At 63.5% G+C, this 55215-nt stretch carries 60 protein-coding genes and 2 pseudogenes (1 of these 62 only partly in view); 32 read left to right on the top strand and 30 right to left on the bottom strand.

Annotation, left to right across the window (positions count from 1 at the left end; translation table 11 throughout):
* Together ACRECS_RS05190 and ACRECS_RS05185 are read left to right on the top strand one after the other, a co-directional pair.
* A protein-coding gene (locus ACRECS_RS05190; protein ID WP_431581893.1) for a glycosyltransferase family 39 protein crosses the window boundary here: on the top strand, window positions 1-1029 show its 3' portion. Its footprint begins 552 nt before the window's first position; only the last 1029 of its 1581 coding nucleotides appear in the window; the start codon falls outside the window, past its left edge; it ends in the stop codon at window positions 1027-1029.
* Between the two features lie 60 nt (window positions 1030-1089).
* On the top strand, window positions 1090-2043 hold the full coding sequence (locus ACRECS_RS05185; RefSeq protein WP_431581892.1) for a DUF808 domain-containing protein: 954 nt from the start codon (window positions 1090-1092) through the stop codon (window positions 2041-2043).
* A gap of 361 nt (window positions 2044-2404) precedes the next feature.
* Here ACRECS_RS05185 and ACRECS_RS05180 read toward each other — a convergent pair whose 3' ends face one another.
* The 3 genes from ACRECS_RS05180 to mntR all read right to left on the bottom strand — a co-directional run bounded on the left by ACRECS_RS05180 (window position 2405) and on the right by mntR (window position 5520).
* Window positions 2405-2776 (bottom strand): hypothetical protein, encoded by a 372-nt coding sequence (locus ACRECS_RS05180; RefSeq protein WP_431581891.1) that lies wholly within the window; start codon window positions 2774-2776, stop codon window positions 2405-2407.
* 111 nt (window positions 2777-2887) lie between these two features.
* Window positions 2888-4930: a TonB-dependent receptor gene (locus ACRECS_RS05175; RefSeq protein WP_431581890.1), complete on the bottom strand. Its 2043-nt coding sequence runs from the start codon at window positions 4928-4930 to the stop codon at window positions 2888-2890.
* 92 nt (window positions 4931-5022) lie between these two features.
* Entirely contained in the window at window positions 5023-5520 is a 498-nt protein-coding gene (mntR, locus tag ACRECS_RS05170; protein ID WP_431582034.1) for a manganese-binding transcriptional regulator MntR, read from the bottom strand.
* A 90-nt stretch (window positions 5521-5610) separates the two neighbouring features.
* On the opposite strand from mntR, the gene ACRECS_RS05165 reads away from it, so the two are divergent.
* From ACRECS_RS05165 to ACRECS_RS05145, 5 genes are all read left to right on the top strand, one after another.
* Window positions 5611-5934 (top strand): DUF1476 domain-containing protein, encoded by a 324-nt coding sequence (locus ACRECS_RS05165; protein ID WP_431581889.1) that lies wholly within the window; start codon window positions 5611-5613, stop codon window positions 5932-5934.
* Between the two features lie 4 nt (window positions 5935-5938).
* Window positions 5939-6202: a BolA/IbaG family iron-sulfur metabolism protein gene (locus ACRECS_RS05160; protein WP_431581888.1), complete on the top strand. Its 264-nt coding sequence runs from the start codon at window positions 5939-5941 to the stop codon at window positions 6200-6202.
* Window positions 6203-6207: 5 nt separating this feature from the next.
* Entirely contained in the window at window positions 6208-6555 is a 348-nt protein-coding gene (gene grxD / locus ACRECS_RS05155) for a Grx4 family monothiol glutaredoxin (RefSeq protein WP_431581887.1), read from the top strand.
* Between the two features lie 491 nt (window positions 6556-7046).
* Entirely contained in the window at window positions 7047-8711 is a 1665-nt protein-coding gene (locus ACRECS_RS05150; RefSeq protein WP_431581886.1) for a DUF4166 domain-containing protein, read from the top strand.
* Window positions 8712-8805: 94 nt separating this feature from the next.
* On the top strand, window positions 8806-10440 hold the full coding sequence (locus tag ACRECS_RS05145; RefSeq protein ID WP_431581885.1) for a thiamine pyrophosphate-binding protein: 1635 nt from the start codon (window positions 8806-8808) through the stop codon (window positions 10438-10440).
* Between the two features lie 75 nt (window positions 10441-10515).
* Here ACRECS_RS05145 and ACRECS_RS05140 read toward each other — a convergent pair whose 3' ends face one another.
* On the bottom strand, window positions 10516-10686 hold the full coding sequence (locus tag ACRECS_RS05140) for a CsbD family protein (protein ID WP_187762616.1): 171 nt from the start codon (window positions 10684-10686) through the stop codon (window positions 10516-10518).
* A gap of 118 nt (window positions 10687-10804) precedes the next feature.
* Between ACRECS_RS05140 and ACRECS_RS05135 the strand changes: the two genes are divergently transcribed.
* Window positions 10805-11353 (top strand): class I SAM-dependent methyltransferase, encoded by a 549-nt coding sequence (locus ACRECS_RS05135; protein WP_431581884.1) that lies wholly within the window; start codon window positions 10805-10807, stop codon window positions 11351-11353.
* 122 nt (window positions 11354-11475) lie between these two features.
* On the opposite strand, the gene ACRECS_RS05130 is transcribed toward ACRECS_RS05135, so the two are convergent.
* The 7 genes and pseudogenes from ACRECS_RS05130 to thiS form a co-directional block, all read right to left on the bottom strand.
* Window positions 11476-12294, bottom strand: a complete 819-nt coding sequence (locus tag ACRECS_RS05130) for an alpha/beta hydrolase (protein ID WP_431581883.1) — start codon at window positions 12292-12294, stop codon at window positions 11476-11478.
* Window positions 12295-12385: 91 nt separating this feature from the next.
* The gene (locus ACRECS_RS05125) at window positions 12386-12520 is read right to left on the bottom strand and encodes a hypothetical protein (RefSeq protein WP_431581882.1); all 135 of its coding nucleotides are present in this window, start codon (window positions 12518-12520) and stop codon (window positions 12386-12388) included.
* Window positions 12521-12559: 39 nt separating this feature from the next.
* Window positions 12560-12880, bottom strand: a complete 321-nt coding sequence (locus ACRECS_RS05120; protein ID WP_431581881.1) for a hypothetical protein — start codon at window positions 12878-12880, stop codon at window positions 12560-12562.
* A 121-nt stretch (window positions 12881-13001) separates the two neighbouring features.
* On the bottom strand, window positions 13002-13565 hold the full coding sequence (locus tag ACRECS_RS05115) for a hypothetical protein (protein ID WP_431581880.1): 564 nt from the start codon (window positions 13563-13565) through the stop codon (window positions 13002-13004).
* A 149-nt stretch (window positions 13566-13714) separates the two neighbouring features.
* Window positions 13715-14482 (bottom strand): annotated as a pseudogene (locus ACRECS_RS05110) (sulfur carrier protein ThiS); the annotation flags it as partial.
* 32 nt (window positions 14483-14514) lie between these two features.
* Window positions 14515-14889, bottom strand: coding sequence for a VOC family protein (locus ACRECS_RS05105; protein WP_431582033.1), 375 nt, complete (start codon window positions 14887-14889; stop codon window positions 14515-14517).
* Window positions 14869-15087, bottom strand: a pseudogene (gene thiS / locus ACRECS_RS05100) (sulfur carrier protein ThiS); the annotation flags it as partial. The gene ACRECS_RS05105 and the pseudogene thiS, both read right to left, overlap by 21 nt.
* Window positions 15088-15190: 103 nt before the next feature.
* Here thiS and aroQ point away from each other — a divergent pair.
* The 4 genes from aroQ to ACRECS_RS05080 are packed head-to-tail and all read left to right on the top strand — an operon-like array spanning window position 15191 to window position 18011.
* The gene (aroQ, locus tag ACRECS_RS05095) at window positions 15191-15625 is read left to right on the top strand and encodes a type II 3-dehydroquinate dehydratase (RefSeq protein ID WP_431581879.1); all 435 of its coding nucleotides are present in this window, start codon (window positions 15191-15193) and stop codon (window positions 15623-15625) included.
* 36 nt (window positions 15626-15661) lie between these two features.
* Entirely contained in the window at window positions 15662-16168 is a 507-nt protein-coding gene (gene accB / locus ACRECS_RS05090; protein ID WP_431581878.1) for an acetyl-CoA carboxylase biotin carboxyl carrier protein, read from the top strand.
* A gap of 4 nt (window positions 16169-16172) precedes the next feature.
* The gene (gene accC / locus ACRECS_RS05085; RefSeq protein ID WP_431581877.1) at window positions 16173-17525 is read left to right on the top strand and encodes an acetyl-CoA carboxylase biotin carboxylase subunit; all 1353 of its coding nucleotides are present in this window, start codon (window positions 16173-16175) and stop codon (window positions 17523-17525) included.
* 54 nt (window positions 17526-17579) lie between these two features.
* Entirely contained in the window at window positions 17580-18011 is a 432-nt protein-coding gene (locus tag ACRECS_RS05080; protein WP_431581876.1) for a hypothetical protein, read from the top strand.
* A 331-nt stretch (window positions 18012-18342) separates the two neighbouring features.
* On the opposite strand, the gene ACRECS_RS05075 is transcribed toward ACRECS_RS05080, so the two are convergent.
* Together ACRECS_RS05075 and ACRECS_RS05070 are read right to left on the bottom strand one after the other, a co-directional pair.
* The gene (locus tag ACRECS_RS05075) at window positions 18343-21204 is read right to left on the bottom strand and encodes a TonB-dependent receptor domain-containing protein (protein WP_431581875.1); all 2862 of its coding nucleotides are present in this window, start codon (window positions 21202-21204) and stop codon (window positions 18343-18345) included.
* A gap of 462 nt (window positions 21205-21666) precedes the next feature.
* Complete coding sequence (locus tag ACRECS_RS05070; protein WP_431581874.1) at window positions 21667-23211, bottom strand: serine hydrolase; 1545 nt, start codon at window positions 23209-23211, stop codon at window positions 21667-21669.
* A gap of 281 nt (window positions 23212-23492) precedes the next feature.
* Here ACRECS_RS05070 and ACRECS_RS05065 point away from each other — a divergent pair, with 281 nt between their 5' ends.
* Window positions 23493-23963, top strand: coding sequence for a hypothetical protein (locus ACRECS_RS05065; protein ID WP_431581873.1), 471 nt, complete (start codon window positions 23493-23495; stop codon window positions 23961-23963).
* A gap of 20 nt (window positions 23964-23983) precedes the next feature.
* Here ACRECS_RS05065 and ACRECS_RS05060 read toward each other — a convergent pair whose 3' ends face one another.
* The 6 genes from ACRECS_RS05060 to ACRECS_RS05035 form a co-directional block, all read right to left on the bottom strand.
* On the bottom strand, window positions 23984-25132 hold the full coding sequence (locus tag ACRECS_RS05060) for an acyltransferase family protein (RefSeq protein WP_431581872.1): 1149 nt from the start codon (window positions 25130-25132) through the stop codon (window positions 23984-23986).
* A 211-nt stretch (window positions 25133-25343) separates the two neighbouring features.
* On the bottom strand, window positions 25344-25766 hold the full coding sequence (gene arr, locus ACRECS_RS05055) for an NAD(+)--rifampin ADP-ribosyltransferase (RefSeq protein WP_431581871.1): 423 nt from the start codon (window positions 25764-25766) through the stop codon (window positions 25344-25346).
* 229 nt (window positions 25767-25995) lie between these two features.
* Window positions 25996-26295: a putative quinol monooxygenase gene (locus ACRECS_RS05050; protein ID WP_431581870.1), complete on the bottom strand. Its 300-nt coding sequence runs from the start codon at window positions 26293-26295 to the stop codon at window positions 25996-25998.
* Window positions 26296-26436: 141 nt separating this feature from the next.
* A complete protein-coding gene (locus tag ACRECS_RS05045; protein WP_431581869.1) occupies window positions 26437-27444 on the bottom strand; it encodes a N(4)-(beta-N-acetylglucosaminyl)-L-asparaginase in 1008 nt (335 codons plus the stop codon).
* 14 nt (window positions 27445-27458) lie between these two features.
* A complete protein-coding gene (locus ACRECS_RS05040; RefSeq protein WP_431581868.1) occupies window positions 27459-28199 on the bottom strand; it encodes a copper homeostasis protein CutC in 741 nt (246 codons plus the stop codon).
* A 178-nt stretch (window positions 28200-28377) separates the two neighbouring features.
* The gene (locus ACRECS_RS05035) at window positions 28378-28938 is read right to left on the bottom strand and encodes a YkgJ family cysteine cluster protein (RefSeq protein WP_431582032.1); all 561 of its coding nucleotides are present in this window, start codon (window positions 28936-28938) and stop codon (window positions 28378-28380) included.
* 339 nt (window positions 28939-29277) lie between these two features.
* On the opposite strand from ACRECS_RS05035, the gene ACRECS_RS05030 reads away from it, so the two are divergent.
* Both ACRECS_RS05030 and ACRECS_RS05025 read left to right on the top strand, forming a co-directional pair.
* Complete coding sequence (locus ACRECS_RS05030) at window positions 29278-29850, top strand: 2OG-Fe dioxygenase family protein (protein ID WP_431581867.1); 573 nt, start codon at window positions 29278-29280, stop codon at window positions 29848-29850.
* A 104-nt stretch (window positions 29851-29954) separates the two neighbouring features.
* A complete protein-coding gene (locus ACRECS_RS05025; protein ID WP_431581866.1) occupies window positions 29955-30326 on the top strand; it encodes a hypothetical protein in 372 nt (123 codons plus the stop codon).
* Window positions 30327-30436: 110 nt separating this feature from the next.
* On the opposite strand, the gene ACRECS_RS05020 is transcribed toward ACRECS_RS05025, so the two are convergent.
* The gene (locus tag ACRECS_RS05020; protein WP_431581865.1) at window positions 30437-30964 is read right to left on the bottom strand and encodes an N-acetyltransferase family protein; all 528 of its coding nucleotides are present in this window, start codon (window positions 30962-30964) and stop codon (window positions 30437-30439) included.
* Between the two features lie 326 nt (window positions 30965-31290).
* Here ACRECS_RS05020 and ACRECS_RS05015 point away from each other — a divergent pair, with 326 nt between their 5' ends.
* The 3 genes from ACRECS_RS05015 (at window position 31291) to ACRECS_RS05005 (ending at window position 34115) form a co-directional block, all read left to right on the top strand.
* Complete coding sequence (locus tag ACRECS_RS05015) at window positions 31291-31611, top strand: ArsR/SmtB family transcription factor (protein ID WP_431581864.1); 321 nt, start codon at window positions 31291-31293, stop codon at window positions 31609-31611.
* A gap of 29 nt (window positions 31612-31640) precedes the next feature.
* Window positions 31641-32927: an alpha/beta fold hydrolase gene (locus ACRECS_RS05010; RefSeq protein WP_431581863.1), complete on the top strand. Its 1287-nt coding sequence runs from the start codon at window positions 31641-31643 to the stop codon at window positions 32925-32927.
* A gap of 69 nt (window positions 32928-32996) precedes the next feature.
* Window positions 32997-34115 (top strand): AI-2E family transporter, encoded by a 1119-nt coding sequence (locus ACRECS_RS05005; protein WP_431581862.1) that lies wholly within the window; start codon window positions 32997-32999, stop codon window positions 34113-34115.
* 178 nt (window positions 34116-34293) lie between these two features.
* Here ACRECS_RS05005 and ACRECS_RS05000 read toward each other — a convergent pair whose 3' ends face one another.
* Window positions 34294-35874 carry a hypothetical protein gene (locus ACRECS_RS05000; RefSeq protein ID WP_431581861.1) on the bottom strand — a complete coding sequence of 527 codons (1581 nt, stop codon included), beginning with the start codon at window positions 35872-35874 and terminating at the stop codon, window positions 34294-34296.
* Window positions 35875-36211: 337 nt separating this feature from the next.
* Here ACRECS_RS05000 and ACRECS_RS04995 point away from each other — a divergent pair, with 337 nt between their 5' ends.
* The 10 genes from ACRECS_RS04995 to bfr all read left to right on the top strand — a co-directional run bounded on the left by ACRECS_RS04995 (window position 36212) and on the right by bfr (window position 45720).
* Window positions 36212-36637 carry a PaaI family thioesterase gene (locus ACRECS_RS04995; protein WP_431581860.1) on the top strand — a complete coding sequence of 142 codons (426 nt, stop codon included), beginning with the start codon at window positions 36212-36214 and terminating at the stop codon, window positions 36635-36637.
* A gap of 87 nt (window positions 36638-36724) precedes the next feature.
* Window positions 36725-37156, top strand: coding sequence for a PadR family transcriptional regulator (locus ACRECS_RS04990; RefSeq protein WP_431581859.1), 432 nt, complete (start codon window positions 36725-36727; stop codon window positions 37154-37156).
* A complete protein-coding gene (locus tag ACRECS_RS04985) occupies window positions 37153-37731 on the top strand; it encodes a hypothetical protein (protein WP_431581858.1) in 579 nt (192 codons plus the stop codon). The genes ACRECS_RS04990 and ACRECS_RS04985 overlap by 4 nt, the downstream gene beginning before the upstream one ends.
* Window positions 37732-38417: 686 nt before the next feature.
* Window positions 38418-40376, top strand: coding sequence for a S9 family peptidase (locus ACRECS_RS04980; RefSeq protein ID WP_431581857.1), 1959 nt, complete (start codon window positions 38418-38420; stop codon window positions 40374-40376).
* On the top strand, window positions 40373-40711 hold the full coding sequence (arsC, locus tag ACRECS_RS04975) for an arsenate reductase (glutaredoxin) (RefSeq protein WP_431581856.1): 339 nt from the start codon (window positions 40373-40375) through the stop codon (window positions 40709-40711). The genes ACRECS_RS04980 and arsC overlap by 4 nt, the downstream gene beginning before the upstream one ends.
* Window positions 40708-42156, top strand: a complete 1449-nt coding sequence (locus ACRECS_RS04970; protein WP_431581855.1) for a phospholipase D-like domain-containing protein — start codon at window positions 40708-40710, stop codon at window positions 42154-42156. The genes arsC and ACRECS_RS04970 overlap by 4 nt, the downstream gene beginning before the upstream one ends.
* A gap of 31 nt (window positions 42157-42187) precedes the next feature.
* The gene (purL, locus tag ACRECS_RS04965) at window positions 42188-44407 is read left to right on the top strand and encodes a phosphoribosylformylglycinamidine synthase subunit PurL (protein ID WP_431581854.1); all 2220 of its coding nucleotides are present in this window, start codon (window positions 42188-42190) and stop codon (window positions 44405-44407) included.
* Between the two features lie 10 nt (window positions 44408-44417).
* Complete coding sequence (locus tag ACRECS_RS04960) at window positions 44418-44825, top strand: hypothetical protein (RefSeq protein WP_431581853.1); 408 nt, start codon at window positions 44418-44420, stop codon at window positions 44823-44825.
* Window positions 44826-44967: 142 nt separating this feature from the next.
* The gene (locus tag ACRECS_RS04955) at window positions 44968-45138 is read left to right on the top strand and encodes a (2Fe-2S)-binding protein (RefSeq protein WP_082006538.1); all 171 of its coding nucleotides are present in this window, start codon (window positions 44968-44970) and stop codon (window positions 45136-45138) included.
* A gap of 99 nt (window positions 45139-45237) precedes the next feature.
* A complete protein-coding gene (bfr, locus tag ACRECS_RS04950; RefSeq protein WP_431581852.1) occupies window positions 45238-45720 on the top strand; it encodes a bacterioferritin in 483 nt (160 codons plus the stop codon).
* 54 nt (window positions 45721-45774) lie between these two features.
* Here bfr and ACRECS_RS04945 read toward each other — a convergent pair whose 3' ends face one another.
* The 3 genes from ACRECS_RS04945 to ACRECS_RS04935 form a co-directional block, all read right to left on the bottom strand.
* Window positions 45775-46200 carry an Hpt domain-containing protein gene (locus ACRECS_RS04945; protein WP_431581851.1) on the bottom strand — a complete coding sequence of 142 codons (426 nt, stop codon included), beginning with the start codon at window positions 46198-46200 and terminating at the stop codon, window positions 45775-45777.
* A 187-nt stretch (window positions 46201-46387) separates the two neighbouring features.
* Window positions 46388-47755, bottom strand: a complete 1368-nt coding sequence (gene der, locus ACRECS_RS04940; protein WP_431581850.1) for a ribosome biogenesis GTPase Der — start codon at window positions 47753-47755, stop codon at window positions 46388-46390.
* 84 nt (window positions 47756-47839) lie between these two features.
* The gene (locus ACRECS_RS04935) at window positions 47840-48928 is read right to left on the bottom strand and encodes a PQQ-binding-like beta-propeller repeat protein (RefSeq protein WP_431581849.1); all 1089 of its coding nucleotides are present in this window, start codon (window positions 48926-48928) and stop codon (window positions 47840-47842) included.
* Between ACRECS_RS04935 and ACRECS_RS04930 the strand changes: the two genes are divergently transcribed.
* The gene (locus ACRECS_RS04930; RefSeq protein ID WP_431581848.1) at window positions 48876-49277 is read left to right on the top strand and encodes a DUF6212 domain-containing protein; all 402 of its coding nucleotides are present in this window, start codon (window positions 48876-48878) and stop codon (window positions 49275-49277) included. The two genes, ACRECS_RS04935 and ACRECS_RS04930, sit on opposite strands and share 53 nt — an antisense overlap.
* Here the strand turns inward: ACRECS_RS04930 and ACRECS_RS04925 are convergent.
* The 4 genes from ACRECS_RS04925 to ACRECS_RS04910 all read right to left on the bottom strand — a co-directional run bounded on the left by ACRECS_RS04925 (window position 49159) and on the right by ACRECS_RS04910 (window position 51804).
* A complete protein-coding gene (locus ACRECS_RS04925) occupies window positions 49159-49860 on the bottom strand; it encodes a tetratricopeptide repeat protein (protein ID WP_431581847.1) in 702 nt (233 codons plus the stop codon). The two genes, ACRECS_RS04930 and ACRECS_RS04925, sit on opposite strands and share 119 nt — an antisense overlap.
* A gap of 115 nt (window positions 49861-49975) precedes the next feature.
* Complete coding sequence (panB, locus tag ACRECS_RS04920) at window positions 49976-50836, bottom strand: 3-methyl-2-oxobutanoate hydroxymethyltransferase (RefSeq protein ID WP_431581846.1); 861 nt, start codon at window positions 50834-50836, stop codon at window positions 49976-49978.
* Between the two features lie 94 nt (window positions 50837-50930).
* Window positions 50931-51368: a hypothetical protein gene (locus ACRECS_RS04915; protein ID WP_431581845.1), complete on the bottom strand. Its 438-nt coding sequence runs from the start codon at window positions 51366-51368 to the stop codon at window positions 50931-50933.
* Between the two features lie 82 nt (window positions 51369-51450).
* Window positions 51451-51804, bottom strand: coding sequence for an ArsC family reductase (locus ACRECS_RS04910; RefSeq protein WP_431581844.1), 354 nt, complete (start codon window positions 51802-51804; stop codon window positions 51451-51453).
* 92 nt (window positions 51805-51896) lie between these two features.
* On the opposite strand from ACRECS_RS04910, the gene ACRECS_RS04905 reads away from it, so the two are divergent.
* On the top strand, window positions 51897-52184 hold the full coding sequence (locus ACRECS_RS04905; RefSeq protein WP_431581843.1) for a hypothetical protein: 288 nt from the start codon (window positions 51897-51899) through the stop codon (window positions 52182-52184).
* 47 nt (window positions 52185-52231) lie between these two features.
* Here the strand turns inward: ACRECS_RS04905 and ACRECS_RS04900 are convergent, their stop codons facing one another.
* Both ACRECS_RS04900 and ACRECS_RS04895 read right to left on the bottom strand, forming a co-directional pair.
* A complete protein-coding gene (locus ACRECS_RS04900; protein ID WP_431581842.1) occupies window positions 52232-52684 on the bottom strand; it encodes a GNAT family acetyltransferase in 453 nt (150 codons plus the stop codon).
* Between the two features lie 117 nt (window positions 52685-52801).
* The gene (locus ACRECS_RS04895; protein ID WP_431581841.1) at window positions 52802-53458 is read right to left on the bottom strand and encodes a TetR/AcrR family transcriptional regulator; all 657 of its coding nucleotides are present in this window, start codon (window positions 53456-53458) and stop codon (window positions 52802-52804) included.
* A 118-nt stretch (window positions 53459-53576) separates the two neighbouring features.
* On the opposite strand from ACRECS_RS04895, the gene ACRECS_RS04890 reads away from it, so the two are divergent.
* Complete coding sequence (locus tag ACRECS_RS04890; RefSeq protein ID WP_431581840.1) at window positions 53577-54713, top strand: efflux RND transporter periplasmic adaptor subunit; 1137 nt, start codon at window positions 53577-53579, stop codon at window positions 54711-54713.
* A 2-nt stretch (window positions 54714-54715) separates the two neighbouring features.
* Window positions 54716-54907: an efflux RND transporter permease subunit gene (locus ACRECS_RS04885; protein ID WP_431581839.1), complete on the top strand. Its 192-nt coding sequence runs from the start codon at window positions 54716-54718 to the stop codon at window positions 54905-54907.
* Window positions 54908-55215 lie beyond the last annotated feature (308 nt).

The following is a 55215-nucleotide window of genomic DNA, read 5'->3' as shown; positions in this document are numbered from 1 at the left end:
GCCGCGACGCTCGTTACCACGCACCGGGGCGGCCTGGTCGCTCTTGCCGGGCTGGCGGCGCTGCTCTCGCGCAGATCGTTGAAGGCGCTGCTCATCTATGCAGCGAGTGGACTGGCGCTGCTCGCCGCCGTCCTCGCTCTCCTGTGGTGGCAGGGATCCATCGCCACGGTGTTCGATCAGGTCATTCTGTTTCCGCTGCATCAGAATGCCGCCGTCATGCGCGTTTCCTTCGGTGCGTTCGTCGACCAGCAAACGATCTTCATCGTGGCCATTTTTCCCCTCGCCGCGTGCCTGCTCATCCTCGGCCTGTGGCGTCACGGTCCGGCCTTGCTGCGCCGGCCCCATTGGGGCACCGCCGGCCTGTTCGCCCTGGCCGGCTTTCTGGGCTGTTTCCCGCGTCCCGACGCCGTGCATAACTCCTTTGCCGTTGTGCTTGGCCTGCCCTTGCTTGCCGCACTGATTTCGCTGCTCTGGCCGGCGGGCCGGGCCAAACCGATATATTGGTCGCTTGCCGGCGCGATTTTGCTGATACCGGCCTATCCATTGGTCAAAGCGGCGCTCCAGGCGGGCAAGGCGCAGCAGGTCCAAACCCGTGCGGGGCTGATCTCCCTGGTGCCGAAGAACGGCACGGCCGACATCATGCATCGGCTCGAATCGCTTCCCCCCGGCGACAGCGTCTTCTTCTATCCCTATGATCCGATGCTGCCGTACCTGACCGGGCGACGCCACCCGGCCGGGATTGACATCCTGGTGCCGCAATATTCAACCGCCGCACAATATCTCGAGACCTGTCGGCAGGTCATGCGAGAGGCGAAATGGGTCTCGTTCAATCTCGATGTGAGCCGGCCGGCCTTTTATCGTGCAATCTTTCCGGCGATGAGCAATCCGCAACCGCCCGAAACGCTCGCCTTTGAGGCCGCGCTGAGGGAGGGTTTTGCCGAAGCGGCGCTTGACGGCCATTTTCAGTTGCTCCGCCGCACCCGAGCGTCGACTAAGCTGTGCCGGCAGCTTGAAACCATAGCGCGATAGCCGCGACCGGCATTCGCGGCGTATGGCCAGACAAACAGGGCCAGAAAAACAGGGGGAAACATGCCGGGTGGACTTGTAGCGCTGCTGGACGATGTCGCGGCGCTCGCGAAACTGGCCGCGGCCTCGGTCGACGATGTTGCCGGCGCGGCCGGCCGCGCCGGCGCCAAGGCCGCGGGTGTCGTCATCGACGATACGGCGGTCACACCGCGCTACGTCGTCGGCCTGCCGCCCGACCGCGAATTGCCGATCATCTGGAAGATCGCGATCGGCTCGCTGCGCAACAAGCTGCTCTTCATCCTCCCTGCCGCGCTGGCGCTCAGCGCATTCGCGCCCTGGGCGATCACCCCGCTGCTGATGATCGGCGGCGCCTATCTCTGTTTCGAGGCCGCCGAGAAGATCTTCGAGGCGCTCACCGGCGTGCACCATGCCGAGGAAGTCGCCGCGATTGACGATCCGGCCGAACTCGAGGCGCGCCAGGTGAGCGGCGCGGTGCGCACCGACTTCATCCTGTCGGCCGAGATCATGGCCATCGCGCTGGCCGACCTCCCCGATCTGTCGCTCGGCATGCGCGCCGCCGCGCTCATCGCAGTGGCGTTCGCGATCACCGCCGGCGTCTATGGCGCGGTCGCGCTGATCGTGAAGATGGACGATATCGGCCTGCATCTCAGCCGCCGCTCCTCTTCCGGCCTGCGCGCGATCGGCCGCGGCCTGGTCGCGGCAATGCCGGTGCTGCTCCAGGCGCTGTCGCATCTCGGCGTCGCGGCGATGATCTGGGTCGGCGGCGGCATCCTGCTCCACGGGCTGGAGGAATTCGGCCTGGGCGCGATCCCGCAGGCGGTGCATCATCTCGCCGAGGCCGCGGCACATGCCTCGCCGATCGCGCAGGGACTGGTCGAGTGGCTGGTCGGCGCGCTGGGCGCAGCAGTGGTCGGGCTGATCGTCGGCGGCGCGATCGTCGGCGTGCTGCACCTTGTGCCGCGCAAGAAGGCACCGGCGGGCGAGGCGCACGGATAAGCAACGGGCGACCGGAGGCATGGCGGGCGGCGCCGGTCATGCACGGATCAGCGCGATCGCAATGCTGTTTTCGACACTGAGAAAGAGCGCGCCGGTACCAACCCGGCATGGGAAGACATGCGCTATCCCGCGCCCTGGTTGAATCGCCCCAGCTACGCTGCGGGGGCGGGCGGCCGGAGATATGGGACACCGGTAATCGCATATCTCGGATCTCGGCCAGCGACGCTGCCGAGACAGCCGGCAGAGATTTGGGACACCAGCAATGTTCCATATCTCTGGCCATCATCCGGGCAGCGATCTGAAGCATTATCGTTTTATATCATATACTTAATGAGACATGAAGGGCCTGCACCGGGTTGAGCTAGGCCTTGGCCGCCGACTGCCTGGCCATCGCTTGCTCGACGTAAACACCAATGACGATGTGGTGGTCCCGGCCGATCTCGGCGATATATTCCTCAAGCGCCACCGATGGGGCATGCAAGGCCCGCGACACCAAATCGTCGAATGCCTGCTGAGTCACCTTCGTGCTGCCCGCAAGCAAGGATCGCTGCAGGATCGTGTGCGCGATGACCTCAAGCACGGCGCGTCGATAGGGGTCCGCCAGGAGGATATCGAGATCCGCCTGGCGAATGTCGAACGAGAATGCGGCGCTCACAAAGCCTGAATCGACCGGCAGCGAATAGGTCAGCGCGCCGTCACGCTCATCCACATGCGGCTCATAGCCGTCGCCCAATCGCCGGACCTCAGGCATTATCGAAACTCGGGAGAGGCCGGTGTGAGCATCCGGCGACCCTACCCTCTGGCCGTCAATATCGGCAATGGCCGGCCGGCAGGCTTCTGGTCGTCAAAAGACCATTTTCGCCCCGATGCGCAGCATGCGCGGTTCGACCGAGCGGCTGTGGATGTCCTCGATCCCCTCGGGTGGTTCGCCGGGAAGCCGTGAGGCATAGAAATAATCGGCATCGGCGCGCGCGGAATCGAGGATGTTGAGCAGTTCGGCGCTCAGTTCCACCGCACCGATGGTCCGCGCCGCGCGCAGATTGATCACGGTGGTTGCCGGCGAGCGTATCCTATTGTCCTCAGTCAGCGGATGAGGCCCGAGATAGCGCACGCGGATCGCGGCATTGAAGCGGCCGAACACCGTCGCCACGCCAAGTTCGCCGGCGGATTCCAGCGCGTTGGGAATGCGGTCCAGGCCGGGCGCAGCGACGAAACGCGCATGATTGGTGGCATAGACCGCGTCGATCGTCAGCCAGCGCGCCGCGCGCAGATAGAGTGTCGCCTCATAGCCATGGCGCCGGCTTGGACCAGTCGGCGACACGGTCCCGTCATCGCCGGAATAGATCAGCTCGCTCGCCGACCGGCTCCACCACCGGTCGAGCGTGACGATCACTGGCCCGCGTTCGACGCGCGTGCCGATTTCATAGCCGGTGGCGCGTGCCAGGCCCGGTACCGCATCGACCAGCGCGGTCACCCCGCGCGCCGCGTTGGAATGAAAACCCTGGCCGTAACTGGCGTAGAGCCCGAGGCCCGGAATGAGGTCGAGGCTGGCGCTCGCCTTGGGCGTGGCGATGCTGTCCTCGACGGTGCCGCTATGGCCCGCACCGCCGCGTGCGACCGTGCTGAAACGGAAATGATCCACCCGCGCGCCGGCGATCAGGCTCAGCCGGTCGATCGGCTTCCAGTTCAGTTCGGCATAGCCGCTCAGCGAGCTTTCCGACGCATCGACCAGGCTGGTCGTCGCGATCCGCCGGCCGAATTGGGTATGATACAGGCCAAGACCCTTGATCCTGTCGACCTGACCATCGGCCCCCAGGGTCAGCTTGAGCCGATCAGTCAGATCGATACGGCGAGCGATACGGCCGCCAAAAGTCCAACGATCCTCGACCTGTTCGAGTTCATCGCCATGAACCGGATCGTTGAGGAAGAAAGTGAAGTTGGAGATCAGATCGAAGCCATAATGCTGGACATAGGCGGTGACGGTCAGACGATCGCTTTCCAGCCCCAGGTTGAACACTTGGCGATTGGTCCGCCCGCGCAGATAGGGATCGAGCGTGCCGAAGCGATCCGGGATCAGCGTGCCGATCGCACGGACCGGAATCTGCTCGGTCGGCTGCCAGCGCGCATCATAGAGCGAAAGGCTGGCGCGCAGCGTTCCCGCGCCTGTCTCGACAGTATATTTGCCGAAGCCCGCGACATGGCGCAGCCGCTCGGGCAATTGCCACACCCCGTCATTCGCGGAAGCCTCGCCGGCCAGCAGCAGTGTCCCCGGCCCAAGCGCGAGCGATCCGCCCGCCACCACGCGGCGATAGCCATAGCTGCCGGCGGTAACCGAGGCGAACGGCCGCTCGAACCGGTCGAGGGTGCGCAGCGATGCCGCGGCGACCGCTGAAAAATCGCCATCGGCGGCGCGATAGGGGCCCTTGCGATAGTCGATCCGGTCAACCGTTTCCGGGATCAGTCCGTTCAGATCGAGATAGCCCTGGCCGTGCGCCTGGCTGCGCAGGTTGAACGGCATATTGTCGATCGCAATGCTGAAATCGGTGCCGTGATCGAGATTATAACCGCGGATCAGATATTGCGCCGCCTTGCCGCCGCCGGAATGCTGCACCGCGATCAGCCCGGGCACCGCTTCGGCAAGTTCGCTGGTCCTGAGCAGCGGGCGAATGCGCAGATCCTCCCCGCCGATCACCCCTTCGCTCGCCGAGCGGGCCGCCCCGATACGGTGGCTGGCGCGGCCGATGACGATGATGTCGGAGTCGTCCGGCGCCGGGGCCGGCTTGTCGGCCGGCACCTCGGATGGTGGAGGCGACAACAGGGGCGGCGACAACGGGACCGGCGGCGCTGACGGTGTGGCGGCGGCAAGAGCCATGACTGCACGCACCATGCCGCGATTCCTTCACACCATTGCTTAATGATTAAGCCATGGCTGAATTTTGATCGTCAAGCAACAGGGCGCGAGCCCACAGGGGAATGCGATCAGCTGGTGATCAGTTTCCGCGTCAGTCGCGCCAGCGCATCGAGCGTTTCCTGGCTGACATGATGCTCCATGCCCTCCGCATCGGCTTCGGCATTCAGCTCGCTGACCCCCAAAGCACGGAGGAATTCATGTACGATACGGTGGCGATCGCGCGACATGGCGGCAACCGCGGCGCCATCCTCGGTCAGGAAGATCGAGCGATAGGGCCGGCTTTCGACCAGCCCTTCGCGCTGCAGTCGCTGCACCACCTTGGCGGCAGTGGCGTGGCTGACGCCCAGATGCTCGGACAGATCGGTCAGCCGCGCTTCGCCGGTTTCGGCGATCAGGTCGCCGATCAGCTCAACATAATCCTCCGCCACTTCGGTCCGCTGCGCATCGCGCATGCGGCGAAACGCCGCCGCCCGGCGTGCCGCTCCGGTCAATTCACTCACGGCTGTCCCCGCTGATCGATCGTCATGCCGGTTTGCTACGTCATGCCGCTCGCAATGGCGACCAATTCCATACAGGCGATGATGCGCCGTTGCGCGCCGCCCTTCACACCCCTATCTCGCTGCATGAGACAGTACAGGCCCAAGGGAACGAGCCACATGACCACTTTCGATGACCGCGAGCGCGCGTTCGAGACCAAATATGCGCGCGACGAGGAGATGCAGTTTCGTGTCACCGCGCGGCGCAACCGGTTGCTCGGCCATTGGGCGGCGGCCCAGATGAAGCTGACGGCGGAGGAAACCGATGCCTATGCCAAGGCGGTGGTGCAGGCCGATTTCGAGGAAGCCGGCGACGAGGACGTGATCCGCAAGCTGGTCAGCGACCTGACCGCGGCGAATATCGAAGTCGACGAAGCCGTGGTGCGCCGCGCGATCGAGGAACATACGATCGAGGCCCGCCGTCAGCTGATGCAGTCGGAATAACCATATGGCGATGGCGGCAACCGAGATCGAGGCCCTGATCGTCGCCGGCATTCCCGGCGCGACGGTCGAGATCACCGATCTGGCGGGCGACGGCGACCATTATGCCGCGCGCGTCGTCGCGGAGAGCTTTCGAGGCGTTTCCCGGGTCGAGCGCACCCGCCTCGTCTATGCGGCGCTCGGGGGGCGGATGGGGGCTGAACTCCATGCGCTCCAGCTGACCACCGCCCTGCCCGATGCCCCACTCGGCTCTGGGCCGGAACAAGGATGATGACGATGACTGACGATTCCACCCAATCCGCCGATTTGGCCCGTATCGCCGATCTGGTCGGCAAGAGCGACGTGCTGCTGTTCATGAAAGGCAGCCCGCTGTTCCCGCAATGCGGCTTTTCCAGCCGCGCGATCGCGATCCTGCAGCACCTGAACGTACAGTTCGACAGTGTCGACGTGCTGCAGGACCAGGGCATCCGCCAGGGCATCAAGGCCTATTCGGACTGGCCGACCATCCCGCAGCTTTATGTGAAGGGCGAATTCGTCGGCGGATCGGACATCATGATGGAAATGTACGAATCCGGCGAGCTCGAGCAGCTGCTCGAGGATCAGGGTGTCGCGCGCGCGGAATAAGCGTCCGGGCTGACTGTCGCGGTTTCGGGCTGGACACTCCACCACCGTTCGCCCTGAGCCTGTCGAAGGGCAGGCGCAACGCGTGGGCTTCGACAAGCTCAGCCCGAACGGGGGGTGTCTGGCCCCAATGATGCTCTGACGGGATCGATGAAGGCCGGGTGCGGGCGGGCCCGGCGAGATCGGAGGGAAAGCTCGGGCCCGCCCAGCTGAAGCGTGATACGCTCGGCGTACTCCAGACTATGCAGTGGGCGTGCCAGCTTTCGCACCCCACGCAAAACCGGGCGAGACGATGGTTAACGCGCCATTCCGCTCAATCCGCACTGTAAGCAATTCCGACAGATTGGCGCCCGATCGTGGCGGTCAGCGCTCCCCCGGGAAACACTTGGTTTTCCGTGGCGAACGCTTAGGAATTTTCGCGTGGTGCGTTAAGGGGATGGGGCGTTAAGGGGGAGGCCGATCACCGGCTTGTCCAGATGGCAGATGGCGGCGTGATGAAGATCCTGATCCTCGGTGGCTATGGTGTCTTTGGCGGCCGGCTGGCGGAGTTGCTGTCCAATATATCCGAGATAGAAATCCTCATTTGCGGCCGCAGCCTGGCCCGGGCCGAAGCCTTTTGCGCGGGCTATCGCGGCGCAGCGCAGGTCCGCCCGCTTGCGCTTGATCGGCTTGATATCGCCGAAGGCTTGCGCATCCAGGCGCCGGATCTCGTCGTTGATGCTTCCGGCCCGTTTCAGGACTATGGGTCCGACCGCTACAGGGTGATCACCGCCTGTATTGACGCCGGGATCGACTATCTCGATTTCGCCGATGCCGCTGACTTTGTCTTCGGCGTGAGCCAGTTCGATGCTCAGGCGAAAGCCGCCGGCGTGTTCATTCTGTCCGGCGTCAGCAGTTTCCCGGTGCTGACCGCCGCAGTCTTGCGCGAGATGGCCGCGCGGATGGACATTATCGCCGTTGAAGGGGGAATTGCGCCGTCACCCTATGCCGGCATTGGCCTGAATGTGATGCGCGCGGTCGTCGGCTATGCGGGCGCGCCAGTGAAGCTTTGGCGGGACGGCAAGGCGTCGCATGGCATCGGCCTGGCCGAGAGCATGCGGTTCACGGTCGCGGCGCCCGGTCGGCTTCCGCTGCGCAACATTCACTTCTCGCTGGTCGATGTACCGGATCTGCAAGTGATCCCGCCTGAGCATCCCACCATGACGGATATCTGGATGGGCGCGGGTCCGGTCCCGGAGAGTCTTCACCGCATCCTCAACCTTCTGGCAAAAACGCGTGCGCGGCTTGGGCTGCCCTCGTTTGCGCCGCTGTCCCCGCTCTTTTTTGCCGTCCTGAACCGGGTGCGGTTTGGCGAACATCGCGGCGGGATGTTTGTCAGTGCCCGCGGTGAAGCAAATGGCAAGACCATGCGGATCAGCTGGCACTTGCTGGCCGAAGGTGACGACGGCCCCTATATCCCCTCCATGGCGATCGAGGCCGTCATACGGCAATTGCTCGATGGCAAGCGCCCGGCGCCAGGCGCCCGCCCCGGCACCCGTGCGCTCGAACTCGCCGATTATGATGTGCTGTTCCGCGGCAGGACGATCTTCACCGGCTTTCGATACGACGAGCCCGATGCGCCGCTCTATGGCCAGCTTCTCGGATCGGCATTTGCCGACCTTCCGCCGCGCTTGCGGGAGCTTCACGGTGGCAAGCAAACACGGCAATGGGCCGGCCTGGCAAAGATACGCCGCGGGCGGGGCGTATTGGCTCGCATCATCTCGGCTTTTCTCGGCTTTCCAAAGGCGGGAACGAATGTGCCGGTCAGCGTCGAACTTTCACCGGAAAAGGGCGGCGAGCGCTGGACGCGGAATTTCGGCGGCAAGACCTTCTCGTCGATGCAGTCGCGCGGCTCCGGCAAGGAGGAATATCTTGTCGTGGAACGCTTCGGCATCATCTCCGTCGCTCTGGCGCTGGTCCTGGACGGTGGCCGATTATACCTGACCGCTCGACGCTGGCGCCTGCTGGGCATGCCGATGCCCCGGTTTCTGCTGCCGTCGGGGTCGAGTTTCGAATCCGAAGAGCAGGGGCGGTTCTGCTTTGACGTCGATATTTCCGCGCCGTTGGTTGGGTTGATCGTCGCCTATCGCGGCACGCTTGAGCCTGTCGTACAGGCCTGACTGCCGCGCCCGCCGGATTAACCGAGGCCGGCACGCTTCTTTTCGACGCCGGTTGGAATAGCAAATGCCCGCATCTGCGGTTAGGAAACCGCGCATGACGAATTCACGCACCGGCGGCCGCATCCTGGTCGATCAGCTTATCGCACAGGGTTGCGATCGTATCTTCACCGTGCCCGGCGAGAGCTTCCTCGCAGTGCTCGACGCGCTGCACGACAGCCCCGAGGTCGATGTCGTGGTGTGCCGGCAGGAGGGCGGGGTCGGCTTCATGGCGTGCGCCGACGGTGCGATGACCAACCGGCCGGGCATCGCCTTTGTCACGCGCGGTCCGGGCGCGACCAATGCCTCGATCGGCGTGCATGTCGCGATGCAGGACAGCCAGCCGATGATCCTGTTCATCGGCGATGTCGATCGCGGCACCAAGGACCGCGAGGCGTTCCAGGAAATCGATTTCCAGGCAATGTTTTCCCCAATCGCCAAATGGGCGGCCAAGATCGACGATGCCGCGCGCATCCCGGAATATATCGCGCGCGCCTATGCGACCGCGATGAACGGACGCCCCGGGCCGGTGGTGCTGGCGCTGCCCGAGGACATGCTGCTCGATACGGTCGCGGCGGTCGATCGGCCGCGGGTCGAGCGCGTACGCCAAGGCTTTGAATGGGATAATCAGGCATTTTCCGCGCTGATGCAGGCAGCCGAGCGTCCCGTGGCGATCGTCGGCGGTGCCGGATGGGATGCCCGGGCTGCGGAACTCTTCGCTGATTTTGCGGAAAGTGCCGGCATCCCCGTCGCCGCCGCGTTTCGCCGACAGGACGCGATCACCAATGATTCTTCGGCATATGCCGGAAACCTCGGCTATGGCCCCAATCCCAAGCTGGTGGCGCGGGTCAAGGCAGCCGACCTTCTGTTGGTGGTAGGCGCGCGGCTGGGGGAAGCAACGACCGATGGCTATACGCTGATCACGCCTGACCATCCTGGCCAGAAGTTGATCCATGTTCATCCTGACCCCAATGAACTGGAAAGCACCTATCAAACCGACCTGGCGATCTGCGCAGGCATGGCAGAATTCGCTGACGCCATTGTCTCGCTCGGATTGCTGATGCGCGACGACGGCACGGCGCATGACGAGTATCTCGCCTGGTCCACCCCTGCCCCGCGCGACATCAGGATGGATCTCGGCCCGTGCGTCGCGACGATGCGCGAGAAACTTCCCGCCGATACGATCATCTGCAACGGCGCGGGCAATTATTCCGGCTGGTGGCACCGCTACTGGCGCTATGCCGGCCCGACCAGCCAGCTGGCCCCGACCGCCGGCGCAATGGGGTACGGCGTGCCGGCCGCGACGGCGGCGGCGCTGCGTCATCCCGACCGCATGGTCGTCGCGCTGGCCGGTGACGGCTGTTTCCTGATGAACGGCCAGGAACTGGCGACCGCCGTCGCGCACGGTGCGAACATGCTGGTGCTGGTGATCGACAACAGCACCTATGGCACGATCCGCATGCATCAGGAGCGCGAATATCCCGGGCGGATTTCCGGCACACGCCTGCAGAACCCCGATTTCGCGGCGCTTGGCCGTGCCTATGGTTGCTGGGCGGAGACGGTCGAGGAAACCGCCCAGTTCGCCCCCGCGCTCGATCGGGCGATGGCGCAGAGCGGGGTGCGCCTGCTGCATATCAGGACCGATATCGAGGTGATCACCGCCGGCACGACGATCACGGCGCTGCGGAAATAAGCCAAAGCGACACCGCAGCTAAAAGGCCGCCCCGGTTTCCCGGAGCGGCCCTTGATGATCGAGCAATCGCGACGATCAGATATCGTCGCCGAGCGCACCCTTGATCTTGCCGGCGGTCTGCTGCGCCTTGCCTTTCAGCTCCTGCGCGGCGCCTTCGGCCTTGGTGTCGGGATTGTCGCTGTGCTGCTTCGCCTTGCCGATGGCTTCGTTCACATTGCCTTTGATCTTGTCGATGAGCTCGCCCATGATAATCTCCTGAAATCAGACCGTTGTCGTCGGGGGTAACGGTTTCGGGTCTTGGGGGAAGAACGGATGAGCGTGGGGGCGGTTCCCGGCGCGCCGGATCGGGCGGGCGCAGTTACCTGTGGTTGACCGCGATCATTCGGCATTTCCGGCACGCTTCTGGTTCGACCGGTTCAAGGCAGCACTGCCCCGCGGCAGCACGATTCTCGACCTCGGGTGCGGCGGCGGGGAGCCGATCGCGCGCTATCTGATCGACCAGGGATTCCATCTGACCGGCATCGACAAGGACGCCGCGATGATCACCCTCGCACGCACGCGTTTTCCGCGCGAGACCTGGATCCATGCCGATATGCGCACCGTCAGGATCGAGGCGCAATTTGAGGGCGTGATCGCCTGGAACAGCCTCACTCAGCTGTCGCGCGCCGACCAGGCGGCGATGGCGGAACGTGCCGCACACTGGCTCAAGCCCGGCGGACGGCTGCTGTTCAGTGCGGAGGCCGACAGGGACTGGGACTCATCCGGCTATCGCCGCGGATCGCTTTATCATGCCGATCTCGGCCCGGCCGATTACAGCGCGGCGATCGCGGCGCGCGGCCTGATCGAGATGGCGCATGTCGCCGAGGACCCGGCCTGCAACGGCGCCGGCGTCTGGCTGGCGCGCAAGCCCTAGAGTTTGATTTAGCTACGCTGAAGCACGGTACCGGCCCGCTCCCCCACCCGGCCACCCACAGAATACACTGGATGGGTGGCCGGGTGGGGAAGCGGGCCGGTACCGTGCTTGCCGGATCAAACTCAGCCCGTCACGCCCTTCAGGAAGGCGAGAACGGCGGCCCAGTTCGCCTCGACGCCTTTCGGGTTCTTCGCGGCGATCAGCGTTGAGGACCCATGCACGCCGCCGTCCTTCGGCTGATAGCGGACCTTGCCCGCCGCCGGTACCGCGTCGAAGATCGCCTTGGCGTCCTTGATCTCGGTCGCATCCTGCGCCGATGTGACGAATACCGGCACGCTGACCTTTGCCGCCGCGGTGCGGATCAGCGCCTTGTCGTCGAAATATTCGCCCGGCGAGAAAGACAGCACCGCCTTCACCACGCCGGGATTGGCGGCGGCGACCGGGAAGACCAGCGACGAGGAATAGCTGCTGCCCCAAATGATCACAGGCAGGTTCTGCGTCTTCGCCCAGTCGACCGCCGCCTGCAGGTCGCGCTGTGCGGCGAGATAGCCCGGATCCTTGCCGACCAGGCGCGCCGTCTCATTCTCTCCAAACAGGCCGCCACCGGAGCGTTGATCGATTGCCAGCGCCTCGTAGCCAGCGACGTTCAGACGCGGTGCGATCGTCGCATATTCACCCTTGCTCGATCCGGCCTGATGGAACAGCAGGATCAGTCCCTTCGGCTTTTCGGCCTTGTAGAGCCGCGCGAAGATTTTGACGCCGTCATCCGCCATGATCGTCACTGACGAAATCTGGGACGAAATCTGGGGCGATATCTGGGACGATGGTTGCGGCGCTTCCCGGGGCTGGGCTTGAGAGGCCGCCTGGGTGGCATTCCCGTCCGCCGGTTTTACGGTGCATGCCGCCAGCATCATCGTCGCCGTCACCATTATACGCCGCATCGCCACTCTCCCAGCCCATCGAAAAGGGGTGCCGGACTTTCGCCCGGCACCCCCATTTACGCAATCACGTTCGGCCGCAGCCTGGCTGCGTTCAGCCGCAGCACGGCAGGCCGCAACACACGCCGAGCGCGCAGCACGCCGCCGTGACCGCACCAGGCGCCGCGGCGAAGGCCGCGCTCGCCGTTCCGGCAAAAAGGATGATGGCGATTTTGGCAAAACGAATCATGAGATGTCTCCATGTGAAATGATGTGAATTCGGATCGTCTCACACGGTTCGCGGCGGTGGCGGCTCCGGCGCCACTATGCGCGTCAACAGACCGTTCGCTGGGGCGCGAATGGCGGTGGTGCCTGTCCCCTCTCGTACGTTGATGTCGAGCGATTGCGGCAGAATCGCGGGGCAACAGGACTGGCAGGCGGCCCCGGCCAGCATCATGTCGGGGCATCGTTCCGGCCCTTGCGGGCAATCGCATGAGCCTGAGCTGGAATGATCGCATATCGCGCCCATCGGCGCCGCTGCCGCGCTCTCCGCGCTGACGCTCATCGCGCTGAGCAGCAGTATCAGCAGCACAGTGAACGCGCGCACCATCGAAGCCCCTCTCATCGGATCCCGATGCTCTTCGTCCCAGCGTTCCGCCTGGTTACAAATCGACCAGGCCGTGACCCGATAAATGCGCGACGGCCGGGATCGCGGTTGCCCGCATAGGCGACTAGAGCAGATAGACCACCAGATATCGCGCAACCAGCGCCAGCATCACGGCCCGGCTCACCCGCTCGCCCCGGACCAGCATCGCCGTGATCATCAAGCCGGCCAGGACCAACGTCAGTGTTAGCGATAGCGGCTGGACAAGGAGCGGCGCCAGCTTGGGTAGGCTTGCATACCAACCGAGCTGGCACAGCAGCAGGATCAGCAACACCCCCAGCACGATCCGGCGCACACGGAAAAAATGCGCGTCCAGGTCCGACATCACATCAGGATCGCGCGGAAAGGCGAGGCGCGCCGCAAGATAATAGGCGCCAGTGAAGCAGGTCACGGCCATCAGCGAAAATCCGGACACGGTGATCATGCTGCGCGTCACCCATCCCGCCATCCAGAAGGACAACAGGTCGAGCAGGACGAACACGCCCAGCAGCGGCGTCAACCAGCCGATCCGCACCATCGATCCGGCGTTCAGCCGCGCCTCGATCACGCGTGCGAGCCCGCCCAGCACTTCAACGATCGACAGGCCGAGCAGCAGGCCGAATAATGCAAAGATGAATTCAAATTCGCTCATACCTGCCCCCCTGCGCTGCCGATTCTCATAATGACGCGCTCAAGTCGAGCAAGGCCGCGCTCTACTCGCGCCATAAGGCGAGTTGGCCCGAATGGTCGAAATGCCCGCTCCTGGGTCGGTAGCGGTCATTCCGGTTACAGGTTCGCGACCTAGATCAATCCCGCCAGCGGGCTGGACGGATCGGCATAACGCCGCTTGCCCATACGCCCCGCCAGATAGGCCATCCGCCCGGCCTCGACACCCGCCTTCATCGCCGCCGCCATCAGGATCGGATCCTTGGCCTCGGCGATCGCGGTGTTCATCAGCACGCCGTCGCAGCCCAGCTCCATCGCCGCCGCCGCGTCGGACGCGGTGCCGACGCCGGCATCGACCAGCACCGGCACGCTTGCGCCCTCGACGATCAGGCGGATCGTCACCTGGTTCTGAATGCCGAGCCCCGATCCGATCGGCGCGCCGAGCGGCATGATCGCCACCGCGCCGACATTTTCCAGCCGCTTCGCCGCGATCGGATCATCGACGCAATAGACCATTGGCTTGAAGCCTTCATTGGCGAGGATCTCGCATGCACGCAGCGTTTCGACCATGTCGGGATAGAGCGTCTTCGCCTCGCCCAGCACCTCGAGCTTGACCAGTTCCCAGCCGCCCGCCTCGCGTGCCAGCCGCAAGGTACGGATCGCGGATTCGGCGTCGAAACAGCCCGCCGTGTTGGGCAGATAGGTGATCTTCTTGGGATCGATGAAATCGGTCAGCATGGGCGCGTTCGGGTCCGACACGTTGACGCGACGCACGGCGACGGTCACGATTTCGGCACCCGACGCTTCGACCGCCGCGGCATTTTGCGCAAAGTCGCGATATTTGCCGGTGCCGACGATCAGGCGCGAACGGAAGGTCTTGCCCGCGACGGTCCATGTGTCTGCCGCTCCTTCGGTCTTGATCGGCGTCTGGATGGTCATGATGTGCGATGCTCCACGATATTGGCGAGGCCGCCCACTGTGTCGCGGACGAAGAAGCGGCGAACGCCCCATGGCTCGTCGGTCAGCGGATAGGCGATGTCCAGCCCCTGCGCGACCGCCCGGTCATGGCATTCGTCGACATTGTCGACTCCAACCGAATAATCCGGCCGCAGCCCCGATGGATCGTCCGTGATGACACTGATTTGCGCCCCCTCATGCCCGGGTGCGCGATAGGTCGAGATGAAATCCAGCTCCATGGCGAGATCGAGCCCAAGCACCCCGGTAAAGAACGCCCGCCCCGCCGCGCCGTCGTGGGCATAGCGATTCGGCACAATCCGCGTCGCGCCCATTCCGCCACCGACGAAATGCACGATCTCCAGCTCGTCGCCATCCTCGATCATGACTTGCCCAAGCGTCGAGCGCGGCACGATCTCCAGATTGCGCTCGACCGCGACCTTTTCCGGCACGAGACCGAGATCGGCGGCGAGTTGCGCGATGGTCAGTCCAGCCGCGACGCGGCGATGCTCGCCATTGACGCGGATCGAGACGGTGCCGTCGGTATGTGTCATTGCTACTCCGGAACGACGCGCGATTTGATCACCCGCCCCAGGGCATATAGGAAACGCTGGCCCGCACCCGCAACCGCCAAACCTGAAACAGAAAGTCCTGACCTTGGCCGATACGATTTACGTCCTCAACGGTCCGAACCTCAATCTCCTGGGGCTACGCGAGCCGGATATCTATGGCACCGACACGCTTGACGATATCGCCGGTCAGCTTGAGGATCGCGCGCGCGCCCTCGACCTGAAGATCGACATGCGCCAGTCGAATCATGAAGGGCATCTGATCGACTGGATGCACGAGGCTCAGGCAGAGGGCGCCAAGGCGATCCTACTCAACGCTGGGGCCCTCACGCACACATCGCTGGCGCTGTATGACTCGATCCGGTCGATCAAAACGCCGGTGATCGAGGTGCATATTTCAAACCCCGCCGCGCGCGAAGCATATCGCCACCAGAGCTATGTCGGCATGGCGGCGAAGGGAACCATCGCCGGCTTCGGCGCGCTTTCCTATCTGCTGGCGCTTGAAGCCGCCGCCCGTCTCTGACAGGACGCGTGCCCAATAAGGGAGCATAAGGGTCGCATGGCCGAAAACGAACAATCCGCCGTCCAGAATGATGCCCAGAACGACGCGATGCGAATCGATGTCGATCTGGTCCGTCAGCTTGCACAATTGCTGGACGACACCAGCCTGACCGAAATCGAGGTCGAGGATGGCGGCCGCAAGATTCGCATCGCGCGCAAGGCTGCGGCGGCCGCAGCGGTGCATTACAGCGCCGCGCCGTCCGCGCCCGGCGCCACCGCGCCGTTGCTGCCGGCAGCGCCGGTGGAAGCCGTCGCTGCGCCGGTCACCGCCGCCAATGCGGTCAAATCGCCGATGGTCGGTACCGCCTATCTGTCGTCCGATCCCGAGTCGAAGCCGTTCGTGGCGGTCGGCGACAAGGTCGCGGCCGGCGCGACGCTGCTGATCGTCGAGGCGATGAAGGTGATGAACCCGATCCTCGCGCCCAGCGGCGGCACGGTGAAAGCCGTGCTGGTCGAGAATGGCCAGCCGGTCGAATTCGACCAGCCGCTCGTGGTGGTCGACTAACATCATGAAGCAGATCAAGAAGCTGCTGATCGCCAATCGCGGCGAGATCGCGCTGCGCATCCACCGGGCGTGCCATGAAATGGGCATTCAGACGGTGGCGGTGCATTCGACCGCCGATGCCGATGCGATGCATGTGCGGCTCGCCGACCAGGCGATCTGCATCGGCCCGCCGCCCGCGGTCGACAGTTATCTCAACATCCCGAACATCATCTCGGCCGCCGAAATCTCCGGCGCCGATGCGATTCACCCGGGCTATGGCTTCCTGAGCGAAAACGCCAAGTTCGCCGAGATCGTCGAGGCGCACGACATCATCTTTGTCGGGCCGAAGCCCGAGCATATCCGCACCATGGGCGACAAGGTCGAGGCGAAGCGCACCGCCGGTGCGCTCGGCCTGCCGCTGGTGCCCGGATCGGACGGCGCGATCAGCGATATCGCCGAGGCGAAGAAGATCGCGGCCAAGGTCGGCTATCCGGTGATCATCAAGGCCGCCTCGGGCGGCGGCGGGCGTGGCATGAAGGTGGTCAACGACCCCGAAAGCCTCGAAACCCAGATGCTCCAGGCCGGCACCGAGGCGAAGGCCGCGTTCGGCGACGCGACCGTGTACCTGGAAAAATATCTCGGCAATCCGCGCCATATCGAATTCCAGGTGTTCGGCGACGGCGAGGGCAATGCGATCCATCTCGGCGAGCGCGACTGCTCGCTGCAGCGTCGTCACCAAAAGGTGCTCGAGGAAGCACCCTCGCCCGTGCTCGGCCAGGAAGACCGTGACCGCATGGGCAATATCTGCGCCAAGGCGATGGCCGATATGGGCTATCGCGGCGCGGGCACGATCGAATTCCTGTGGGAAGACGGCGAGTTCTACTTCATCGAGATGAACACGCGGCTGCAGGTCGAACATCCGGTGACCGAGGCGATCACCGGGCTCGACCTGGTGCGCGAACAGATCCGCATCGCGGAGGGCCATCCGCTGACCTTGCGCCAGCAGGACGTGATTTTTCGGGGCCATGCGATCGAATGCCGTATCAATGCCGAGGATCCGCGCACCTTCGCCCCCTCACCGGGGCTGGTGAAGCAGTTCCACGCGCCGGGCGGCATGAATGTCCGCGTCGATAGCGGGCTCTATGCCGGCTATAAGGTGCCGCCTTATTACGACAGCATGATCGCCAAGCTGATCGTCTATGGCACCACCCGCCAGGGTGCGCTGCGCCGCCTGCGCCGTGCGCTCGAGGAGTTCGTGATCGAGGGGATGAAGACCACCATCCCGCTGCATCAGGCGCTGCTTGAGGATCCGGATTTCCAGAACGGCGACTATACGATCAAATGGCTTGAGGAGTGGCTGGCGAAGCAGGACGCCTGATCATGGGCGGGTATGGGCCAATGTCGGTGAGGTGACCAGCGAGGGGAGAAGCGCATGACGCCGGGATCATTTCGGAAGTCGCTCCTGGTTGCGGGAGCAGCTCTTTTCCTGCTCGGACTTCTGCAAGGGGTCGCCGTTCATTCCTTCCTGAATCCCAGAATGGCTCTTTCGGCTCACCTCACTGCGGTTCAAAGCGGCATGGCGATCATGATTGCCGGCCTCGTTTGGCCCACAATCACGCTCGCACCAATTCTCAAGGATGTCGCACACTGGACGCTTGTCACCGGAATGTACGGCCTTTGGATCGCTTTGACGCTGTCAGCCGCGACGGGTGCCAGTGATGCCTTGCCAATTGCCGGTGCCGGCTATTCGGCGGCTCCCTCTACCGAGCAAATGGTTTCGGCGCTGATCGTCATCAGCAGTGCCTTGATGGTCTTGGGATGGGGCCTGCTCACGATAGGCCTGTTTCGTTCGAAACAAGCCTAGTCTGTAACCACGACGGCTGCTGTCATTGACAAATAATGCTAACATCGCGTCGTTGAAACCAATCACCATGCCATCATTCCGGATGCCCGCGACACTCGTACAAAGGCTTGTAAATATACTATTCAAGCTATTGAATATTCATCGATATATTACAGTGTCGACACACCGGCCGGACGCTGGAGATATGCGACAATAGGGTGTCCCATATCTCGCCCGCCAAGCAGAGCGATCACATCGCGCTCAGAGGTGGCTGGCCTGCCGGGAAAACCCGGGCACCCGGAATCAAACCGCCGGCGGATCGGACGAAGTCGCCCGATCCGCCGGCCGGTTCCTAGAAGCCGTAGCTCAGGCGGAGATAGCCGAACTGGCCCGGTGCGTCATAGGTGGTCGGATCGTAATTGTTCAGGCTGCAGCTGCCGCAGCCCGGCGGATCCTGGTTGAACACATTGTTCACCCCGGCCGTCAGCTTGAAGCGGTGATCCATGAAGGACGGCGAGAAGCCGAGCTGGATGTCGCCGTAGAAGCGCGAATCCATCCGTTGGACCACGCGTTCCGGAGTGATCTCGGTCACCGCGGACACATAACGTCCGGTAAATGCGGCGGAGAAGCCGCCGATCGACCAGTCGAGCGTCGCATTGCCCTTGAACTTGGGGAATGCCTGGTCCGGGCTGCCGCGCTCGGTACCGGCACGCTGGATGACCACAAAGCCATTCGAGGCCGCGAGCGTGTATTTCAGCAACCGCGTTGCGTTCACGGCCAGGCCGAACGTGCCGAACGACGTCGGCGGCGCACGATAGGCGAGCGTGAAATCGAGGCCGTGAGTGTTGATGGCATCGAGATTTTCCAGCGTGGCGTCGATCTCGTTGATGAAGCCGTTCCGGGTGCGGACAATTTGCGCGCAACTGGCGGCGTCGCCACGCAGCGCGCAATTCTGCAGCTTGAGGTTGGCATCCACCGCTGAAATCGCGTTGGTCACGCGGATGTCATAGTAATTGACCTCTGCACTGAGGCTGCCGCCGCCGCTGCGCGCCCATTGCGGCGAATAAACCGCACCGAACAACATGCTGCGCGACTTCTCCGGCTTCAGATTGGCATTGCCCTTGGTCAGCACGGGCAGCTGGCCACCCTGATCTTCTGCATAACTGCCATTGGCGGGAACGCCGTTGGCGATGCAGTTTGCCCGCACGGTGGCGTTGCTCTGGAACAGGCCGCCGGCCGCGCTGGTGCACGGATCGTTCGCCGGCAGATCGAAGCGCGAGCGCGCGCCGAACAATTCACCGAGGCTCGGTGCACGGAAGCCGGTCGCATAGGAACCGCGGAACAGCACGTCGCTGGTCGGTTTCCACAAACCGGTCGCGGTATAGGTCGTGCTGCCTCCGGTGATCGTGTAGCTGGCGTGGCGCACCGCGCCGTCGACTTCGAGCAACTGGAAGAACGGCTTGTCCTTAAGGAGCGGCACGCGCAACTCGCCATAGATTTCGTCCGAATTGTAGCGGCCTCGCGCCGGCAGCGCGGGGATGTCGGCGCTGAGCCCGGCAGCAACGATCGGATCGGGATCGAAGCTTGCGGCCTGGACGCGATGTTCATAGCCGATCGCGAAGGCCAGCGGTCCCGCCGGCAGATCGAACAGCTCTCCGCTCAGATTGGCGGTATAATCGTACAGCTGTTGCGAACTGCGATCACGCTGCGTGAAGGCGATGAAGGCGAGCTGATCAGGCGTGATCGAGCCGACTCCGCCGAACAGGTTGAGCGGGACGCACGCGCCGGTGCATTGCGACAGCGGCCCAACCGCCTGTGCGACGCGGGCCGCATTGACGTTGCCGGTGAAGCTCTGCTTCGCATCGTTGAAGCCGATCACCGTATTGACGTCCCAATACCAGTGATGGTCGCCAACCTGGAACGAGCCGTCGAGCGTGGCGGATGCCACCATCGTATCGACGCGCTGATTGAAGGTGCGCTGCCCCGCCTCGACTAGGCGACGGGCAATGAAGCTGTAATTCTGCGGCGCCTCGCCCGGCTTGCCTGCCGAGAGGGTGTAGCCGAATGGATTATAGGGATTGGTCGCGTCGATCGAGAGCGTATCGAACAGGCTGCCGGCACCATTGCCGGCGTCCGGGCCGATGAACAGCGGTTCGAACGCCGCCTGGTTCTCGGAGTTGCGGCGGTTATACTGCATCTTCACGCGCAGATTTACGTTCGACGTCACTTCCTGCTTGTAGCTAAGCCACGCGCCGTAGCGCTCTGATGGCGTCATGATGTAGTTGAACGGCGCGAAGTTGAAGCGGTCAGCGGCGGTAAAGGGCCGCAAATCTGCGAGCGTCGGGTGGTTGTTGGGCGGATTGCCGATGGTGAGGTTGCCGAAATCGCCGAGGAAACGGCCATGGACCGCCGCGCTGGAGCAACCGCCGATCGGGTCGGTGCAGGACGTCTGGCCGGGGTTCGGGAACTGCGAGATCGAGCGGTCGCTTGAGCGCACCGCTTCCTGCTTCACATAGCTCGCCCCGACGACGAGGTTGGTTGCGTCACCCTTGATACCGTAACTGATCTGGTAATCCTGGGTGTGCCCGTCGCCCTGGCGGTACGTGCCGAACTGCGCCGATGCGCGCAGGCCTTCCTGCTCCGCCACAGTGATGATGTTGACGACGCCCGCGATCGCGTCCGACCCATAGAGCGGCGACGCGCCCGATTGCAGCACCTCGACCCGCGCGATCATGTTGGTCGGAATGGTGTTGAGATCGATCGTCGACGGCATGCCGCTGCCAGCGGTGCCGGGCACGAAGCGCATCCCGTCGACCAGCACCAGTGTGCGCTTGGCGCTGAGGTAGCGCAGATCGATTTCGGACGAACCGGCGCCGACGCCGCCGCCGTCGGGTGGATTGCCGAGATTGCCCGAATTGTTGAACTTGGTGTTGAGCCCGCCGGCCGCGCTCGGCAGCCGCTGGAGAACGTCGGCAACCGAGGTCAGCCCGGTCTTGGCCAGCGCATCCTGATCGACGGTGATGACGGGCGAGGCCTGGTCGAGCGGATCGCGGCGAATGCGCGAGCCGGTGACGACGATGTCCTCACCTACCGCAGCATCGGTCGCCGCGGTTTCTTCGGGTGCGGCTTGCGCGAACGCCGGTGCAGCGCACAGCGCCGTGGTGAGCGCGAACGCCGCGATACCGGCGTGCATCATGATCTTGGATTGTCGCATGATATTTCCCCCTGTTAGGTGAGATACTTACTTGCCCATGACCAAAGTGTGACAAATACTTCTGTCTCAGATCAAGCGGCATCGTCGGTTTGACGGTCTAACAGTGCAAATCGAGCGACCATCGTGGCCCGTCGGCCACATGATAGCGCCGGACAGAGCGGGAAAGCCTGGCGTTAATCTAGGGTCCAGACCCATAACTAGCGAGGATCAAGACAGCCTTGTCCGGGATGCTGTGGGAGGAGGGCACGCTGAACAGGGCCTGCCCTCCGTTCGAGCGTTCCGACGCGCCACAGCGCCCGGACAAGGCTGCCGCGACGAAAAGGGCCGCTGGAACGGACGCTTGCCAGATAGACACCGCTATCCGGCGGCGCGCCCTCCCTCCCAGCGATCCTTTTCGTCTCCATCTCGACGGCGACCGGGAGAAACGGGCGCTTCACCAAGGGGTAGGTCGGATTCCGCCCCCTATTTGCGCGTGAATTTGTCGCCGCCCAATTCCAGCGTGGTGATCTGCCCGGCCGAACCGAAGGTGAAGCCTACCGGCGTCTGGCCGAAAACGCTCATCTGGCCCGGGCTTTTCCACCGCGCCTTGAACTTGTCTTTGTCGTCATGGTCGAGCACCGCCGAAACCGCCGGGCGCGCGAGCACCAGCTTACCGTCGGCCAGCGTGATGATGATGTCGCCGAGCATGGCGCTCGAATAGGTACCGGCATAGCGATCGAGCGCGAGCGTGGGCGGCGACACCGTCGCCGTCGCCGGCGCGGTCTTTTCGCGCGCGATCCGGGCCGCGTCGTCGCTTGCCTTCTTCAGGACGGCGCTGTGATCGGTTACCGGGCCGCCGAGAAAGGCGTCGAGCACACGCAGCTCCACGGCGGCGCCCAGCATGTTCGGCATGCTGTTGGTCAGAACGACCACACCGAGCTTTTTCTCCGGCATCATCGCGACGATGCTCTGCATCCCATCGATCGCGCCGGAATGCTGAACGATTTTCTGCCCGCGATAGTCCTGAACACCCCAGCCCAGGCCATATTCGGTGAATTTGAAGGTGGTGGTCGGGGCACCCCGCGGCACGATCTGGCCAGTGTGCATCTCCGCCAGGGTCGCAGGCGCGATCAGCGGCTTGCCCTCGAAAATACCGCCGCCCAGCTGCAGGCGCACCCATTGCGCCATGTCGTGCGCGCTGGAATTGATCACACCGGCACCGCCGACATTGTCGATCAGGCGATACTCGATCGGCGTTACCTTGCCATCGACGCGCACATGTGGGGCCGCGACATTGGCCAGCCCTTTCAGCGCAGTGATACTGGTATAGCTGCGGCCCATGCCGAGCGGTGCGAAGATGCGGCCAGCGATGAACCTGTCATAGCTTGTGCCGGCAACCGAGGAGACGACTTCACCCGCAACGATGAACATTTCGTTCTGATACTGGAACTGGTTGCGGAAACCGATCGATTCGGTCTGGAACTGCATCCGCCGGATGATCTCCTTGCGATCGAACCCGGACCCGTACCAGAGGTTGCCATTGGTAACCACGCCGGTGCGGTGAGACAACAAGTCGCGGACCGTGGCGTGGCGGGTGACATAAGGATCGTCCATCTCGAACGACGGCAAATAATCATGCACCGCCCCGTCCCAAGCGATCTTTTTCTCGTCGACCAGCATGCCGAGCGCCGCTGCGGTGAAGGCCTTGGTCGCCGATCCGATCGCGAAGACCGTGTCGGGATCGACCTTGCCCGCCTTGCCTTCCTCACGAACACCGAAGCCTTTGGCGTAGACGATCTTGTCGTCCTTGACGACTACGACGGCCGCGCCGGGGACCTCCCAGGCCTGCCGTGCCGCCTCGATATAGGCATCCAGCCCCTCAAGCGCGGCGCTGGTCGAGGGAGAGGATGGTGTTGCGGGGGCGGGTGCCGTGGTGGCGGTCTGTGCCAGAGCCGGAAGCGCCGGCGAGATCAGGGTCAATGCGGTTGCGGACAGAATGACATGCTTCATTCGCGCGATCGAGATCATGATGTGGCTCTCCCCCGTTATGGCGGGGAATCGTGGCTGAAATTGTGCTGAATTTCAACCCGATTGGGACAAAATAATCCCATTCAGGTGATTATTTTCGATTCTAGCGATTGCATTTTCGCGTTCCGACAGGGTGACATGGAAAACCTGACCGATAGCAGCCCATCAGTTCGAGCCGTACCCGAACCTCCATCGTCTTTGATATCGACGGCGGCAATCGACCGGGGCTATGATGTTCATGCCGGATTGCAGGCGTTCGCATCCTCATGGATGATCACGGCATGAAAACGCTCCTTCTCCCATTGCTCCTCACTGCCGTCCCCGCTCCGGTGGACCACCCGCGCACCTATCTGCTGTCGATCGGCGCCATCCCGTTGAAAGATACGCAGAGCATCCAGGCCTTTTCCATCGAGACCTGGGGCGTCGAATTTAAGTCAGTATGCCACATACCCCCAGGATGGCGTATCAAAGCTGGCGGGAGCGCAACGCCCAACGGAGAACTGGGGGGTGTAGGGAGCCAGGGAGCAACATGGTTTAACCATGGCACCCCAAAAGAGCTTCGCAATCTTGTGCTCGTTACACTTTACGACCGCGTGCAGCAGGACGATATCCACTCTGCCGACGGCAGCGGACTCGTTCCCGCGACATTCAAGGGGTACGCCACGATTTCGACGGACGACGGGGAGCAAAAGCTGCCCCTCACCTACAAAAACGTGACTCTGGTACCAGCCCGCCAATGTCCAGCATCATAAACGATCGTCGGTTATCCGCACTAGGATCGCCTGGTCAAAAACCTCGACGCGAGCCAGCGCCTGGCCGGTTCATCGAATAATTTGAGCGACGCGTACGCCACTGCGACCGAAATGATCAGCACGCCGAGGCCAGCCAATGCCCCCTGCAGGGGCGGAACCTTCCGGTCGACCACCCAGCCGATATAGATATACATCAGCGGATAATGCGTGATGTAGAGCGGATAGGACAGGTCGCCGAAGAACCGCGCGACCCGTACCGACGGCCCGTCAATCCGCTTCTCACCGGCGCCGATCGCAACGATCAGCGGGAACAGCAGGATCACGCAGCCGGCCTCGTACAGCCCGTTGACCCAGAGCCGCTCTGTGCCCCCGAAGCGGGGCAGCGACAAGGTGACGATCAGCATCAAGCTGCACAGCCAGAAAGCGCCGGGCAGCCGGATCCGCGTGCCGAGCCGCATCAGCAGGATGCCGGCAAAGAAGGGGAACATCACCCGCGTCACGCCAATTGTGAGCCCGTCGGCGTCAAGTGACCAGCCGCCGATCAGATCGCCCCGCTTGCCCATGACGAGCAGCAGGATGAGCGCAACCGCGGACAGCGCAACCAGCACTTCAAGGCCGCGATTGGACAGTCGCCGCAGCCCCATCGCATACAGGATATTGGCGCAATATTCGTAGAACAGCGACCATGCCGGGCCGTTGAGCGGGTAGGTTTCATTCCAGCCGCGAATGTCCGCCGATTTGGGCAGCGGGATCATCGTGCAGCCGATCAGCATCACGAGGATGACCTGCCAAATGGTAGTGCCCGGAGCCTTTGGGAAAATGGTCGAGTCCTGGAATACGAACAGTGCCGCGCCAACCACGCTGCCCACCACCACCATCGGCTGGAGCCGGATCAATCGCCGCTTGTAAAACTCCCACTGCCCCATGCCGCCCCAGCGATCGTCATAGGCATAGGCAATCACGAAACCCGACAGCAGGAAGAAGAAATCGACCGCCAGATAACCGTGATTGATGATCTGCTTCTGCGGATCATTGCCGGCATAGGCCTCGAACAAATGGAAGACGACAACTAGAAGCGAGGCGACACCGCGCAGCCCGTCGAGAATGACATAATGGCTCTTCGCCGGTGCCGTGGCGTCGGTCGAGGTGGCGGCGGCGCTAATCGGCATGGTCATCCATTGCTGGCAGGGGGCAAGGCGCTTTTGTGAACGTTCTCAAGAGAGATCGCAACAAGCATTCGATCGCCTGCTTTCACCACTCGCCCTTCGGCGCGGCCAGTGGTTTAAAAGGCTCTGAACGACCAGAACTGGGTGGTTTGCTGATCGTCTCCTTCATAGCGATTCGATCGCGTAGTGAGCACAAGGTACATGTCGCCGCGCATCAGTTGATGATTTCGCCTCGTTCTTCTGAGCGCAGTGCGGTCAGTCGTTCTCTCCACATCTGTAGTGCTTCGGGCGTCAATCTGGTCCAATGTGTGATTTCGCCAGTGACCTTGAGCGGTGCGCTGCTGCGATACGACCGAGTGGGGTTGCCGGGAAATTTCTTGTCGGTCACGTTCGGATCGTTCTCGAATGTCCCGGTCGGCTCTACGGCATAAACACGCGGCGCTGCGCCGCCTTTAGTGAGTTCCGCCGCAATTTCAGCGGCAAGCCCGGCGCCGTCCACAATGGAAGTGAAGTAGATGTGGTTCATCACCACTTCAGGACGATAGTTTGACCGGTATCCTGCGGTGAGGAAATCACCCACGCGCAAATCCGCGATTGTACCGTGAAAGAACGGCCCCTCGTCCGGCACATCGGTCATCGCGATCGTCCTTATCTTTTGAGACTGCTTTTAGTCAGTGAGCTGAGCGATGCCAGCATCCGGGATCGGGGCGGTCGCAGACGTTCAGACGCTTGCCACGCGAACGGCTGCCATCGGGTCATCGCAACGCCGGTCGTGAGGACTGCAAGTGATTGCATTGCGCCGTCAGCCAGCATCCGGGCCGCCGCGCCCGCACGCGCGGCGGAATAGCCTCGGTCTGCCGCGAGAGTCAGTCGGCCACGTCGACCGGGGTGGTAGCGATGATCACCGGGCGTGCGGCCGCCAGATCGCGCGCCGCCAGGCCGAAGGCTTTGAAGTGATCCGATCCCATATGCGACTGGACTGCGGCCTGATCGGCATAGAGTTCGTTGAAGACGTAACGGCGCTCGCCTTCGGCTTCACGCCACAGATCATAGTGGAGCACGCCTGGCTCGTTCCGTGATGCCGCAACACAAATGCTGGCGGCGGCTTCGAACGCCTTTTCTTCCCCCGCCTTCACGGTGACGAACGCGATCACTTTTATAGACATCAGATTCTCCATTGTCGTTGCTATGCGCTGTGGTCCCGCCTCCGAAGACAAGCAAGCCGGCCGCTCAACGTTATAGCCCGCCGGATGAACGTGAGGACGGGAAGCTCCAAGGCGCCAAGGCCATCTCTCATGCCAGACCGGTCAAGCCAGGCTGGCCGAGGGAAGGACGACCGTATGGCCCTGCGCGTCGGTGACGGCATAGGTGAACCCCTTCATCAGCGCGAAGGCGCCGACGTTGCCGGCGCGGTCGATCGCGAGGAACCCGACCTGCGCGCCCTTGATCGCATCGCCGCGCAGCGTCGCGATGTGGAGCACCGCCTCGCGGCATGCCGCCTGAGCCGTCATGCCCGCGCGCATCGAGGCAACGACGCGCGCGGTGCCGGCGATACGGATCACTTCCTCGCCGACTCCGGTCGAAGTGGCGGCGCCGACGCCTGCCTCGACGTACAGGCCGCAGCCAACCTGCGGGCTGTCGCCGACCCGGCCATGCATCTTGAACGCCATGCCCGACGTCGTGCAGGCACCGGCGAGGTTGCCCTTCGCGTCGCGGCCGAGGATGCCGATCGTATCATGATCCAGCGCGCCGCCGGGGGCGCGCTTATTCTCGATATTGGCGACCGGCTTGTAGTGCGAGGTCTTGAGCCAGTCGCGCCACGCCGCCTCCGCTTCGGGCGTGAGCAGCTTTGCCCGAGGAAAGCCATTGGCGAGCGCAAACTGAGTGGCGCCCTCCCCGACCAGGAAAGTATGCGGAGTCTTCTCCATCACTGCGCGCGCGACCGACACGGCATGGACCACATCCTCAAGCGCGGCGACTGCGCCGACCCGGCCGGTATCGTCCATGATCACCGCATCGAGCGTGACGCGGCCGTCGCGATCGGGATAGCCGCCATAGCCGACCGAATGATTGGTCGGATCGGCCTCGGGCACGCGCCCGCCCGCTTCAACCGCGTCGAGGATCGACCCGCCCGCCGACAACTTTTCGAACGCCGCCTTGTTGGCCGCTGCGCCGAAGTCCCAGGTCGACACGATCGTCGCCGGTCCGGCCACGGCGCCACTCTGGGCATTCGCGGCGGAGGCAAGGCCGAGCGCGGCGGCGCCGCCGAGCACGGTCCGGCGCGAGGGATGGAAAGGCGAGGCAGGGTTGGTCATAGCGGAAACGCCTTTCAGTGGCTGTCGATGATATGCCGAAGCGCGCGGACGATGTCCGGGTCGGTGGGACGCGGCGCCGGGCCGAACCCCAGCGCAGTGAGTTGCGGGGCGAGCGCTTCGCCCGGCTGGCTGGCAGAACCGTGCAAGTCGTGAATCCCGGTCGCGAGCACCGCTGCGGCATTGTCGGGGCGCACACCGGCGCCACCCATGATGCGGCAGCGATCCGCGGCGCGTTCGACCATCCGGACAATGGTCTCCACGCCCTGCGGCGCGCCCACCGCGCCACCCGAAGTCAGGATACGATCGAAGCCGAGCCGCGCTGCGATGTCGACCGCGGCGACAGGGTCGTCGATCACATCGACCGCGCGGTGCAGCGTCAGTCTGACCGTCGCGCTGTCCGCGCGTACCATCTCCACCCAGCGGGCGAGCCCCGCTTCGTCGAGTTGCCCATCCCGGACCGCACCGAACACCAGTCCGTCGATCCCCTGACCGATCAACGAGCGTGCCTCGGCGACGGCAAGCGCCATCTCCTCTGCGTCATAGGTGAAGCCGCCGCCGCGCGGGCGGATCATCGCATGGACCTTGACCCCGGCGGCACCCGCCAGGTCCAGCGCGGCGCGGGCCAGCGCTGTCGAGGGAGTGAGCCCGCCAACCATCAATGCCGAGCAGAGTTCGATGCGATCGGCACCTCCGGCGATCGCGGCGGCGATCCCGGCCATATCCTCGACGCAAATTTCCAGCTCTGCCCGGTTCATGCCCCCACTCTGCTCATGCCGCCGCCTTCAGCATCGCCCGCGACCAGCCGTGCAGCACCGCGATGGTCGTCAGGTCATAACGATTAATCACTCAGCCCTCCCTCGCTTTACCCAACCTGCCCCGGCGAGGCGCTGCCGTCCATGTGCGCCGTCACCGTCATCCACGCGCCCATAAAGCCTAGCCGTTTGCCGCGAAAACACCGTAGCGCTCGCGCCATGCGGCCACGTCGTTCTGCAGATGTGCGGGTGCAGGTTCCCCCGAGATGACCAGGCTGGCGACGTCGTTCTCTGGGTGCATCAACATCTTCTTCGATCCGTCGCTGAACCAGACAGGGATCAGCTGATCGCACAGGCTGTCGAGGATGATTGCGGCTATGTCATTCTCTATCGCGTTGCTGCCGGCGACCGCGCGGATGTTGATCGAGACGCCTTCGAAGCAATTGCGCGGCTCACGCACGAAATTGAGCGACACAAGCAGGCCGGACCGGTCCGGCCGGGCTTCATCGGGCATGCCGGCGACCCTTCGCCAGGCGCAGAACCATGTCCGGCAGATATCGGGGCGCACCGCATGGATGCCGCACCCATGCGAAGTGAGGTGCGTACAGGGCGTTCCCGCCGGCTTCTTGAAATCGGGCGTATCCACCGTGAGAACGGTGCAGCACGCGACGCAATCGCCGCAGTCGCGATGAGCGAGCAGCGGCCCGAGCAGAATGGTTTCCAAGTCCGTCTCGGCGTGCATCCCCGCAGGGGTGCCCCGACCCCGGCGGGAATTCAAGAGTCCGAGGTGAAATGATGCCCCCGAACCTTCCCCGCCGGCCATGATCTGGCCGCATGAACCCTTATATGATGGGCATATTGCTTCGATACCGGAGCAATTGTTGATGTGGGTGACGATGCTGTGCCTCGACCATCGGTGAACATTGGAAGCGCGGCCGCCCCTCCTCTGGCGCTGGAGCTTGCTGCGCAGGGCTTCGTTCGCCTGGCGCCCGACACAATCGATTGGTTACCGACCCCTGCCCTGGAGTCGAGTTGGACGAGCTTCGCGGACTCATGGAATCGGCTCGGCCTTGATCGTTATATGGCCGATGGCGGTCGCTATCGCCGCCGCCGCCACGCCGCATTGGCGATCACGCCGGACGCAATCACGCGAAAGCCGCACCAGCCTCATTTTCAGAGCCGTGACTATAACCAGCTGAATGGCGATGTGCAGCGCTGGTTCGAACCAATGGAGGATGCCGTCGCCGACAGCCCGATGATGCAACGGCTGCTCCGCGGCGCGACGCTTTGCTTTGAGGGCGCCGGCGAACGCGATGTGGCCGCGCATTGGCATGTCGAACTGCATCAGTTTCGGATCGAGACTACAGCGCAGACCCCGGGTCGCCCGACCCCCGAAGGAATGCACCGCGACGGGGTCGATTGGGTGTTGGTGATGCTGATCGACCGACTGAACGCCGCTGAAGGCGTGACCGAGATCCAGATTGCCGGTCGGCCGGAGATTGACCGCTTCACCCTGGCGGTACCAGGAGACGCTGTGCTGCTGGACGACCACAGAGTGATGCACGGCGTGACTGCGATCCGGCCAATCGATGCGGAGATGCCGGCGTATCGCGATGTCTTCGTCGCGACTTGGAGGGCGGAAAGCTCTGGCTGAGCTCGGTATTTTAGGACCTTCGTCGGGCGCGAAACCGACGGGCCCGCCGGGCCGATGTGCGGCACTGAGTTGACCCACGCGATGCGGTGTGGCTTGGGGACGGCATGGTAAAATCCGCAACCGATATCGTCCAGGACGTGATCAACACCGCAGTCGTCGATGCGATTCAGGCTTTGAAGGAAGCGTCGCAGGGCCTCCCCAATGCGCTCATCCGCGACCTGGCCTCGATTCATGCGAATACGGCCTTCAGCGACCTCCCGTCGGCGGTCCAAAAGGCGGTTGCGGCAAGCGTGCGCAACGCCTTCTCCCAGCTGCAGAGAAATGGCTATGTCATCGCTGAAGCGAAAAGCGTGCTTCCGGCTGCGCCTCGGCCAGCACCCGCCGGCGCTGTGGCCCGCGCGGATCGCGGGCCACGCCGTGCAACGCCCAAACCCGGCGGCCCACGTCGACCACCCGCCGGCAGGGACAAGCGCTGATCCTGATATTTCGGGGACGCGATACTAAACTATCTGCAGATTTCCGGATCGACTGAACGCAACGACACGCGCCGATCAGGTACAGTGTCCCCAAATCTCTCCCATGCTGCTCAACCACCCGCCGGGTTCGTTGCAGCCCCCTCGCCAAGCATTATCTGCATATAGACGCTATCCAGCCAGCGCCCGGCCTTCCAGCCCATGGCCGGGAGGCGGCCGACCTGCCGAAACCCCAGCGCCGCGTGAAGCGCGACAGAAGCGGGTTCGCCGCCGCCGATCACCGCGACCATTTGCCTGAAGCCATGGTTCGTGGCCGCAATCAGCAGGGCCGCCAGCAGCGCGCCGCCGATCCCGCGGCGTGCATGATCCACCGACACATAGATGCTGTCCTCACAGGCATAGGCATAAGCCGGCCGGTCGCGAAACTGAGTTGCGTAAGCATAGCCCAGCACCATCCCATCAGCGCAGGCCACCAGATATGGCCAGCCCTTCTCCGTGATATGCGCGATTTTCTCGCGAGTGGCGTCGATCGATGGCGGGATCGTCTCGTAGGTCGCGGTGCCGTGCAGAACATGATGGGCATAAATCGCGGCGATAGCGGCCGCGTCATCGAGCCGGGCCGCGCGAATCGCGATCGTCATTGCCGCGTCGCTTCCACGATCTCGCCATCCTCCTTTATTTCGGGGACATCATAATAAACTATCTGCAGATCTCCAGATCCAGCCATACGCAAACATGCGCGCCGATCAGGTAAGCGCCCTCAAATCTTTCCATGCCGAGCACAAGCACTTGCGAACTCTGGCCATGCCTGCGCAACGGGCGCGCCGCAGCGGGCTACGGCCGGCCAACATCCACCCGACAGCGCAACGGTTGTTACGCGCCTAAGTCCGCCTCCCGACCAAATCCACTAAACCAACTCCTCATATATGCGCTTGCATGTATATATACCATTATGTATGCTCTAGTCATGATCAACACCGTGCAGCAGCAATTGACCGCGATTTCGGAGCCGAACCGGTTCCGGATCGTCGAATTACTCCGGGATGGCCCGCGGTCGGTCGGCGGCATCGTCGACGGGCTCGTCATGGGCCAGCCCCAGGTGTCCCGGCATCTGCGGCTGCTCGCCGAGGTCGGCGTGGTCGAGGCAACGAAACACGCACAGCAACGGATCTACCGGCTGCGTCCGGAATCGATGCGCGAGCTGAGCGACTGGACGCAGCGATTCGCCGGCCTGTGGTCGGAACGGATGGACCGCCTCGGCTCCTTCCTTGACGGGACGGAACAGTGAGGAACCAGAACAGGCCTGGGGACGGCATTGTGATCGACGGATCACGCAATACCATCCGCATCAGCCGCACCTACGCCGCCAATGTGGGCCGTGCGTGGTGGGCATGGACCGACATCGAAGCGATCACGACATGGTGGGGCCCGGCGGGCTGGACCGCGATCGTGTACGAAATGGACGTTCGACCGGGCGGCCGGTGGCGGTTCCAGATCGCACCGGAGGACGGATCGGCCGGGCCGGTCCGCAGCGTCGCCACCTACGGCCTCGTCATTCCACACGCCGAACTGGCCTACGAGGACGCCTTCGCCGACGAGGCGTGGCAGCCCGACGGAACCGGCACCTTCCCGACCTCGGTCATCTTCGCCTCGGCTGGCACTGGTTGCCGCGTCGAAGTCGAGGCGAGCTTCCCCGACGGCCAGGCGCTCCGGCGAGCGGTCGAGCTTCGGATGGCCGAGGGCTATGCCGAGGCTCTCGACCGGCTCGGCACCCTGCTCAGAACACCACAGAAGGACACGATCATGCAGACCATCACCTCCGCCGACGGGACAACAATTGCCTACGAGATGACCGGCTCCGGGCCGGCCATCATCGTGATCAGCAACGTCGCCGAAGACCACACCGGCGTCGCCGGACTCGTCGAAAAACTGTCTGAGCACTTTACGGTCATCAGCTTTGATCGCCGCGGCCGGGTAGCCAGCGGTGACCCACAGCCCTACGACCCCGCCCGTGAACTCGATGACATTGCCGCACTCATTGGCATCGCGGGAGGTACCGCCGCCCTGACCAGCGGTTCCGGCGGCTGTGGGATCACACTCGACGCGGCGAGTGCGCTGGGCGACCGAGTGACGGGGGTCTACCTGTATGAGCCACCGTTCATCGTCGACGACGCTCGTCCACCGGCACCCGCCGGCTACTTCAAGCACGTTGAAAATCTGGTCGCGGCGGGCAAGCGTAGCGAGGCCGTCGAGTATTTCATGACTGAGTTGGTTGGCGTTCCAGTCGAGTACATCGAGCCGATGAAGCAGGACCCGTCCTGGGACGAGATGGCCCGCTACGCCCACACTTACGCTTACGAGGGCCGGATTCTTGATGGGCTCATGGACGGCAAACCCCTGCCTGCCGATCGCTGGTCGATCGACGCTCCGATAGCTGTCAGCGTCGGCGGCAACAGTGAATCGTACTTCCGCGTGGCTGCCGACGCGCTGGCCGCGCTCCTGCCGAACGTCACGGTGCTGACCTTGCCCGGCCAGGATCATGGCGCATTCTGGGCAGCGCCGGCGCCGGTCGCCGAGCAAATCCGCGAGTTTCTGCTCAACTGACGGGGCAATGCCGGCCGCCCTCGGGGGGCGTGTCAGGAGACGCCGACCACGGCGCTCTGGCCAAGTCTCGTGGCGCAAGGCATCGTCAGGAACGAAGCGCACAATCGCGAAGGGATGACCGTGGAAAAATCGAAGACGGCGCAGGTGCGCGCGCGGATCGCGCTTGCGACCGCGATCGCGCTGGGCGCGCTCTGGATCGGTCATGCCTTCGTGCCGTCGATTTTATGGGCTGGCGTGGTGACCGTCGCGGTCGAGCCGCTGCGTCGCCGCATCGTGACCCGCTGGCCCGGCCGTCACACGCTCGCTGCCAGCGTGATCACCCTGGCGGTGCTGCTGATCGTCGTGGTGCCGGTGGTGATCGCCGTCTCACGCGCGGTGGTGGAAGCACAAGGCGCGGCACTCTGGCTCGCGCAGGCACGCGCCAATGGCGTTCCCATCCCGGCCTGGGTGGCGACCTTGCCGATCGGCTCGGCGGAGGTCACTGCCTGGTGGAACACCCATCTGCTCACCGCGGCGGCCGCGTCGGAGCAGCTGGGGCGGATCGACACCGACACGCTGCTCAAACAATCGCAAACGCTGACCCACGGCGTCATCAGGCGCGTCATCGTGTTCGCCTTCACGATCGTTGTGCTGTTTTTCCTGATCCGTGATCGCGACACCGTCGTTCAGCAACTGGAGCGCGGTACCCAGCGTGCGTTCGGCGAGGCCGGCATTCGCCTGGGCCGGCAGATCTCGGCGTCGGTGCGGGGAACGGTCGACGGGCTGGTCCTGCTCGGCCTGGCGCAGGGCATCATCATGGCGGTCATCTATGCCATTGCCGGGGTGCCGCATCCGATCCTGATGGGCCTGTTATCCGGCCTCGCGTCGATCGTGCCGTTTGGGCTGGTCGCGGTCCTGCTGATCGCGATGGCGTTGCTGGTCCTCAACGGTTTCGTCACGGCGGCGATCGTGGTCGGCCTTCTCGGCTTCGTGATCAATTTCGTGATCGATCACTTCCTGCGCCCCGGCCTGATCGGCGGCACGACCCGCCTGCCGTTCGTATGGGTGCTGATCGGCATCGTCGGCGGGGTGGAGACGATCGGGCTTCTGGGCCTGTTCGTCGGCCCCGCCGTGATGGCGGCACTGGTCCTGATCTGGCGCGAATGGATCGCGGACGGCGACATTGGCGTACCGGGTGACGCGGCCTGAAACCGTGCGCGCCATGATATTTCAGGCCCCGGTACTAAACTATCGGGCTATTTCGGGGACACTATACTAACCATCCGCAGATTTTCCGATCAGCGATGCACAATGACGCGCGCCAGTTCGGTACAGTGCCCCCAATCTTCCCGGGCAGAGCAGCACAAGAGCTACCGTGCCGGATCGGTCAAACCTGTTCGATCTCAATGAACGAATAATCGGCGATGTTCGTCACATTGACCGGGCCCATGATCGCGGTGAGTGCCTTGATTTGCAGGGTTTCACCGCCATTCAACCAGACCGCGGCGGAAACGGTTACCCAAACCGGCTGCACGGTCGCCGCATAGTTCTGGGCCGCGCACCGGTGAATGATTGTGCCGCCATTCTTGAAGACGGCCAGTGCGACATCGGCATTCGATGCGATGGCCGGCAAGCGCACTTGTGCCTTGACGTTGAACCAGCCCGCGCAGTGAGATGTGAATATGCCGGCCGCGAACTCCCCGTTCGTGTCAGTGATCACTGTATCATAGGGAATTCCTGCGCCGTTGGTGATCGTTGTCGCCGTGCCGATATAGGCTTGGACGATCGACTTACGGGCCCGCCGGATGGTGCTGACATCCTTCCCGGCGCCGGCAGTACTCGCGATATAGGCAAATTGCGTGGCCCAGCCATCGCCGTCGGCATCGAAGAAATTGTTGGAGCCGCTCTCCTCGAAGACGACGTATTTCATCGCCGAGCCATTCCCATAGGCTGTTACGGCAATGTGATTATACATCGGCCTGTACGTTGCCGAGGTACTGTCCGTTGCGACCGCCGCGCTGTTAGGATACGCTCCCGGGTCCAGTTCACCGACACGAGAAGCCGTCAGTTCGATACGATTGCGCTGTACCACCTTGGGTGAGGTTGAATCACTGGCACCGCCCAGGACCAGAGCAGATTTCGCCGTGCCGTCTACCGTCGCCTTGATGATATTGTAGCTGGCGCCATGGATCAGCTTGACGCCGTTATTGTAGCAATTGCGGGCGACGACGGTCAGGTTGCAATGATCGGAGAAGAGATCGCAACCCTCGCCGACATCTTCTGCATAAATTGTCCCGCGTAGCCCTGCATAGCCGATGGCCTGGCCGTTAAATCCATCGGTTTGCTCGCCATAGTGCGCCCTCGCGGCAGCACCGAGCCGAATGCGACGACAGTCGACATCGAAATCGATGCCGGTCGAATTGAGGCCGCCCACGCGGTTCGCATCAACGCCGACGCCGGTGATCTGCATGGTCGGCAATGTGGTGGAATTGGTTCCGCAATCATGGACATAGGCTCTGACTACGCCGCCCGTCACGCTATCGAGGGTGACGATGGGAAACTCGGCTTCCTTGAAGTTGGACGCCTCAATATCGAGCGTGGGACGAATGCAATTGCGCACCGCGATGCCACTGCAGGTCCGGATCGATGTGCTGGCCTCCATCTCGATTTTTGCTTCGACGATAATGTTGCTCACGCCATAGGCGTAGACCCCCGCTTTGCTGAAGCCGCCGGCATAGGTCGAAACGTCGAACTTGCCGGTCCCGGTGAGCATCCTGAGCGTGCCGCCGCCGACAAAGCCGCCATTCGCCGGAATGGTGAGCTGAGTTCCAAAAGCAAACGTTGCATTGGGTGCCAGCCAGACGAGATTCCCGCTGTTCAATGCGCTCTGGAGTGCCGCAGCGTCGTCAGTCGAGCCGTTAGCTGCAGCATTATAGGGTGGCTCGCGGGGATCGATGATCATGGTCATTATTCAGCCTTTCCGGGTCGAGATGGTTGCGCTGTTCCAGTCGGCGCAGATGCCTTCTTTTGGGGGCTGAAGGGCATTCGACGCCAAGGAACAAAAGGAGAACATATCCAACAAGGAAAGGCTTGGCCTGCAGTTTCTGGAAATCGGATGATGGCAGTTCGCGGGGGGAGAAACCGATGACAGTGCATCTAATGCCAGCGCCCGATAGCGGTTGCTCAACCCTATTTCGGGAACACGATACCAAATTATCCGCAGATTTCTGGATCTGGTGATACGCAATGACGTGCGCCAATCACGTGTTAGCGCGCCCAAATCTTACCGGCCCGGAGTCAGCCACATGCCCGCTACTATTAATCGGACCTCTGTCGACGACCTGAATCGGGCCAATATCGGCAAGCTTCCGGAACATCTGGGCCTGATCATCACTGAGGTAGGAGACGGGCGGGTCGTCGGGCAGTTTACAGTGCGACCGGACCTTGTCTCGCATACCGGCTATCTTCTCGCCGGCGTCGGCCTGACCCTGGCCGACCTGCTCTGTGCCTATGGTGTTTCGAGCGCCTGGCCGGATGGCGCGAAAAGCTTCACGACGGCGGAAGTTAAATGCAATTTCATTGGTACCGCATTGGAGGGTGAGGTGCAGATCACTGCCAGCCTGGTTCATGGCGGTCGCACCACGCAACTCTGGGATGCGGAGATTGTCTCGTTGGTCAGCGGTCGGCGAATGGCACTCTTCCGGGCCACCCAAATCATTCTCTACCCGTGAACCTCATGGCGCTAGTCTCGAATGATTGCGAACTGCTCGATGCGCTGAAGCTGCGGTTCGTCGCACACATGATCAAAAAGGTCGCGCTTGCCCGGGTTAAAGGAGCTGCATTATTACCTTGCAATGCAAGTATATCGCAGCCAATACCCTTGTATGGCAAGGCAATCAGATGATTCCCATGATGCGATCAGCAGGTGGGAGATTCAGCTGCGCAAAGGCGTGCTGGAATTCGTTATCCTTCTATCGCTGAGCGAGCGCGAGCAATATGGCTTCGAGCTGATATCCGGCATCGCCAAAAGCGCGGCGATCGATGTACCGGAGGGGACGCTGTACCCACTAATGCTGCGTCTGGCGAAGGACGGTCTGATATCCTCCCGCCTGGCAGAGGGTGACGGCGGCGCACCGCGAAAATACTACGCTCTGACCGTTCAGGGCCGGGAGCTGCTGCGGAGCATGATCCCCTCATGGTCGAAGCTCACTGCCTCCGTCGATCGTCTGCTTCCAGGAGTGACCATATGACCCCCATCCTTGTTGATCCAGCCGCATGGCGTCGCTGGGATAGCTATTTCGCAGAAGTGGATCGCCTTCTCTCGCGTGCCGGTGCCGACGCGGCGGAGTTGCGCAGCGATCTGGCAGCGCATGTCGCCGACAGCATGGCCGCCGCGCCCGGCGGGAGCGAACTCGATCGGCTGGATGCGGCCTTGTCCCGTCTTGGCCGGCCTATCGACTATCTGCGCCCCCTGCTCGCGGATGAATTGATCGAGCGGGGAACACGCACCTACAGCCCGATCATGATCGGGCGCGGGCTTTTCCATGCGATCATGGCCGGCTCACGCCGCACGGTGATCGCGCTTGCGTTTGGCATTGGCTACCTGCTGCTGGCCATCTTCGCGGCGATGGCCGCGCTCAAGCCGTTATGGGGCGAGCATGTCGGCCTGTTCCGCCATGCGGATGGCACGATAGGCGCGGGCATTGTCGCCACCGTTCCGAACGCGCGCGAATTGCTGGGCTGGTGGTCGATCCCGATCACACTGGTGCTGGTAGCGCTGCTATATGTCGCAATGACTCGGGGTCTGCGAGGTCTTCGCCATTGAACGCGGCATTTCAGATTACGCAACGACGCGCGCCAATTGAGTATAGGGTCCCTTCTTGAGCAGTTCCTCAAGAATACGAAACCGCTCTGAAACGCCGGGGTGACAGCCCAACTTTTAATTTTGACCATAAATAACTGATATATAATAATATTATTTAATCTCCAAACATCCGCCCGCGCCAGAGATACGGCACAACCGGTGTCCCATATCTCTCCCGGCCAGCCGCCCAAATCCCCCATCACAGCCGTTGAGCAGATCGATTCACATCACGCCCGGCTGGTGCCATGCCACTCTCGGAGCCCAGGCTTTCATGTCATGAGCGGAAGCCTCCTCGACCGGCCGAATTCAATTGTGCAGGCCCGAACATCAACCGGCCGAAAACCGGAAAGAGCGTGTCATGATCCCACCTAAGGCTTTTCCCGATCGTCCCGCAGCACAGCCGCAAAAATTCCCGTCCGGAACAAAAATCCCGTACGAATTCCCGTAAATTCCCGTTACGCGCTCAAAAAAGCATTTCCCGTAGAAATTCCCGTTGCCACGGGAATTTGCGATCACCGCAACGCCCGCACCGGGCACGCTGCGGCGCCAACCGAACGCCCGCCGAATCAATGCCGCGGATCGGCGGCGCGCCCCTTTCCCCTGCCCCGCCACTCTGCCAGATGACGGCAACACAGGGGAGAATCAGCGTGCGTCATCTGCTTGCCGCCACCGCCATCAGCGTCCTTGCCATCACCGCGAACCCGCTGGCCGCACAGGTCAAGACGCCCGACCGGCCGGTCACCGATCCGAAAAGCGTCACGTCACCGGTCAATCCCAATGCCCGCGCCGTACCGGTTGAGGATATCGGCACCTCGCGCACACTCGGCAGCACAGCCTGGAGCGCCGACGGCAAGCATATATTTGTCGCGACCAACCTGACCGGCCGCACCAATATCTGGCGCACCGATACGGCGGGCAGCTGGCCGGTACAGATCACGCAGTCGGATGATTCACAGACCGGGCTGGTCACCTCGGCCGACGGAAAATATGTCTATTTCAAGCAGGATGTCGGCGGCAATGAATATACCGACATCTACCGCGTGCCGGTCAATGGCGGTGCGGTCGAGAATCTGACCAACACCCCCGACCGTCAGGAGAGCGACATGCTGGTCGGCCCGAAGGACGGGCTGATCGCGCTGTCGGTCAAGCTCAAGTCGCAAGGCCAGTCGAACGTCGCGGTGATGGACGCCGACGGCAAGGTCCGTGTGCTGACGCAGGAAGCCGACGCGCAGTTCGGCTGGTCGCCGGTGGCGTGGATCGAGGGTGGTGCGGCGCTCATCGCCGGGCGCAACCGGGTCGATTCGCGCGTTGCCGAAGTGTGGCGGATCAACATCGCCAGCGGCGCCGCAACCAAATTGCTCGGCAAGGCCGACACCGTCTATCAGGCCAGTGACGTGACCGCCGACGGCAAATGGATTGCGGTCAGCACCGATGAGGGCACCGGCCAGCTTCACGCCGGCCTGTACGACACCGGCGCCAAAAGCTGGCGCTGGCTGAAACCCACACCATGGGAGCAGGAGGCGAGCGCCTTCACGCGCGACGGCACGTCGCTGATCTTCGCCACCAATGCCGATACCCGCAGCACGCTTTACCGGTTCGATCTCGCGACCGGCGCCGAGACGGCATTGCCGATCGCGCCCGGGGTTAATTATCTCGCCGGGGCGGATCCGCGTTCGCCCGACGGCAAGACCTTGCTGTTCAGCCATTCGGGCGCGGATTCGCCGGCCAATCTCTATCTCTATGATCTCGCCACGGGCCAGTCGCGCCCGGCGACGCAGCTCGCCATCGCCAGCCTGATGCCGGCCGTGCTGCCTAAGTCGCAGGTGGTCACGTACAAGAGCTTCGACGGCACATTGGTCAGCGCGATCGTGACCATGCCCGCCAACCTGAAGCGCGACGGCGGTAATCCGGCGATCGTGCTGCCGCATGGCGGACCGACCGGGCAATCGCAAGACGGTTACAGCCGCTACGCCACCGCCTTCGCCAGCCGCGGCTATGTCGTGATCCAGCCCAATTTCCGCGGCTCGACCGGCTATGGCAAGGCATTCCAGGAGGCCAATTTCAAGGATCTCGGCGGCGGCGACCTGAAGGACACCGTCGCGGCCAAGAGCTTCCTGGTCCAGACCGGCTATGTCGATGCGAAACGCGTCGGCATCTTTGGCGGCAGCTATGGCGGGTTCATGACGCTGATGGCGATCGGCCGCGCACCCGACGAATTCGCCGCCGCGGTGCAATGGTTCGGCATCATCAACTGGCGCACCATGTATCGCGATCAGGATGAGCGGCTGAAGGCGTATCAGCGCGGCCTGCTCGGCACGCCTGAATCCGACCCCAAAGTCTATGACGCCGCCTCGCCGCTGACCTATATTCGCGCCGCCAAAGCGCCGTTGCTCACGATCCAGGGCGAGAATGACATCCGCGTGCCGCGCGGCCAGGCGCAGGAGGTCAATGATATCCTGAAAGCCAAGGGCAATGTGGTCGAGACGATCTTCTACCCGGCCGAAGGGCATGGCTTCCAGAAGCGCGAGAACCAGCTTGATTCGCTCAAGCGTACCGTCGCGTGGTTCGACACATATCTGAAACCGGCAGGAGCAACGGCAAAGTGAAGGCGACGATCTGGCATAACCCGCGCTGTTCCAAGTCGCGCGAGGCGCTGGCGATCCTCAACGGGACGCCTGGCATCGAGGTTGAGATAGTCGAATATCTCAAGACGCCGCCGACCCGAGAGAAGCTCGCTTCGCTCTATGCGCGCGCAGGCATGACGCCGCGCGAAGGGCTGCGCAAAGCCGAGGACGGCACAAAGACGCTGGCCGGAGCAAACGACGATGCGATCCTCGACGCGATGGTCGCCGACCCGATCCTGATCGAACGCGCGCTGGTCGAAACCGAGAAAGGCGTCCGGCTCGGTCGTCCGCCCGAGCGGATCCGCGAGATCCTTTGAGCGGGCTCGAACCCGGCCGCAATTGCTGGCGGATCGAACAGGTCGACAAAGCGACGGTGCTGATCGACGCCGACTGCTATTTCCGCGCCGCGCGCTCGGCGATGCTCAAGGCGCAGCAGCAGATTTTGCTGATCGGCTGGGATTTCGACGCGCGGATCGATCTGGTCCCCGGCGAGCATGTCGAGGATGGCGGGCCGCACAATGTCGGCGACTTCATTTACTGGCTGGTCGATCGCAATGCCGATCTCAACGTCTATCTGCTGCGCTGGGATGTCGGCGCGATGAAGACGCTGCTGCGCGGCACCACCATCTTCACCGTGATCAAATGGATGCGCCACCCGCGCATCCACACCAAGCTCGACAGCTTCCACCCGGTCGCGGCCTCGCATCATCAGAAGATCGTGGTGATCGACGACTGCCTCGCCTTTTGCGGCGGGATCGACATGACCTCGGAACGCTGGGACACGCGCGAGCACCTCGACGAGCAGCCGGGCAGGCTGCTCAATGGCAAGCCCTACAAGCCGTGGCACGACGCAACCACCGCGCTGCAGGGCCCGGTCGCCGGGGCGCTGGGCGAGCTGTGTCGCGACCGCTGGGCGCTGGCGGGCGGCAATCCGATCGCCGCGCCGGCCGTCTCGGCCAATTGCTGGCCGGACGATCTCGACGCCGATTTCACGGACATCCGCGTCGCCATCTCGCGCTCGCAGCCCGAAATGCCCGACGTTGAACCGGCGCATGAGATCGAAGCGCTGTATCTCGACCTGATCGCGCGGGCCGAGCGGCACATCTATGCCGAGAGCCAGTATTTCGCCTCACGCCGCATTGCCGAGGCGATCGCCAAACGGCTCGACGAAGCGGACGGGCCCGAGGTGGTGATCATCAATCCGGTCACGGCGGAGGGCTGGCTTGAGCCGATGGCGATGGACACCGCCCGGGCACGATTGTTCGAGGCGCTGAAGCATCACGACACGCACGACCGGCTGCGCCTGTACCACCCGCACACTGCCGGCGGCGCACCAATCTATGTCCATGCCAAGATCCTGGTGATCGACGACCGTGTGCTGCGGGTCGGATCGTCCAATTTCAACAATCGCTCGATGCGGCTCGACACCGAGTGCGATGTGACGATCGATGCCGATCATGGCGCGGATCCGGCCTGTATCCGTGCGATCCGCGACGGGCTGATCGCCGAGCATCTCGGTATCGAGATCGATACGGTCGCGGCCACCATCGACCAGAGCGGCTCGCTGATCGAGACGATCGAACGGCTGCGCGGATCGGGCAAGACGCTGATTCCCTATGACGTGCCCAATCTCAGCGAGGTCGAGGCATGGCTGGCCGACAATGAAGTGCTCGATCCCGAAGGGCCGGACGAGATGTTCGAAGGCTTCGCCAAACGCGGCCTGTTTCGCCGCCTGCGTTTCTGGAAGCGCCGCAAGGGGTGACGAATCTCCCAACGCCCGCTAGAGCCGCCGCATGAGCGAGATCACACCGCAAATCGTTGCCGAGCACGGCCTGTCGCCCGAAGAATATGAGCGTGTCCTGCACGCCATGGGGCGCGAGCCGAACATCACTGAGCTGGGCATTTTTTCGGTCATGTGGTCGGAGCATTGCTCCTATAAATCCAGCCGTATCCATTTGAAAAAGCTGCCGACGACTGGCCCGCAAGTGATTTGCGGACCCGGCGAGAATGCGGGCGTGATCGATATCGGCGACGGCCAGGCGGCGATCTTCAAGATGGAGAGCCATAACCACCCGTCCTATATCGAACCCTATCAGGGTGCGGCGACCGGAGTCGGCGGCATCCTGCGCGACGTGTTCACCATGGGCGCACGGCCGGTGGCGAATCTCAACGCGCTGCGTTTCGGCCGGCCCGATCATCCCAAGATGCGCCACCTGATCGCCGGCGTGGTTCACGGCATTGGCGGTTACGGCAATTGCGTCGGCGTGCCGACGGTCGGCGGCGAGGTCAATTTCCACCGCGCTTATGACGGCAATATTCTGGTCAATGCGATGACCGTCGGCGTCGCCGAGACCAACAAGATCTTCTATTCCGCGGCGTCGGGCGTGGGTAATTCGATCGTCTATGTCGGGTCGAAGACCGGCCGTGACGGTATTCATGGCGCAACCATGGCCTCGGCCGATTTCTCCGAGGATTCGGAGGAGAAGCGCCCGACCGTGCAGGTTGGCGACCCCTTTACCGAAAAGCTGCTGATCGAGGCCTGCCTTGAACTGATGGCCTCCGACGCGATCGTTGCGATCCAGGATATGGGCGCGGCCGGGCTGACCTCGTCCAGCGTCGAGATGGCGTCGAAGGGCGGCGTCGGCATCGAACTCAATATGGACCATGTGCCGTGCCGCGAAACCGGCATGACGCCCTATGAGATGATGCTGAGCGAGAGCCAGGAGCGCATGCTGATGGTGCTCAAGCCCGGCCGCGAGGATTTCGCGGAAAGCATCTTCCGCAAATGGGAGCTCGACTTCGCGGTGATCGGCCATGTCACCGATACCGGCCGCATGGTGCTGACCTTCAAGGGCGAGACGGTGTGCGACATCCCGCTCGGCCCGCTGGCCGACGAAGCGCCCGCTTATGACCGTCCCTGGGTCAAGACGCCGCCGCCCGCACCGCTCTACGATGTGCCCGTGACGACCGATATCGCGGCCGACCTGCTCAAACTGATGGCCTCGCCCGACATCGCCAGCCGGCGCTGGATCTGGGAACAATATGACCACATGGTCGGTGGCGACACGGTGCAACGCCCCGGCGGTGACGCCGCGGTCGTCCGCGTCCACGGCACCAGCAAGGGCCTGGCGATCACCACTGATTGCACCCCGCGCTATTGCTATGCCGATCCCTATGAAGGCGGCAAGCAGGCAATCGCCGAGGCGTATCGCAATCTGAGCGCGGTCGGTGCCAAGCCGCTCGCCACCACGGATTGCATGAATTTCGGCAACCCGCAGCGGCCCGAGATCATGGGCCAGTTCGTCGGCTGCATCGAGGGCATGGCAGAGGCGTGCAAGGCGCTCGACTTCCCGATCGTGAGCGGCAACGTCTCGCTCTACAACGAAACCAAGAATGATGACGGCACCGGCTCGGCGATCCTGCCCACGCCGGCGATCGGTGGTGTCGGCCTGCTTGCCGACTGGTCGAAATCGGCGACCATCGCGTTCAAGGGCACTGGCGACGTGATCGTGCTGATCGGCACGCGCAGCGGGCATCTCGGCCAGTCGCTCTGGCTGCGCGAAGTCCATGGCCGCGAGGAAGGCCCGCCACCGCCAGTCGATCTCGATGCCGAGCGCCGCAATGGCGAGTTCGTGCGCCGCGCGATCGCTGCCGGTGCGCTGACTGCGGTCCATGACGTGTCCGACGGCGGCGTCGCCGTGGCGATCGCGGAGATGGCGCTGGCCGGCAATATCGGCGCGATGCTTCATGCGCCGCTGCCCTGCGGCGTCGCCTGTTCGCTGTTCGGCGAGGATCAGGGCCTCTATATCGCGACCGTCGCCGATCATGCGCTGCTCGACACGCTGTCCGCCGCGCATGCCGCAGGGGTCGAGATGGAGCGGATCGGCCGCACCATTACTGACCGGCTGATCTTCGAGCTGACCGACGACGATCATGTCGTGACGCTGGCGCAGCTGCGCGGCGCACATGAAGGCTTTTTCCCGGCCCTGATGGGCCCTGATCTGGTCGGGTAAGGCGAAGCGGGTGGCGACCGGCTATTCTGGCACGCCGCTGGCCAGCAAGCTCGGGCTGAAGGCCGGGCAGCGCTGCTGGTTCCGCGATATGCCCGACAGCGTCCGCGCGGAGATCGATCCGGACGCGATCGGCGTGGACGAGCAACTGGCCCCATCTGCGGGTCTGGAAGCCGTGCATATTTTCGTCACGCGGCGTGAAGACCTGGCACGCGAGGTGACGCTGCTGCGCGGCCTGCTCGCGCCGGCCGGGTTCCTGTGGGTGTCCTGGCCGAAAAAGGCCGCGAAGACCGATACCGACATCACCGAGGATGTCGTGCGTGCGGTCGCGCTGCCGACCGGGCTGGTCGACATCAAGGTCTGCGCAGTCGATTCGACCTGGTCGGGGCTGAAACTGGTGATTCGCAAGGAGCTCCGCTGAGTCGAAAATTCGTGCGCCGCTGGGCTCACTCACCTCATATGGCAGCGCCAATTCGCCGATCAGCTCTTGCGAGTCATCCGCAAAATAGCTTGCGAGTGGTTCGCATTAGCCCTAGATAGCAGGCCAAGCGGTGGAGTTACCCATGGTCGTCTGCGTCTGTAATGCAATTCGGGAACGTGACGTGCGCGAAGCGGCACGGCAGGGCGCGACGAGCGCCTGTCAGGCTTATCGTGCGCTCGGTCGCCAGCCGAAATGCGGCCAGTGCGTCCCGTTTGCGCGAGCCATTATCGATTCGGAACGTGCTGCTGCGTAGCGTTCTCAGCCTCAGAAAACCGCAGAAAACCGCCATTTTTTGACTGTTCGCTTCCGGCTCGTTGCGCTATCATACGCGTAACGAACGGAGAATTATGCCATGAAGGGCGACGCGAAAGTCATCGATTATCTGAACGAGGCGCTCAAGAACGAGCTGACCGCGATCAACCAGTATTGGCTGCATTACCGGCTGCTCGATCATTGGGGCGTGAAGAAGCTCGCCGAGTTCGAGCGCCACGAATCGATCGACGAGATGAAGCATGCCGACTGGTTGTCGGAGCGCATCCTGTTCCTGGACGGCTTGCCCAATTTCCAGCTGCTCGGGCGGCTGCGCATCGGCGAATCCGTCGAGGAAGTGCTGAAAGCGGATCTCGCGCTTGAGATGGAAGCACTGCCGCTGCTGCGCGACGCGATCGAGCATAGCGAGAGTGTGCGCGACTATGTCAGCCGCGACCTGTTCCGCCGCATCCTCGACAGCGAGGAAGAGCATGTCGACACGCTGGAGCGCCAGTTCGAGATGATCGAGCGCATGGGCCTGGAGAATTACATCCAGCTCAACGCAAAGGCCGAAGAAGGCGAATAAGGGACCGGGGCGCGCGATCCGTCGCGCGCTCGGCCCCGCTTATTTTCGAACCGCTTAATTCTCGAACAGCGGGCGCTTGCCAAAGGCGGCCGGGCGACGCTCGACCAGCGGATTGGCTTCACGCTCGAGCAGGTTGAGCGTTTCTTCGAACAGCGGCCGCAGCTTGACGACATAACGCAGCGCCTGTTCGGGCGTGTCATGGCTCTCGACACAATCGCGAGCGATGGTTTCGATTTCCTCGGCCAGCTCGCCCAGCGGCTCGGCGCCGAACTGGCGCGCCTCCCCCTTCAACGTATGCGCCGGAATGACCATCGCGGCGGCATTTTGCGCGCGCATCGCGGTCTCGATCGCCGCGACCGACTTCACGCCGTCTTCGCGGAAATAGCCGAGGATGCGCACAAAGCCCGCCCCGAGTTCGCTGCGCGAACGCGAGAAGGTCGCCCAATCGACCAGCGTGCTGCCCTCAAATGACACTAGCATCTCCCTCCCCCCGGCCATGATCTGCCCTGGAGGTTCGCCTTGTTTCTATCCAGCGTCAGTAAAGGATGGATTGACGGAAGGGCCGGGTCGGTCCCAATTTGATTATTCAACCGCTTGTCCGGAGCGGTAAATCGCCCGGCCACATTATAGGTCGGGCAATTTCAACCTTGCCGGATCGACATGCCACTCACCGGTCGAACGGATTCTTCGGCGCCCGAAGCGTCAGGCGTACCGGCACCGCACCAAAGCCGAGGTCGCGGCGGATGCCGTTGATCAGATAGCGTTGATAGCTGGTCGGCAATTGATCGACCCGCGTGCCGAACAGCACGAAGCCCGGCGGGCGAGTCTTGGCCTGAGTCAGATAGCGCAGCTTGATGCGCTTGCCGCCGGGGGCCGGCGGCGGATTGGCCTCGATCGCTTTTTCGAACCAGCGATTGAGCTCGCCGGTGCCGATGCGCTTCGACCAGGCCTCGCGCGTTTCGAAGGCGACCTTGAGCAGCATGTCGATGCCCTTGCCGGTCGCCGCCGACACGGTCAGTACCGGCACGCCCTTGACCTGGCTCAGCCCTTCTTCGAGTGCTGCCTTGACGCCGTTGAACAGGCTGGAGGCGTTTTCCGCCACGTCCCATTTGTTGAGCGCCACGACCAGCGCACGCCCTTCCTGCAAGGCGTTGTCGGCGATGCGCAGGTCCTGCGCTTCAAGCCCGCGCGTCGCGTCGAGCAGCAGCACGACGACTTCGGCAAAATCGATTGCGTGGAGCGCGTCGGCGACCGAGAGTTTTTCCAGCTTGTCCTGCACATTGGCGCGCTTGCGCATGCCGGCGGTGTCGATCAGCCTGACCGCGCGCTCACCGCGGTCGGGATCGTTCCACAACCATTCGATCGCGATCGAATCCCGCGTGATGCCGGCCTCGGGACCGGTGATCAGCCGTTCCTGGCCGAGCATGCGGTTGATCAGCGTCGATTTGCCGGCATTGGGCCGGCCGACGATCGCCAGCTTGAGCGGCGCGTCGGGGTTCTCGGGATCCTCCTCTTCCTCCTCCTCGACATCTTCACGGTCGATATAGGGGAGCAGCGCATCGAACAGGTCGCCCATGCCCTCGCCATGTTCGGCGGACAACTGGACCGGATCGCCAAAGCCGAGCGACAGCGATTCGAGAATACCGGATTCCCCCGCCTTGCCCTCGGCCTTGTTGGCGACGAGCACGACGGGCGTGCGCGATCCGCGCAGCCAGCGCGCGATTTCCTCGTCGAGCGGGACCAGGCCGGCACGCGAATCGATCATGAACAGCGCGACATCGGCCTGCGCCACCGCTGCCTCGGTCTGCGCACGCATCCGGCCAGGGAGCGAGGCGGCGTCCTGGTCCTCGTAACCGGCGGTGTCGATGATGCGGAAATCGACGCCGACCAGCGTCGCATCGCCTTCGCGCCGGTCGCGCGTCACGCCGGGCCGGTCGTCGACCAGCGCGAGCTTCTTGCCGACGAGGCGGTTGAACAGAGTCGATTTGCCGACATTGGGTCGGCCAATGATCGCGACCGTAGGGAGTTTGGACATGAGCGTGCCTTACGCCGCTCCGCGGCAAAGGTCACCCCAATGTGCATTATCGGGGTCCCGTCACCGGACGAGACCCCGAAAGCATCACCGATAAGCCGAAATCCGGCCCTTCATATCGAGCACATACAGCGTGTTGTTGGCGACGACCGGCGGCAGGCTGATCGCGGCGCCGCCCTTCATCGTCGAACTGATTTCGCCGTTGCTGACCGATGCGGAAACGATCTCGCCTTCCGAATTGGTCAGGATCAGCCGGTTGCCGGCCAGAACCGGGCCGAACCAGGTGATCGGATTCTTGCGCTTCTTGACGTTCTTGTATCCGTCGAGCTGGCTGATCCACCGCACCAGACCGGTCGACCGCGTCAGGCAGACCAGCCGCGCATCGTCAGTGATCAGGAACAGCCATTCACCCGCGATCCAGGGTGTCGAAATACCGGCGAAATTCTGCGCCCAGACGCGCTGGCCGGTGGCGAGGTCGATTGCGACGGTACGACCGCCCTGCCCGACGGCATAGACGCGGCCCTGATCGATCACTGGCGCCGCATCGATATCCGCCAGCGACGACACCGAGGTCGAGATCGCCGAGCGCGACAAGGCATCCTGCCAGAGCGGGCGGCCATTTTCGTAACGATAGGCATTGAGTTCGCCCGACGAGAAGCCGGCGACGATCGAGCCCTGTGCCGCCGCCGGCGCGGCGACGCCGAACACACCCTGCGATTCGAGCGAGCCCGACTGAGTCCAGCCAACCGTGCCGTCGGCGAGCGATACAGCAAACAGCTGATTGTCCTGGCTCAGCACATAGAGGTTGCCGTTGGAAATGGTCGGCGAACCGCGCAGCGGGCCGCCCGGTTTCGCACGCCAGACCTCGGAGCCGTTGCTGGCATCGAGCGCCACCACATCACCAAGACCATCGGTCGCATAGACCCGGCCATCCTCGAAGCTGACGCCGCCGCCAAAGCGCGCGCCCTTGTTCTCGGTGCCCTTCACGATGCTGGTCGACCAGATTTTCGCGCCGGTATCGGCGGCAAAGGCGTGGACAGTCGCATCGACATCGATGGCATAGAGCCGGCCACCGGCGACGACGGGAGGCGCCGCGAGCCGCTGGCGGTTCGATCCACCATTGATGGTGGCCGTCCAGGCCCGCGAGAGCGAAGCGCCCAGCGCGAGCTGGCCCATCGATTTGGAGGCGTTGCCGCCCGGCTGGCTCCAGCTCTCATTGGTCTCGGCCGGCGGCAGCAGCACCTCCACCGCGGCAATGGTCTTGTCCGGCTCGCTGGCGCTTTCGGAGAGCAGGATCGGCACGCGATCCCCCAGCACCGGAGTCTTTTTCTGGCCGCCCTTGAACACGCCGCAGGCGCTGAGCGCCAGGAGAGCCGCGATCGCGAGCGGCACCCTCTTCCCTGTCATCATGGTGCTTTCTTTTCCTCAGGTGTTTCGACCGCGTCCACACCCAATACGCCCGCCATCTGAACCGCGCGTTGACGCAAGGTGGCGGGAACGGTTTCTTCGCGGCCGATCTGGCTGAACAATGTGCCCGCCAGGTCTTTACGGTTCATCCGCAGATAGGCGCCCGCGACCAGTTCGCCCGCGCTTCCGAACCAGGGATTGCCCTTGACCGCGAGCGGCCGCAGGCGATTGACGATAATATCGGGTTTCAGATCGTCGAATTCGATCGATGTCTGGCGCACCAGCGCGAGATCGCGGAACGGCTGGTCCAGCGACGTATCGCCGGCGATCTCGGCCAGCTTGGCGGCAGCGCCCTTCAAATCCTTTTTCTGCAGCAGCGCATCGGCCTGGGCGAATTTCGCAGTGGCGCGATAGCCATCGACATTCGATCCGGCGAGCTCCTGCAGGACCTTGGCCGTGGCCGGCTTTGCCGCGGCGGCGGGATCCTCGACCAGCGCCTGAAGCTCTTCGCCCTGCTTGCCGGCGGCTTCGGTCTTGTGATGCTGCCAATAAAGGAACCCGCCGAACAGCGCGAGGGCGGCAACCACGGCCAGGATCAGCCAGCGGCCATAGCGCGTCCAGACACTGGCGAGCTGGTCGCGGCGGAGTTCTTCATCGACCTCACGCAAGAATGCTTCGTCGGGGTTCGGCGGGACGGCCAAGGCAGGCTCCAGATACGGGGTCAGGATGGAAGGCGCGGACCTTAGCGGCGGCGGCGCGCAAACGGAAGTGACTCAATCCTTAGGCACGTTAGCTTCGGACAAGTCCATCCACGGCTCAGGACTTGGGTTGATATGTCTGTTCCGGCCCGGGAAAGGTTCGCGACCGCACATCGGCGGCATAAGTCTCGACTGCGGCAGAAATACGCCCGGCGAGATCGTCGAACTTCTTCACGAAACGCGGCGTACGTTCGAACATGCCGAGCATATCTTCGGTCACCAGCACCTGGCCATCGCAATCGGCCGAGGCGCCGATGCCGATCACCGGGCACGACACTTCCGCCGTGACGGTGCGGGCGAGCGGCTCGATAATCCCTTCCGCGACGATCGCGAAGGCGCCGGCATCGGCGATCGCGCGCGCATCGGCGACGATCTTGGCATGTTCGGCATTGCTGCGGCCGCGCGCGCCATAGCCGCCCAGCGCATTCACTGCCTGTGGCGTCAGGCCGATATGGCCCATGACCGGAATGCCGCGCGCCGACAGGAAGGCGACGGTCGGTGCCATCGCTTCCCCGCCTTCCATCTTGACCGCTGCCGCGCCGGTTTCCGCCATCACGCGCGACGCCGAGGCGAAGGCCTGTTCCGGGCTTGCCTCATAGCTGCCGAACGGCATGTCGATCACCACCAGCGAATGATAGCTGCCCCGCACCACCGCGGCACCGTGCGCGCACATCATGTCGAGCGTCACCTGCAGGGTCGAGGGGAAGCCGTAGATCACCTGGCCCAGGCTGTCGCCGACCAGCAATATGTCGCAGTGCGGGTCGAGCAGCTGCGCCATGCGCACGGTATAGGCGGTGAGCATCACCACCGGCTCCTTGCCCTTGCGATCAAGGATCGCCGGGACGGTCAGCCTTTTCATCGGTGCCGGCGTTGGAGTCGCGCGGCTGGTCGATGTATCGATCGTATAGGTCGTGGACATGGCCGCGAACTAGCGGATCGGACGCGCCGATACCAGCGCCGCGATCACTCCGTCACGCAATCCCAATCACACAATCCCAATCACACAATCCCAATCACACAATCCAAGCCCGCTTCCGCGCAAGGCCGGCAAACCAGACCTGGAACACCGCAACGATCGCGATGAAGATCGGAAATGCACAGGCGACGACGAAGCCCTTGACCGCGATCAGGTCGGTCGCTGCGAAGACCCAGCCGAACTGCAGGATCACACTCACCAGCGACAAGATGAAGAAGACCCGCGCAAGAGCCGAGCGGGCGAGGAGCGCAATGCCGCCAAGCAGGCCACTGATCGTCGCCACCGCATAGAGCCAGACGAACCAGGTCGGCTGGCTGGCCCGCAGATTGCGGTCATACTCGCTCAGCTGCGCCTTGACGGAGTCGCTCATCGCGGCATCCGTGTAGAAGGCGAACACGCCCACCACGCCCCACAGGGTGACGACAATCGCAACCACCCAGAACCAGACTGGCGGTGTTGCCCGAAGATTTGCCATATACTCCTCCCCATTGCTGGACGGAGGATGACTCTTCCGTGACGGAAAGGCAAATCGGCCCGATCCGGCCTGATTGTCCAGCTCAGGAACCCAGCCCCGCCGCGGCATAGGCATCGGGCTTGAACCCGACCAGGATCGTGGTGCCGGTATCGAGCACCGGACGCTTGATCATCGAAGGACCGGCCAGCATCAGCGCGATCGCCTTTGCCTCGTCGATATCGGCCTTGTCGGTGTCGGGCAGCGCGCGGAAGGTCGTGCCGGCACGGTTGAGCAGAACCTCCCAGCCGACGATCCCGGCCCAGCGCCGCAACGTCGCGGCATCGATGCCGGCCGATTTATAGTCGTGAAAGTCATAGGCGACGCCGTGCTCGGCGAGCCAGGTCCGCGCCTTCTTGATCGTGTCGCAATTCTTGATGCCGTACATGGTTGAGGTCATTGCCGCTCCCTTCGAACGTCGCTGTTTCAATATCTGCCGCGTCTCCCAGCGATCCGGTAGCCCGCGCGCATTTTATCGGGCATATTATCGACATGGAGGCTGTTGCGATCATTGCGAGGGGAACGCTCCTGGCCGTCAACTATGTGCTGGCGGCCGCGTTCGTCGCCATCATCGCGTTTGCCTTCCTGCTGACTCCCGCTTTCGCCATGGGCGCTGACGAACGGCTTGTCATTGGGCTGTTTCTGGCTCTCCCGGTGATCGGAGGGGCCTGGTTCTTTTACTCGACCAATGTGCGAAGAGACCGCGCCAAGGCGCGCTTCCTGCCGCTGTTCTGGCTCGTGCCGATCACGCTTGTAACCTTGTTCGTTCGCGCGGTCTGAGCGCCCGTTTGCCGGCAAAACCGGCAATTTTCAATGCCGCACCGCCGTCACACGGCATCCTTCAGAAACCGACCGAGCGTCACGACATTCTGCCGCTCCAGACCCAAAGCCGCATAGAATCCGAGCACCGCTTCATTGTCGTCGCGCACCATCAATTGCAGCTTCGGCACGCCGCGTTCGCGCAGCCATTGCTCGGCCGCCGCCATCATCGCCCGCCCATGACCGCCGCGACGCCTGTCGGGCGCCACCGCGAGATAATAGACCCAGCCGCGATGCCCGTCGAAACCGGTCATGACGCTGGCGACGATCTCGTTCCGATCGCGCGCAACCAATATCGTGCTGTTGGGCGTGCCGAGCGCGAGCGCGAAATCGGCCCGGGCGTCGTTCCACGGACGGATCAGGCCGCACGCATCCCATAGCGCGATCACCGCCGGACCATCCCCGGCTTGCGCAACGTCAATATCGATCACGCCTTCACTGGTTTCTCTCTCCTCGGTCATTTCCTGCTTTACCTCAACCTTTGTTGAGGTTTTATAGAGGCAGCTCCCGATTCGGGAAGGGAGCTTTTCTTGACGCATTCGCAACCGGCCGCGCGGCCGTCCGACCGTGATGGCCGGCTAGCTGGGCACGGCGATCATCCGCAGGTACAGCGCGGACAACAGCGTGGCGATCTCGTCAACGGTGCGCCCCGTCACGATCGCTTCGTCGGTCGCGCCGTGCAGGCCGTGGAACATGATGACCGCGACTTCGCGCGCGTCGCTGACCGCCCAGACGCCGGCCGCATCTCCCCCGGCCAGCAGCGTCGCCAGATCCAGCACCACCGGAATATCGCCCATCGCCTGGCGCAGCGGCATTTCCGCACCGTGGAACACCACGTCATGCAGGGCGCTCATATCGAAATAGGCGATCACCGCCGCCTCGATCCACGCCTTCAGCCGGCCATGCCAGTCATGCGCATCGCACGCATCCACAGCGCGCTTCACCCGGGTCATGAATGCGTCGGAAAAACGCTCGCGCAGCGCCGGGATCAGATCCGCCTTGGTTTCGAAATAATGGTAGAAAGTGCCCTTCGCGACCCCGGCAAGCAACGCGATCTCATCGACCGTGGTGGCCTCGACGCCCTGCGTTTCGAACAATGTGCCGGCCGCCGCGAGCAGCGTCGCGCGGCGCAGATCGGCGCGGCGCGGACCGGGCGGCGCACCGGATGGCCGGGGGTGGAACCGGGGTCGGGTGCGCCCGACACGGCCCCTGCGGACAAATCGCTCGATTGCCATCGCGTTTCCCTAGCGCGGGACGATGTCGCGACGCGAGCATCTTGACGGAACACGCATTAATTAATAATCATTCGCAATAATATTGACCATCAGTCGATTTAAACACGTCAGGATCGCAATGTCGACACTGCCCTCCCCGGATTCGCCCTCGCCCCTCACCTCCGATCGATCGCGGGTCCGTCCGCTGATCGTCGCTGCGGCGGTGATCGTCTTGCTGTTCGGTGGTCTCTACGCGTGGAAAGCCGCGCGTTCGGCGGCGCCCGCGCAAGGGGCACCCCCCGCCACGCCGGTCGCGGCAATGGTCGTGCAGCCAGGCGACGTGCCGGCGGCGCTGGAAGCGGTCGGCTCGCTCCGCGCGGTGCGCGAAGTGATGCTCGCGCCCGAGGTTTCCGGGCGTATCGTCGCGCTGCGCGTCACCGCCGGCGCCGATGTCGGACAGGGCGCGCTGCTGGTTCAGCTCTATGACGCGCCGGAGCGCGCCGATCGCGCCGCCGCCGTCGCCCGCGCGAATTTCGCCGCAGTACAGCTTGCCCGCTCGCAGGAACTGGCCCCGACCGGCGCGGAACCGCGCGAATTGCTGCAGCAACGCCGCGCCGAGCTCGATCAGGCGCGCGCCGCGGTCCAGCAGATCGATGCCCGGATCACCCAGAAACAGGTCCGCGCGCCCTTTTCCGGCCAGATCGGCATCCGCCGCGCCAATCTCGGCCAGTATCTCAACCCCGGCGACGTGATCGCGACGCTGACCAGCCTCGATCAGCTCTATGTCGATTTCACCGTGCCGCAGCAGGAATTGTCGCGCCTGCCGGTCGGCGGCGTGGTGCGCGTCAGTTCCGACGCCTGGCCCGGCCGCAGCTTTACCGCGCGAGTCAACGCGATCGAACCGCGCATCGGCGAGGATACCCGCAACGTCACCGTCCAGGCGGTGATGCCCAACCCCGATCGCGCGCTGCGCCCCGGCATGTATGTCACCGCGTCACTCGACTTGCCGGCGCAGAGCGGCGCGCTGGTCGTGCCCGTCTCGGCGATCCAGACCTCCGCCTCGGGCGACAGCGTCACCGTGGTTCGCGGCCCCAGGCCGCGCAGCGAAGGCAAGGCCGAGCCGGTCTCGGTCACCACCGGCCGCCGCTTCGGCGACAGCGTGATCGTGACCAGCGGACTCAAGCCCGGTGACGTCGTCGTCACCGAAGGCCAGATCCGGGTTCAGCCCGGTGCACAAGTCCGCATCGTTCCGGCCCGTCCGGCAAAAGGACGCTGATCATGCGCTTCACTGATCTGTTCATCCGCCGCCCGATCCTGTCGGTGGTGGTCAGCCTGCTGATCCTGCTGGTCGGCGGCGCCGCCCTGTTCCTGCTGCCGATGCGCGAATATCCGCGCATGGAAAGCGCCACGATCGTGGTCGACACCGGCTATCCCGGCGCGTGTGTGGATGCCCCCGGTATTGCAAGGTGATTCTTGAACGGTTGTGCCGGCTTGGCGCTTCTATCGCTCGTGTGTCAGGCCTCTTGCTGTGGCCTGATTTCGCCACGGGCCGGTATGCAGTTCGAAGAACGAGGTCCACATCGGTTCAGAGAGCTTTATTGCTCGAGCGCCGGGACTGGTTTGCTCGTCCTGGAACATGAAGTCCTTGCCGCATAATCGTCAGTCGATCTCCTTGCCGGGGCTTGTCGCCCCTAAGCGCATCCCGCCTCACCCTCGGTGGAAGGCAAGCGGGTCACGCCATCCGGTAATTCTGTTCCTGCGTCATCATCGCCCAGATC

The sequence above is a fragment of the Sphingomonas sp. genome (assembly GCF_050725575.1).
Lineage (GTDB): Bacteria > Pseudomonadota > Alphaproteobacteria > Sphingomonadales > Sphingomonadaceae > Sphingomonas.
The sequence above is the reverse complement of the archived record's forward strand: the minus strand, read 5'-3'. Positions and strand labels throughout refer to the sequence as shown.

Excerpts from the sequence above, each read along its gene's own strand:
- ACRECS_RS05075 (WP_431581875.1), bottom strand. The coding sequence starts at position 21,204 with ATGCGACAATCCAAGATCATGATGCACGCCGGTATCGCGGCGTTCGCG.
- grxD (WP_431581887.1), top strand. The coding sequence starts at position 6,208 with ATGACTGACGATTCCACCCAATCCGCCGATTTGGCCCGTATCGCCGAT.
- ACRECS_RS05145 (WP_431581885.1), top strand. The coding sequence starts at position 8,806 with ATGACGAATTCACGCACCGGCGGCCGCATCCTGGTCGATCAGCTTATC.
- ACRECS_RS04885 (WP_431581839.1), top strand. The coding sequence starts at position 54,716 with ATGCGCTTCACTGATCTGTTCATCCGCCGCCCGATCCTGTCGGTGGTG.
- ACRECS_RS04930 (WP_431581848.1), top strand. The coding sequence starts at position 48,876 with ATGGTGGCCGTCCAGGCCCGCGAGAGCGAAGCGCCCAGCGCGAGCTGG.
- ACRECS_RS05015 (WP_431581864.1), top strand. The coding sequence starts at position 31,291 with ATGATCAACACCGTGCAGCAGCAATTGACCGCGATTTCGGAGCCGAAC.
- ACRECS_RS05165 (WP_431581889.1), top strand. The coding sequence starts at position 5,611 with ATGACCACTTTCGATGACCGCGAGCGCGCGTTCGAGACCAAATATGCG.
- ACRECS_RS05130 (WP_431581883.1), bottom strand. The coding sequence starts at position 12,294 with ATGCGGCGTATAATGGTGACGGCGACGATGATGCTGGCGGCATGCACC.
- ACRECS_RS05065 (WP_431581873.1), top strand. The coding sequence starts at position 23,493 with ATGAAAACGCTCCTTCTCCCATTGCTCCTCACTGCCGTCCCCGCTCCG.
- ACRECS_RS04910 (WP_431581844.1), bottom strand. The coding sequence starts at position 51,804 with ATGACCTCAACCATGTACGGCATCAAGAATTGCGACACGATCAAGAAG.
- ACRECS_RS05140 (WP_187762616.1), bottom strand. The coding sequence starts at position 10,686 with ATGGGCGAGCTCATCGACAAGATCAAAGGCAATGTGAACGAAGCCATC.
- ACRECS_RS04955 (WP_082006538.1), top strand. The coding sequence starts at position 44,968 with ATGGTCGTCTGCGTCTGTAATGCAATTCGGGAACGTGACGTGCGCGAA.
- accB (WP_431581878.1), top strand. The coding sequence starts at position 15,662 with ATGGCCGAAAACGAACAATCCGCCGTCCAGAATGATGCCCAGAACGAC.
- ACRECS_RS05125 (WP_431581882.1), bottom strand. The coding sequence starts at position 12,520 with ATGATTCGTTTTGCCAAAATCGCCATCATCCTTTTTGCCGGAACGGCG.
- ACRECS_RS05035 (WP_431582032.1), bottom strand. The coding sequence starts at position 28,938 with ATGCACGCCGAGACGGACTTGGAAACCATTCTGCTCGGGCCGCTGCTC.
- ACRECS_RS05185 (WP_431581892.1), top strand. The coding sequence starts at position 1,090 with ATGCCGGGTGGACTTGTAGCGCTGCTGGACGATGTCGCGGCGCTCGCG.
- ACRECS_RS05115 (WP_431581880.1), bottom strand. The coding sequence starts at position 13,565 with ATGAGCGAATTTGAATTCATCTTTGCATTATTCGGCCTGCTGCTCGGC.
- ACRECS_RS04945 (WP_431581851.1), bottom strand. The coding sequence starts at position 46,200 with ATGCTAGTGTCATTTGAGGGCAGCACGCTGGTCGATTGGGCGACCTTC.
- ACRECS_RS04890 (WP_431581840.1), top strand. The coding sequence starts at position 53,577 with ATGTCGACACTGCCCTCCCCGGATTCGCCCTCGCCCCTCACCTCCGAT.
- panB (WP_431581846.1), bottom strand. The coding sequence starts at position 50,836 with ATGTCCACGACCTATACGATCGATACATCGACCAGCCGCGCGACTCCA.
- bfr (WP_431581852.1), top strand. The coding sequence starts at position 45,238 with ATGAAGGGCGACGCGAAAGTCATCGATTATCTGAACGAGGCGCTCAAG.
- ACRECS_RS05120 (WP_431581881.1), bottom strand. The coding sequence starts at position 12,880 with ATGGTGCGCGCGTTCACTGTGCTGCTGATACTGCTGCTCAGCGCGATG.
- ACRECS_RS05160 (WP_431581888.1), top strand. The coding sequence starts at position 5,939 with ATGGCGATGGCGGCAACCGAGATCGAGGCCCTGATCGTCGCCGGCATT.
- accC (WP_431581877.1), top strand. The coding sequence starts at position 16,173 with ATGAAGCAGATCAAGAAGCTGCTGATCGCCAATCGCGGCGAGATCGCG.
- ACRECS_RS05050 (WP_431581870.1), bottom strand. The coding sequence starts at position 26,295 with ATGTCTATAAAAGTGATCGCGTTCGTCACCGTGAAGGCGGGGGAAGAA.
- ACRECS_RS05175 (WP_431581890.1), bottom strand. The coding sequence starts at position 4,930 with ATGGTGCGTGCAGTCATGGCTCTTGCCGCCGCCACACCGTCAGCGCCG.
- arr (WP_431581871.1), bottom strand. The coding sequence starts at position 25,766 with ATGACCGATGTGCCGGACGAGGGGCCGTTCTTTCACGGTACAATCGCG.
- ACRECS_RS04985 (WP_431581858.1), top strand. The coding sequence starts at position 37,153 with ATGACCCCCATCCTTGTTGATCCAGCCGCATGGCGTCGCTGGGATAGC.
- ACRECS_RS05040 (WP_431581868.1), bottom strand. The coding sequence starts at position 28,199 with ATGAACCGGGCAGAGCTGGAAATTTGCGTCGAGGATATGGCCGGGATC.
- ACRECS_RS04905 (WP_431581843.1), top strand. The coding sequence starts at position 51,897 with ATGGAGGCTGTTGCGATCATTGCGAGGGGAACGCTCCTGGCCGTCAAC.
- ACRECS_RS05000 (WP_431581861.1), bottom strand. The coding sequence starts at position 35,874 with ATGACCATGATCATCGATCCCCGCGAGCCACCCTATAATGCTGCAGCT.
- ACRECS_RS05080 (WP_431581876.1), top strand. The coding sequence starts at position 17,580 with ATGACGCCGGGATCATTTCGGAAGTCGCTCCTGGTTGCGGGAGCAGCT.
- ACRECS_RS05045 (WP_431581869.1), bottom strand. The coding sequence starts at position 27,444 with ATGACCAACCCTGCCTCGCCTTTCCATCCCTCGCGCCGGACCGTGCTC.
- purL (WP_431581854.1), top strand. The coding sequence starts at position 42,188 with ATGAGCGAGATCACACCGCAAATCGTTGCCGAGCACGGCCTGTCGCCC.
- der (WP_431581850.1), bottom strand. The coding sequence starts at position 47,755 with ATGTCCAAACTCCCTACGGTCGCGATCATTGGCCGACCCAATGTCGGC.
- ACRECS_RS04995 (WP_431581860.1), top strand. The coding sequence starts at position 36,212 with ATGCCCGCTACTATTAATCGGACCTCTGTCGACGACCTGAATCGGGCC.
- ACRECS_RS05030 (WP_431581867.1), top strand. The coding sequence starts at position 29,278 with ATGGCCGATGGCGGTCGCTATCGCCGCCGCCGCCACGCCGCATTGGCG.
- ACRECS_RS05020 (WP_431581865.1), bottom strand. The coding sequence starts at position 30,964 with ATGACGATCGCGATTCGCGCGGCCCGGCTCGATGACGCGGCCGCTATC.
- ACRECS_RS04900 (WP_431581842.1), bottom strand. The coding sequence starts at position 52,684 with ATGACCGAGGAGAGAGAAACCAGTGAAGGCGTGATCGATATTGACGTT.
- ACRECS_RS05060 (WP_431581872.1), bottom strand. The coding sequence starts at position 25,132 with ATGCCGATTAGCGCCGCCGCCACCTCGACCGACGCCACGGCACCGGCG.
- ACRECS_RS04895 (WP_431581841.1), bottom strand. The coding sequence starts at position 53,458 with ATGGCAATCGAGCGATTTGTCCGCAGGGGCCGTGTCGGGCGCACCCGA.
- ACRECS_RS05070 (WP_431581874.1), bottom strand. The coding sequence starts at position 23,211 with ATGATCTCGATCGCGCGAATGAAGCATGTCATTCTGTCCGCAACCGCA.
- ACRECS_RS04935 (WP_431581849.1), bottom strand. The coding sequence starts at position 48,928 with ATGGGCCAGCTCGCGCTGGGCGCTTCGCTCTCGCGGGCCTGGACGGCC.
- ACRECS_RS05150 (WP_431581886.1), top strand. The coding sequence starts at position 7,047 with ATGAAGATCCTGATCCTCGGTGGCTATGGTGTCTTTGGCGGCCGGCTG.
- ACRECS_RS05025 (WP_431581866.1), top strand. The coding sequence starts at position 29,955 with ATGGTAAAATCCGCAACCGATATCGTCCAGGACGTGATCAACACCGCA.
- ACRECS_RS04915 (WP_431581845.1), bottom strand. The coding sequence starts at position 51,368 with ATGGCAAATCTTCGGGCAACACCGCCAGTCTGGTTCTGGGTGGTTGCG.